The sequence below is a fragment of the Pseudomonas sp. yb_9 genome, assembly GCF_043103635.1.
In the GTDB taxonomy this organism is placed as follows: domain Bacteria; phylum Pseudomonadota; class Gammaproteobacteria; order Pseudomonadales; family Pseudomonadaceae; genus Aquipseudomonas; species Aquipseudomonas monteilii.
Map to the genome: position 1 here is coordinate 1 of NZ_JBICKA010000052.1, position 55,515 is coordinate 55,515.

The 55,515-nt window shown below is 61.0% G+C and carries 53 protein-coding genes and 6 pseudogenes; 34 read left to right on the plus strand and 25 right to left on the minus strand.

The annotated features are described in order from the left end of the window. Positions 1-198 precede the first annotated feature (198 nt). Positions 199-1,500 (plus strand): amino acid permease, encoded by a 1,302-nt coding sequence (locus tag ACF8MI_RS14880; RefSeq protein WP_200928493.1) that lies wholly within the window; start codon positions 199-201, stop codon positions 1,498-1,500. A 28-nt stretch (positions 1,501-1,528) separates the two neighbouring features. On the opposite strand, the gene ACF8MI_RS14885 is transcribed toward ACF8MI_RS14880, so the two are convergent. Further along, positions 1,529-2,461, minus strand: a complete 933-nt coding sequence (locus ACF8MI_RS14885; RefSeq protein ID WP_392517590.1) for a LysR family transcriptional regulator — start codon at positions 2,459-2,461, stop codon at positions 1,529-1,531. A 455-nt stretch (positions 2,462-2,916) separates the two neighbouring features. Further along, positions 2,917-3,096, minus strand: a pseudogene (locus ACF8MI_RS14890) (substrate-binding domain-containing protein); the annotation flags it as partial. Between the two features lie 299 nt (positions 3,097-3,395). Between ACF8MI_RS14890 and ACF8MI_RS14895 the strand changes: the two are divergent. Both ACF8MI_RS14895 and ACF8MI_RS14900 read left to right on the plus strand, forming a co-directional pair. Then, positions 3,396-4,640, plus strand: a complete 1,245-nt coding sequence (locus ACF8MI_RS14895) for an MFS transporter (RefSeq protein ID WP_177337119.1) — start codon at positions 3,396-3,398, stop codon at positions 4,638-4,640. Between the two features lie 7 nt (positions 4,641-4,647). Next, positions 4,648-5,901, plus strand: coding sequence for an arsenic transporter (locus ACF8MI_RS14900; RefSeq protein WP_060500104.1), 1,254 nt, complete (start codon positions 4,648-4,650; stop codon positions 5,899-5,901). A 297-nt stretch (positions 5,902-6,198) separates the two neighbouring features. Here the strand turns inward: ACF8MI_RS14900 and ACF8MI_RS14905 are convergent, their stop codons facing one another. After that, the gene (locus tag ACF8MI_RS14905) at positions 6,199-6,585 is read right to left on the minus strand and encodes a MerR family transcriptional regulator (RefSeq protein WP_060500103.1); all 387 of its coding nucleotides are present in this window, start codon (positions 6,583-6,585) and stop codon (positions 6,199-6,201) included. Positions 6,586-6,709: 124 nt separating this feature from the next. Between ACF8MI_RS14905 and ACF8MI_RS14910 the strand changes: the two are divergent. From ACF8MI_RS14910 to ACF8MI_RS14920, 3 genes and pseudogenes are all read left to right on the plus strand, one after another. Further along, positions 6,710-7,258: pseudogene (locus ACF8MI_RS14910) on the plus strand (NAD-dependent dehydratase); the annotation flags it as partial. A 160-nt stretch (positions 7,259-7,418) separates the two neighbouring features. Further along, the gene (locus tag ACF8MI_RS14915; protein ID WP_200928494.1) at positions 7,419-8,930 is read left to right on the plus strand and encodes a GGDEF domain-containing protein; all 1,512 of its coding nucleotides are present in this window, start codon (positions 7,419-7,421) and stop codon (positions 8,928-8,930) included. A 23-nt stretch (positions 8,931-8,953) separates the two neighbouring features. After that, complete coding sequence (locus ACF8MI_RS14920) at positions 8,954-9,853, plus strand: DMT family transporter (protein WP_156866715.1); 900 nt, start codon at positions 8,954-8,956, stop codon at positions 9,851-9,853. 59 nt (positions 9,854-9,912) lie between these two features. Here ACF8MI_RS14920 and ACF8MI_RS14925 read toward each other — a convergent pair whose 3' ends face one another. From ACF8MI_RS14925 to ACF8MI_RS14940, 4 genes are all read right to left on the minus strand, one after another. Further along, on the minus strand, positions 9,913-11,166 hold the full coding sequence (locus ACF8MI_RS14925; RefSeq protein WP_200928495.1) for an OprD family porin: 1,254 nt from the start codon (positions 11,164-11,166) through the stop codon (positions 9,913-9,915). Between the two features lie 58 nt (positions 11,167-11,224). Next, positions 11,225-12,529 (minus strand): CitMHS family transporter, encoded by a 1,305-nt coding sequence (locus ACF8MI_RS14930; protein WP_200928496.1) that lies wholly within the window; start codon positions 12,527-12,529, stop codon positions 11,225-11,227. A gap of 123 nt (positions 12,530-12,652) precedes the next feature. After that, complete coding sequence (gene dctA / locus ACF8MI_RS14935) at positions 12,653-13,966, minus strand: C4-dicarboxylate transporter DctA (RefSeq protein WP_060500099.1); 1,314 nt, start codon at positions 13,964-13,966, stop codon at positions 12,653-12,655. A gap of 73 nt (positions 13,967-14,039) precedes the next feature. Continuing rightward, positions 14,040-15,119 (minus strand): 4-oxalomesaconate tautomerase, encoded by a 1,080-nt coding sequence (locus ACF8MI_RS14940; RefSeq protein WP_015270082.1) that lies wholly within the window; start codon positions 15,117-15,119, stop codon positions 14,040-14,042. A gap of 147 nt (positions 15,120-15,266) precedes the next feature. On the opposite strand from ACF8MI_RS14940, the gene ACF8MI_RS14945 reads away from it, so the two are divergent. Next, positions 15,267-16,160: a LysR family transcriptional regulator gene (locus ACF8MI_RS14945; protein ID WP_013972231.1), complete on the plus strand. Its 894-nt coding sequence runs from the start codon at positions 15,267-15,269 to the stop codon at positions 16,158-16,160. Between the two features lie 60 nt (positions 16,161-16,220). Here the strand turns inward: ACF8MI_RS14945 and tcuB are convergent, their stop codons facing one another. From tcuB to ACF8MI_RS14965, 4 genes and pseudogenes are all read right to left on the minus strand, one after another. Further along, positions 16,221-17,402 carry a tricarballylate utilization 4Fe-4S protein TcuB gene (gene tcuB / locus ACF8MI_RS14950; protein ID WP_223624749.1) on the minus strand — a complete coding sequence of 394 codons (1,182 nt, stop codon included), beginning with the start codon at positions 17,400-17,402 and terminating at the stop codon, positions 16,221-16,223. Beyond that, on the minus strand, positions 17,383-18,837 hold the full coding sequence (gene tcuA, locus ACF8MI_RS14955) for an FAD-dependent tricarballylate dehydrogenase TcuA (protein ID WP_156866718.1): 1,455 nt from the start codon (positions 18,835-18,837) through the stop codon (positions 17,383-17,385). Before tcuA ends, tcuB begins: the two co-directional genes overlap by 20 nt. Positions 18,838-18,985: 148 nt before the next feature. Further along, positions 18,986-19,906: a LysR family transcriptional regulator gene (locus tag ACF8MI_RS14960; RefSeq protein WP_104834889.1), complete on the minus strand. Its 921-nt coding sequence runs from the start codon at positions 19,904-19,906 to the stop codon at positions 18,986-18,988. A gap of 107 nt (positions 19,907-20,013) precedes the next feature. Beyond that, positions 20,014-20,217, minus strand: a pseudogene (locus tag ACF8MI_RS14965) (hypothetical protein); the annotation flags it as partial. Positions 20,218-20,413: 196 nt separating this feature from the next. Here ACF8MI_RS14965 and ACF8MI_RS14970 point away from each other — a divergent pair. The 3 genes and pseudogenes from ACF8MI_RS14970 to ACF8MI_RS14980 form a co-directional block, all read left to right on the plus strand. Then, positions 20,414-21,271, plus strand: coding sequence for a glucose 1-dehydrogenase (locus ACF8MI_RS14970; protein ID WP_156866720.1), 858 nt, complete (start codon positions 20,414-20,416; stop codon positions 21,269-21,271). Positions 21,272-21,413: 142 nt separating this feature from the next. Continuing rightward, positions 21,414-21,662, plus strand: a pseudogene (locus tag ACF8MI_RS14975) (hypothetical protein); the annotation flags it as partial. Positions 21,663-21,671: 9 nt separating this feature from the next. Continuing rightward, a pseudogene (locus ACF8MI_RS14980) lies at positions 21,672-21,965 on the plus strand (DUF421 domain-containing protein); the annotation flags it as partial. On the opposite strand, the pseudogene ACF8MI_RS14985 reads toward ACF8MI_RS14980, so the two are convergent. Beyond that, positions 21,954-22,064 (minus strand): annotated as a pseudogene (locus ACF8MI_RS14985) (alcohol dehydrogenase); the annotation flags it as partial. The pseudogenes ACF8MI_RS14980 and ACF8MI_RS14985 overlap by 12 nt on opposite strands. Positions 22,065-22,323: 259 nt before the next feature. Here ACF8MI_RS14985 and ACF8MI_RS14990 point away from each other — a divergent pair. The 8 genes from ACF8MI_RS14990 (at position 22,324) to ACF8MI_RS15025 (ending at position 33,271) form a co-directional block, all read left to right on the plus strand. Continuing rightward, positions 22,324-23,364, plus strand: coding sequence for a sensor histidine kinase KdpD (locus ACF8MI_RS14990; protein ID WP_233458178.1), 1,041 nt, complete (start codon positions 22,324-22,326; stop codon positions 23,362-23,364). Positions 23,365-23,523: 159 nt separating this feature from the next. Then, positions 23,524-24,465 carry a chromate resistance protein ChrB domain-containing protein gene (locus tag ACF8MI_RS14995; protein WP_156342175.1) on the plus strand — a complete coding sequence of 314 codons (942 nt, stop codon included), beginning with the start codon at positions 23,524-23,526 and terminating at the stop codon, positions 24,463-24,465. Continuing rightward, on the plus strand, positions 24,458-25,828 hold the full coding sequence (gene chrA / locus ACF8MI_RS15000; RefSeq protein ID WP_200928497.1) for a chromate efflux transporter: 1,371 nt from the start codon (positions 24,458-24,460) through the stop codon (positions 25,826-25,828). The genes ACF8MI_RS14995 and chrA overlap by 8 nt, the downstream gene beginning before the upstream one ends. Before the next feature lie 1,281 nt (positions 25,829-27,109). Beyond that, positions 27,110-27,490 (plus strand): hypothetical protein, encoded by a 381-nt coding sequence (locus ACF8MI_RS15005; protein ID WP_060500091.1) that lies wholly within the window; start codon positions 27,110-27,112, stop codon positions 27,488-27,490. A gap of 174 nt (positions 27,491-27,664) precedes the next feature. Continuing rightward, on the plus strand, positions 27,665-29,452 hold the full coding sequence (locus tag ACF8MI_RS15010; protein WP_200928498.1) for a thiamine pyrophosphate-requiring protein: 1,788 nt from the start codon (positions 27,665-27,667) through the stop codon (positions 29,450-29,452). Between the two features lie 98 nt (positions 29,453-29,550). Beyond that, on the plus strand, positions 29,551-30,078 hold the full coding sequence (locus ACF8MI_RS15015; protein WP_060500089.1) for a (2Fe-2S)-binding protein: 528 nt from the start codon (positions 29,551-29,553) through the stop codon (positions 30,076-30,078). Beyond that, positions 30,075-31,076, plus strand: coding sequence for a xanthine dehydrogenase family protein subunit M (locus tag ACF8MI_RS15020; protein ID WP_060500088.1), 1,002 nt, complete (start codon positions 30,075-30,077; stop codon positions 31,074-31,076). Before ACF8MI_RS15015 ends, ACF8MI_RS15020 begins: the two co-directional genes overlap by 4 nt. Then, positions 31,073-33,271, plus strand: coding sequence for a xanthine dehydrogenase family protein molybdopterin-binding subunit (locus ACF8MI_RS15025; protein WP_060500087.1), 2,199 nt, complete (start codon positions 31,073-31,075; stop codon positions 33,269-33,271). The genes ACF8MI_RS15020 and ACF8MI_RS15025 overlap by 4 nt, the downstream gene beginning before the upstream one ends. Positions 33,272-33,286: 15 nt before the next feature. On the opposite strand, the gene ACF8MI_RS15030 is transcribed toward ACF8MI_RS15025, so the two are convergent. Beyond that, positions 33,287-33,667, minus strand: coding sequence for an NUDIX hydrolase (locus ACF8MI_RS15030; RefSeq protein ID WP_233458179.1), 381 nt, complete (start codon positions 33,665-33,667; stop codon positions 33,287-33,289). Positions 33,668-33,979: 312 nt separating this feature from the next. Between ACF8MI_RS15030 and ACF8MI_RS15035 the strand changes: the two genes are divergently transcribed. From ACF8MI_RS15035 to ACF8MI_RS15050, 4 genes are all read left to right on the plus strand, one after another. Continuing rightward, the gene (locus tag ACF8MI_RS15035; RefSeq protein ID WP_060500085.1) at positions 33,980-35,182 is read left to right on the plus strand and encodes a zinc-dependent alcohol dehydrogenase; all 1,203 of its coding nucleotides are present in this window, start codon (positions 33,980-33,982) and stop codon (positions 35,180-35,182) included. A 13-nt stretch (positions 35,183-35,195) separates the two neighbouring features. Continuing rightward, a complete protein-coding gene (locus ACF8MI_RS15040; protein ID WP_016486342.1) occupies positions 35,196-35,429 on the plus strand; it encodes a PLDc N-terminal domain-containing protein in 234 nt (77 codons plus the stop codon). A 333-nt stretch (positions 35,430-35,762) separates the two neighbouring features. Then, the gene (locus ACF8MI_RS15045; RefSeq protein WP_060500084.1) at positions 35,763-36,227 is read left to right on the plus strand and encodes a hemerythrin domain-containing protein; all 465 of its coding nucleotides are present in this window, start codon (positions 35,763-35,765) and stop codon (positions 36,225-36,227) included. A gap of 78 nt (positions 36,228-36,305) precedes the next feature. After that, the gene (locus ACF8MI_RS15050; RefSeq protein WP_060500083.1) at positions 36,306-36,554 is read left to right on the plus strand and encodes a hypothetical protein; all 249 of its coding nucleotides are present in this window, start codon (positions 36,306-36,308) and stop codon (positions 36,552-36,554) included. A 46-nt stretch (positions 36,555-36,600) separates the two neighbouring features. Here ACF8MI_RS15050 and xth read toward each other — a convergent pair whose 3' ends face one another. Both xth and ACF8MI_RS15060 read right to left on the minus strand, forming a co-directional pair. Beyond that, positions 36,601-37,398: an exodeoxyribonuclease III gene (gene xth, locus ACF8MI_RS15055; protein ID WP_060500082.1), complete on the minus strand. Its 798-nt coding sequence runs from the start codon at positions 37,396-37,398 to the stop codon at positions 36,601-36,603. Continuing rightward, on the minus strand, positions 37,395-37,637 hold the full coding sequence (locus ACF8MI_RS15060) for a hypothetical protein (RefSeq protein ID WP_016486338.1): 243 nt from the start codon (positions 37,635-37,637) through the stop codon (positions 37,395-37,397). Before ACF8MI_RS15060 ends, xth begins: the two co-directional genes overlap by 4 nt. Positions 37,638-37,803: 166 nt before the next feature. Between ACF8MI_RS15060 and ACF8MI_RS15065 the strand changes: the two genes are divergently transcribed. Next, on the plus strand, positions 37,804-38,343 hold the full coding sequence (locus tag ACF8MI_RS15065; protein WP_060500081.1) for a type 1 glutamine amidotransferase domain-containing protein: 540 nt from the start codon (positions 37,804-37,806) through the stop codon (positions 38,341-38,343). Between the two features lie 153 nt (positions 38,344-38,496). Here ACF8MI_RS15065 and ACF8MI_RS15070 read toward each other — a convergent pair whose 3' ends face one another. Both ACF8MI_RS15070 and ACF8MI_RS15075 read right to left on the minus strand, forming a co-directional pair. Beyond that, positions 38,497-38,661, minus strand: coding sequence for a DUF6021 family protein (locus ACF8MI_RS15070; protein WP_225850712.1), 165 nt, complete (start codon positions 38,659-38,661; stop codon positions 38,497-38,499). A gap of 91 nt (positions 38,662-38,752) precedes the next feature. Next, complete coding sequence (locus tag ACF8MI_RS15075) at positions 38,753-39,133, minus strand: low affinity iron permease family protein (protein ID WP_060500079.1); 381 nt, start codon at positions 39,131-39,133, stop codon at positions 38,753-38,755. A 165-nt stretch (positions 39,134-39,298) separates the two neighbouring features. Between ACF8MI_RS15075 and ACF8MI_RS15080 the strand changes: the two genes are divergently transcribed. From ACF8MI_RS15080 to ACF8MI_RS15100, 5 genes are read left to right on the plus strand one after another with little or no spacing between them, the layout of a single operon-like run. Beyond that, positions 39,299-40,219, plus strand: a complete 921-nt coding sequence (locus ACF8MI_RS15080) for a DUF72 domain-containing protein (protein ID WP_104834905.1) — start codon at positions 39,299-39,301, stop codon at positions 40,217-40,219. Beyond that, a complete protein-coding gene (locus ACF8MI_RS15085) occupies positions 40,216-40,989 on the plus strand; it encodes an endonuclease/exonuclease/phosphatase family protein (RefSeq protein WP_392517591.1) in 774 nt (257 codons plus the stop codon). Before ACF8MI_RS15080 ends, ACF8MI_RS15085 begins: the two co-directional genes overlap by 4 nt. After that, a complete protein-coding gene (gene clsB, locus ACF8MI_RS15090; protein WP_200928500.1) occupies positions 40,986-42,188 on the plus strand; it encodes a cardiolipin synthase ClsB in 1,203 nt (400 codons plus the stop codon). Before ACF8MI_RS15085 ends, clsB begins: the two co-directional genes overlap by 4 nt. Further along, complete coding sequence (locus ACF8MI_RS15095; RefSeq protein WP_060500107.1) at positions 42,188-43,147, plus strand: lysylphosphatidylglycerol synthase domain-containing protein; 960 nt, start codon at positions 42,188-42,190, stop codon at positions 43,145-43,147. The genes clsB and ACF8MI_RS15095 overlap by 1 nt, the downstream gene beginning before the upstream one ends. A gap of 27 nt (positions 43,148-43,174) precedes the next feature. Further along, positions 43,175-43,603, plus strand: coding sequence for a hypothetical protein (locus ACF8MI_RS15100; protein WP_156866729.1), 429 nt, complete (start codon positions 43,175-43,177; stop codon positions 43,601-43,603). Between the two features lie 97 nt (positions 43,604-43,700). Here the strand turns inward: ACF8MI_RS15100 and ACF8MI_RS15105 are convergent, their stop codons facing one another. Together ACF8MI_RS15105 and ACF8MI_RS15110 are read right to left on the minus strand one after the other, a co-directional pair. Then, entirely contained in the window at positions 43,701-43,931 is a 231-nt protein-coding gene (locus ACF8MI_RS15105) for a metallothionein (protein WP_104834909.1), read from the minus strand. After that, positions 43,928-44,389, minus strand: a complete 462-nt coding sequence (locus ACF8MI_RS15110; protein ID WP_104834911.1) for a phosphotransferase system, HPr-related protein — start codon at positions 44,387-44,389, stop codon at positions 43,928-43,930. The genes ACF8MI_RS15105 and ACF8MI_RS15110 overlap by 4 nt, the downstream gene beginning before the upstream one ends. 154 nt (positions 44,390-44,543) lie before the next feature. Here ACF8MI_RS15110 and ligD point away from each other — a divergent pair, with 154 nt between their 5' ends. Genes ligD through ACF8MI_RS15135 form a run of 5 tightly spaced genes read left to right on the plus strand, consistent with a single transcriptional unit; the run spans position 44,544 to position 50,053 of the window. Further along, on the plus strand, positions 44,544-47,009 hold the full coding sequence (gene ligD / locus ACF8MI_RS15115) for a DNA ligase D (RefSeq protein WP_200928501.1): 2,466 nt from the start codon (positions 44,544-44,546) through the stop codon (positions 47,007-47,009). After that, positions 47,009-48,031, plus strand: coding sequence for an acyl-CoA dehydrogenase (locus ACF8MI_RS15120; protein ID WP_104834914.1), 1,023 nt, complete (start codon positions 47,009-47,011; stop codon positions 48,029-48,031). The genes ligD and ACF8MI_RS15120 overlap by 1 nt, the downstream gene beginning before the upstream one ends. Then, positions 48,028-48,798 (plus strand): PIG-L deacetylase family protein, encoded by a 771-nt coding sequence (locus ACF8MI_RS15125; protein WP_392517592.1) that lies wholly within the window; start codon positions 48,028-48,030, stop codon positions 48,796-48,798. Before ACF8MI_RS15120 ends, ACF8MI_RS15125 begins: the two co-directional genes overlap by 4 nt. Continuing rightward, complete coding sequence (locus ACF8MI_RS15130; RefSeq protein WP_060500070.1) at positions 48,795-49,394, plus strand: bifunctional 2-polyprenyl-6-hydroxyphenol methylase/3-demethylubiquinol 3-O-methyltransferase UbiG; 600 nt, start codon at positions 48,795-48,797, stop codon at positions 49,392-49,394. Before ACF8MI_RS15125 ends, ACF8MI_RS15130 begins: the two co-directional genes overlap by 4 nt. Next, complete coding sequence (locus tag ACF8MI_RS15135) at positions 49,391-50,053, plus strand: glycosyltransferase family 2 protein (protein ID WP_156866732.1); 663 nt, start codon at positions 49,391-49,393, stop codon at positions 50,051-50,053. Before ACF8MI_RS15130 ends, ACF8MI_RS15135 begins: the two co-directional genes overlap by 4 nt. Before the next feature lies 1 nt (position 50,054). Here the strand turns inward: ACF8MI_RS15135 and ACF8MI_RS15140 are convergent, their stop codons facing one another. From ACF8MI_RS15140 to ACF8MI_RS15165, 6 genes are all read right to left on the minus strand, one after another. Next, positions 50,055-50,891: a Ku protein gene (locus ACF8MI_RS15140; RefSeq protein ID WP_060500068.1), complete on the minus strand. Its 837-nt coding sequence runs from the start codon at positions 50,889-50,891 to the stop codon at positions 50,055-50,057. Positions 50,892-50,900: 9 nt separating this feature from the next. Continuing rightward, a complete protein-coding gene (locus ACF8MI_RS15145) occupies positions 50,901-51,038 on the minus strand; it encodes a PSPA7_2676 family Cys-rich small protein (RefSeq protein ID WP_200928503.1) in 138 nt (45 codons plus the stop codon). A gap of 99 nt (positions 51,039-51,137) precedes the next feature. Next, a complete protein-coding gene (locus tag ACF8MI_RS15150; protein WP_104834919.1) occupies positions 51,138-52,244 on the minus strand; it encodes a carboxylate-amine ligase in 1,107 nt (368 codons plus the stop codon). 7 nt (positions 52,245-52,251) lie between these two features. Next, on the minus strand, positions 52,252-53,205 hold the full coding sequence (locus ACF8MI_RS15155) for a class I SAM-dependent methyltransferase (protein WP_200928504.1): 954 nt from the start codon (positions 53,203-53,205) through the stop codon (positions 52,252-52,254). Beyond that, on the minus strand, positions 53,205-54,530 hold the full coding sequence (locus ACF8MI_RS15160; RefSeq protein WP_200929472.1) for an iron-containing redox enzyme family protein: 1,326 nt from the start codon (positions 54,528-54,530) through the stop codon (positions 53,205-53,207). The genes ACF8MI_RS15155 and ACF8MI_RS15160 overlap by 1 nt, the downstream gene beginning before the upstream one ends. 14 nt (positions 54,531-54,544) lie before the next feature. Beyond that, positions 54,545-54,730, minus strand: coding sequence for a hypothetical protein (locus tag ACF8MI_RS15165; RefSeq protein WP_156866733.1), 186 nt, complete (start codon positions 54,728-54,730; stop codon positions 54,545-54,547). 215 nt (positions 54,731-54,945) lie between these two features. Here ACF8MI_RS15165 and ACF8MI_RS15170 point away from each other — a divergent pair, with 215 nt between their 5' ends. Continuing rightward, on the plus strand, positions 54,946-55,446 hold the full coding sequence (locus ACF8MI_RS15170) for a DUF4142 domain-containing protein (RefSeq protein WP_060500063.1): 501 nt from the start codon (positions 54,946-54,948) through the stop codon (positions 55,444-55,446). The last annotated feature ends 69 nt before the right edge of the window (positions 55,447-55,515 follow it).

A 55,515-nucleotide genomic window follows, 5' to 3' on the forward strand; every position in this document is an offset into this window, starting at 1 on the left:
CGCTGCATTCTACCCACAGCAAGTCATGGCGGGTCGGCAGCACAATAAAATCAACACCTCATTGATCCGGCTATCTATCGGCCTGGAACCAGTAGATGTGCTCTTGGAGGATTTGAAAAAGGCACTCAATCAAGTTCAGTAAGCTTTGCCAAAAATCGTTGATCATGTAACCACAAAAAGAACAAGAGACGACATAAAATGACCGAAATTACGATGCAGGCGGTAAAACCTGAAATCTGTAAGAAACGCTTCACGAAAGATGATTTTCTTTGGGTTCTCGGCATCTATGGCTGCGCTGTCGGAGGTGGTTCGTTGTTCTGGCCTATCAGCCTTGGGCTGTCCGGCTTTTGGGCAATGCTCATTCTGACGCTGATCGCATTCCCGATTACCTACTACAGCTATCGAGTGCTTTGTCAGTATATTTCAAGTGGTACCGTAACAGCCGAATCCACCAGCAATATCGTCGACACGACGAGGGAATTGCTTGGGGATCGCGCCGTTAGAGTGCTGAGCATTGCGTACTTCATGATGATTTTCCCATCACTTGTCGTCTACGCAATCACTATGTCGAACACCTTCATCGACTTCTTCAATACTCAGCTCGGCATCCCTGGATTGAACCGCCCGCTGGTCGTAATCGGAGTCACGTTAACGGCGCTTCTGATCGCTCAAGGCAAAACAACTTTCGTTGTTAAAGCCATCGGGCTCATCGTATTCCCGTTCATTTTCTCCCTCATCTTCTTTGGCCTGATGGGCATCCCACATTGGAACACATCGTTCATGGCCACGGCGCATGACTATGGTGGAGTGAGCGGCATCATGGGCTCGGTGTGGTCGTCGTTGCCGATGGTGATCTACGCATTCAGCTTCACACCAATCGTCTCGAGCTTCGTTGCGCACTACAAGAAGCAGTATGGCTCTGAAGCTCAGCAGCGAATCGGACGTACCTTGCTGATCGCAATCGTTGTGGTCGTGGTGACTGTGGTGTTCTTTGCATGGAGCTGCATTTTCGCCCTCTCGCCACAGGAGCTTCAGGCAGCTCGCGGCGAGAACCTGACAGCCTTGTCCTACATGGCAAGAAAATTCGATAACCCGTGGCTGGCGATCAGTTCCCAGATCATCATCTTCTTCGCAGCCTTGAAGGCGTACCTGGCTCAGTACCTGGCTACCCGAGAAAGCCTGAAGGGCATTGCGAAAAACTACTTCGGCAGCAGCACCGAGTTTGTCGACGGTGGGATGATGAAGGCCATTATCCTGACGCTGGTCTTCGCGATTACCGTGATCCCCGCCATTCCAAACCTCGACATCATCATGCTGATCAAATACTTCATGGTGCCGGTCAGCGTATTTGTGGTGTACTTCCTGCCACAGTATGCGTTTTACAAGTCGCCGAGACTCCACCACCTGCGAGGCGGACTGGTTAACTACTTTGTACTGACCATCGGCCTGCTGTGTCTGTTCAACGGCGTACAGAATATCATCAAATACCTCCTGCACTAAAACCTGCAAAAGGAAACGGACTTCCTTTTCAATCCAACACACTGAATCCAAGTAGATTATCCAAGCGTTTGATATCGCCTTCCAATTGGATCCTCAGTAGACGTATCAGCTCCTTTGCTTCCAAAGACAGCCTAGAGTCTTTGCGAAAAATCAACTTAGACGTAAAACGCACTTCTTTATCAAGCAACCTTGCTTCTAGTTTGTCAGGCAAGTAGCTAGACGCCACAATAGGATGCGCCAAGCCGACGCCAACGCCTTGAGCCACCAGTTCACAAACCGTCAGGGCATAGGGGGTTTGTACGGCAATATCAAGTTGCTTTGCCGCAGCGCCCATATGTGCTTCCAGCTCTAGGCGCGTGTGATCCTCAGCGTTCATGGCCACGAATGGATACTTTAGCAAATCAGATGTCGTTAGCTCCTTAACGTGTCCACCTATAAGGCCAGGTGGCGAAACAATCAATCCTCTAGCACTGCAGAAATTGTACTGCTCGCAGTCTTTCGTTTCGATTTCGTTTGCAATTATGCCGAAGTCAATCTCACCAGAGTGTACCCGTTGGTAAGCGCTGGCTGAGCTGCATACCTCAAAGAACACCGGCACATCAAACTTCTGACGAAAGCGTGCAATGGCCATTGGAGCCAAGAAATTTCCATAGGCGGGATGCACAGCAAGACGCAGACTCGACTTTACACTGCTTTTCAGCGACCGAAGCTTGTGATCAAGCATCGCTAAGCCGTTGAAGAAAGTCTCAGCCTGCTCCATCAAGGCATGTGCTTCGCGAGTAGGAACCAAACGCCCGCGATTACGCTCAAACAACACAACATCGTACTTACTTTCAAGTTTCTTTATCTGCTGGCTTACAGCTGGCTGGGTAATCTCCAGCATTTTCGAGGCCATGCTTGTACTTCCGGCGAGCATGACGGCACGAAAAACCTCAAGCTCCCGATACATGTTGATTTTCATCGCTCATCCCCTTAAGAGGCGATTACAGTAAACGCTGAATGCATGACAGGGTTGGCAACCCCCCAATAGAAAAACATATTAAACTCAAGCAACTATCATTTTTCAGCGGCATGGCTAATTTTAGGTGAAAAGTAGTTGCTGGGATAGTGAAATATTTTCGCGCTGATCAAATTCGTTTCCCTGAACACATAAAAAATTAGTTCGATTGCTAGTCAAAAGTTGTGAAGTACCTCAAGTGAACGATGGATATTGATTAGGCGTCAGGCATACGGAAGGCTACAAACCCCCACCGTCCGCTAAGGGCGAATTCTGGCAGTGCTGAATGGCTGCAATGGGTCGGTAGGTGCCCTTCGCAAGCGATCGCTTTGGACCCAAAGCAGACTCTCGCAGAGCGAGGGCTGCGCCAAGACCGGCGTGTCGTGCCGCAGCCCCTGTGTCGATGTCGGCGCTCGCAGTCAGCTTGCTGCATGGGGGAGCGGCGTCAAGCCACTGTCTTTGATCGCTGCGTCGGTTTCAGGCGATGCCAGATAGTCTAGGAGCGCCTGGGCTGCGGCATGATGCTGGCTCTTACTGACAACAGCGCCCGAATACATGGTCACTTTCTGCGCTTCAGCTGGGATCAGACCGACGGTGTCGGAGCGGGGCTCATACTTGTGATTAATCAAGATTAAGAACGTTTTACTTTTCTACCCGCAAATGGCATCTACAGTATGATCATTGGGCTCGTCAAAGGCGGGTCGACACCTTGTATCTCTCCACCCCTCCTCGTCTGGATTCCTTTCATTTAGCACTAGCGTCACAGAGGGCGTCGGAGCTGCGCAAATCGAGCGTCCCAGCGAGCTGGTTCGGCGTCAGCCCCCGTAGAGGCCGCAGATGAGCGGCATCATCATTGGCTGCCCATCGCGCTCCCCATTGTTTGTTAGAGACTGCATCCTTGGAACACTCAAGCCGCCCTGCTTCAAACGACCGCGCCCTTGACTGGCTGAACTTCTTCCTGGCTGACGTGCGTGACGGCCTCGGCCCCTACCTCGCCATCTACCTACTTGCCGTGCATCAGTGGCAGCCGGCGAGCATTGGCTTGGTAATGAGCCTGGCAGGCATTGCGGCACTGGTGGCGCAAACGCCGGCTGGAGCCTTGATTGACCGCGCGACGGCTAAGCGTGCGGTGGTGGTGACCGCCGCCGTGCTGGTGACCGGCAGCTGCCTGCTGCTGCCGTGGATTTCGTCGTTCGGCGGAGTGGCCTTAACCCAGACGGTCGGTGCAATAGCCGGTTCACTGTTCGCTCCGGCGATTGCCGCTATCTCGCTGGGCATCGCAGGCCCCAAGGCCTTCACTCGAAGGGTGGGTCGCAACGAGACTTTCAACCATGCGGGCAACGCCTTCTCAGCCTTACTGGCCGGTGGCTCGGCGTACCTGTTCGGCCCGGTGGTCGTGTTCTATCTCATGGCGGTCATGACCGTAGCCAGCATTGTGGCAGTGGGTCGTGTGCCGGCAGCAGCCATCGACCACCAGTTGGCTCGCGGCCTTGCCCATGGTCCGGGCTGTGATGAGAGCGTTGCCAAGCTAAAGGTCCTTTTGCACAACCGCACTCTCTTGGTATTCGCTGTGTGCTGCGGTTTGTTCCACTTGGCCAACGCGGCGATGCTTCCGCTGGTCAGCCAGAAGCTGGCGCAAGTCGACCTGCGCTTGGCCACACCGCTCACATCCGCCTGCATCGTCGCTGCGCAGTTGGTGATGGTGCCAATGGCGCTGCTGGTGGGAGCAAAGGCCGAGATCTGGGGGCGCAGGCCGTTCCTGCTGGCCGGCTTCTTCATTTTAGCGCTTCGTGGAGCCCTGTATGTGGCGTCCGACAACCCATTCTGGCTGATTGGGGTGCAATTGCTCGACGGAATCGGCGCTGGCATCTTCGGTGCGTTGTTCCCGATCGTAGTCAAGGATTTGACCGAAGGCACTGGCCGCTTCAATGTCAGCCTCGGCGCGCTAGCGGCGGTGTGCGGGCTGGGTGCTGCGCTCAGCCCTGGCATTGCTGGGCTAGTTGTTGAAGCAGCCGGCTACGATGCTGCATTCTTGACCTTGGCTGGCATTGCCTCGGTCGCATTCGTACTAGTGCTGATGGCGCTGCCCGAGACTCACCTTCGCGTCACGCCATCGCTCCTGCCGACCCCTGCCGAGAACTAAACGCCTCATGCCTCTCAGCGAAAACGCTTCGATTATCTGGGCGGTCGCCGCTCTGGCCACCTGTGGAGTCATCCTGCGCCCTTGGCGGATCCCGGAATTCGTCTGGGCCATGGGCGGCGCGCTGCTGCTGGTTGGCCTGGGCCTGATCACACCGCGCAACGCTCTATTAGCAGTGGCCGAAGGCGGCGATGTGTACCTGTTCCTGGTAGGCATGATGGTGCTGGCCGAGCTTGCTCGCCAGGAAGGGCTTTTCGACTGGCTGGCCCGCTATGCGGTCCGCCACGCACGGGGTTCGGGGCAACGGCTGTTCGACCTCGTTTTTCTGGTAGGCACCCTGGTCACCGTATTCCTGTCCAACGATGCCACCGCGGTTGTGCTGACCCCGGCGGTGTATGCGGCGTGCAAGGCTGCCAAGGCCGAACCTTTACCCTACCTGTTCATCTGCGCCTTCACCGCCAACGCCGCCAGTTTCGTGCTGCCGATTTCCAACCCAGCCAACCTGGTGGTCTTCGGCAGCCAGATGCCCCCGCTACAGGACTGGCTGAGACAGTTCAGCCTGCCGTCGCTTGCGGCGATCGTTTTGACCTATCTGGTGCTGCGACTCGCCCAACGCCGGCAGATCCGCCGACCGCTGACCATGAATGTGGATACCCAACCGTTGTCTCCCGGCGCCCGTCTGTGCGCGCTGGGCATCGGACTCACCGCTACTTTGCTGCTCGGCGCATCAGCGTTGGACTGGGCACTAGGCCCGCCGACGTTCTGTGCCGGCGTGGCGACCACCGCGCTGATCCACTTACGCCAGCGGCGCAGCCCGATGCGGGTACTGCGCCATGTGGCGTGGGGCGTGCTGCCGCTGGTGGCGGGCTTGTTCATACTGGTTGAAGCTGTCACCCAGACCGGCCTGATCGTGCGACTTGCCCAGGCGCTGGCCATCCTGGCCGCAGAGTCACCGATCGGGGCCAGTTGGATGGGCGGCGTGGGCGTGGCCATTGCCAGCAACCTGATGAACAATTTACCGGCTGGGCTGATAGCCGGGTCCATGAATTCTTTAGTGACGCTGCCCCAGCAGGCGACCGCTGCGCTGCTAATTGGTGTCGACCTAGGGCCGAACCTGTCGATTACCGGTTCACTGGCCACTCTTTTGTGGCTGGTGGCGATCCGTCGCGAAGGCGAGCATGTCAGCGCCTGGAGCTTTTTGCGCCTAGGGCTGCTTGTGATGCCCCCAGCACTGGCAGCAGCACTACTGGCACTTTGTGTGTGAAGCTGTGCGTACCCGCTTACAGCGAGGGGTCACTTAATACGCCCCTGCCCTGGCTCCAGCTGGCTCCGAATCCGAACGACCTCGCCATGAGTAACGTTGTCCTTACCGGGTAAGATCCCTGTAAGAAATCTCGCACGCCAGCCCCGCTATTCGGCCTCTTTCATATGCTTTCGCCAGTTCTCGATTCGTATCGACGGACCGCTACGGCAGTTCGGAGAGCACATGGCGGCGCGGCGGGCTGCTTCGGCGCTGTCGATAGCGGCAGTATCCACAGACCAGCTACCGCGTTGCGGTATGCTAAATCGCAGGAAGGTGAGCAATGGTCAGCCCGTTGGCAACGGCACTGGCTTCAAGCTTTGCGCGCTCCGCGCCCAGAAGGGCATAGGCGGCTTGCAGCGTGGTGATCTTCGCTTGAATGTCGGCCATCTTGCTGGCCACCAACATCGCGCCTTGCGCACAATCGATCGTATTGCCCCGCTTGGCCGCAAGGATGTCGCCGATCTCGGCGAGCGAAAAACCGCCGCTCTGGGCACTTTGAATAAAGGCCAGATCAACAACGGTCTGATCGCTGTAGCTGCGGTAGTTGTTGGCTTGGCGATGGGCCACGATAAGCCCTAGTTGCTCGTAATAGCGCAATGTATGGCGGCCGACTCCACTCCGGCGCTCCAACTCTCCAACATTCACAGTAAAAACTCCTTGACTGTAGAGTACGCTCTACACCTTAGCCTGCGCCGATCATTCAAACAAGGATTCAGGTAGGAGCGTGGAGTGCTTCGTCACAGGCGGCAGTGGGTTTGTGGGTCAAAATCTCGTTCATCCTGCTACGGTGTGTGGTCACAGCGAGAGTGGGCACATCCCTAAAGGACAACCTCTGTTAGATCTCATTCGAAATCTGGCACTGGGCCGGTTCAAGGCTGTCCCGGGTTCCGCCAGGCACTGGTGGCCATTGGTCAGCGTCGATTACCTGGTAAAGATGATGACCTGCGTGGCGTTCGACCCGTCAATGGCCAACCGGCAGGTGTTGGCGCTGTATGAGCACACGCCAAGCCTGCAGGGTATGCTCGAGCAATTGGCACAAACGCTGAATATAAGGGCTCCCCGCCGCCATGTACCTATAGGATTGCTGAAGTGGCTATTGGCGATTCCCGGACTGGCCACCCGATTATCGATCAGCGCCGAGTCACTGAACTTCGTCCAGACGCAGCGCTTCGACATGAGTGACAGCCAGCAACTGAAACACAAGTATCAACTGGCACATCCCGACATGGCGCGAGCGCTGGAAAAGACCGTGCGGTACGTCCAGGATCACTTGCCCAGTCGTCATGTTCACACGTCTGCAAATCCTGCCGGAAGATAACAAACAGATTCTGCTAGAACGCGTAATTCTGGCGAACACTCCGGCAACTACGGTGTTATATTGTTGAAGATGAACCGGTTGGTTACTTCCTGACCGCCTGGTTAGTTAAAGTGTGTCGACGCTCAATTTGCTCTTTAGGGAAAAAGGTGTGTGAATTGACGTGAAGCGTGACATCCACCTCGTTGTGCTACTGCTATCGGTCATCGGTTGCTCTCTCGCCTCGTTAACGCTGTGGAAGGTCATGGCCTCTCGAGAGCGCGCCCTGGAAGACGTCAATATCCACGGCCTTAACCTGACACAGGCACTGTCCACCTATTCGGAAGGTATCGTCCGCCAGAGCTCGATGCAGTTGCTTGGCCTGGTCGAGCGCCTGGAAACCGAGGGCGCCGGACCTGCGCAGATCGAACGTCTGGATCAACTGGTCAAGCGCCAGCAACCATTAATGCCGCCGATGAGCGGCATTATGATCTACTCCAAGGACGGGCGCTGGCTGATGTCGTCCAACCAGCCGACCCCCGTCGGTGTCAACAGCAGCGACCGAGCCTTTTTCATCCACCACCGTGATGACCCGTCCCGCGACCCCTTCATCGGCTTGCCAATCCGAAGCCGCGTCACCCAGGAATGGGTGATCACCATCAGCCGGCGATTCAACGATGACCGCGGAGCATTCGCCGGTGTTGTTGCCATGACGCTTGGCGTGGAGAACTTCCTGCAGCTTTTCGGCAAGCTGGACGTTGGCCATGACGGTGCCATCGGGCTGGCCTTTACCGATGGCTCCATGCTGGTGCGCTATCCGTTTCGGGAACAGGACATGGGGCGCAACTTTTCGAAGTCGCCAATCTTCGCCGATTACCTCATCGAACAGTCAGCCGGCACCGCCTCCTTCACCTCCAGCCTGGACGGCGTAGAGCGCCTCTATGCGTTTCGCAAGAGTGACAAGCTACCCCTGGTGACAACGGTCGCGCTGGGCAAGCAGGAAGCACTTGCAGCCTGGCGCCTCGAGGCGCTGCTGTCGTCGATGGTGGTCGCTGCGCTGCTCGCACTGACCGGAACCATTGGCTGGCTGCTGATTCGAGCCATGAGCCGGCGAAGCGCGGTCGAAAACGAACTGCGACTGACCCAACAGCAGTTGCTTGAGAGCAACCAACAGCTCGAACGCCAAGCGATGCATGATGCGCTGACGGGGCTTGCCAACAGGCGCTGCTTTGACGAAGCGCTGACCCAGGAGATCCGCATGGCCCATCGAGATGGGACCACGCTGGCTCTGCTGATGATCGACATCGATCATTTCAAGCGCTACAACGACACCTATGGGCATCCGGCTGGCGATGCCTGCCTGCAGCAGATGGCTCACCTGCTCTCCTCCTGCATCCGCCGCCCTCGCGACCTGCTGGCACGCTACGGGGGTGAGGAAATGGCTGTGATCCTGCCCGATACCGACAACGATGGAGCAACCGTCGTTGCCAGGCTGATGCTCGAGCGCCTGGCCTTGCAACATATCCCTCACGAAGGCAGCCCTTTCGGACAAGTAACCGCCAGTATCGGCATCGCCTGCACCGATGGAGCAGCCCTCGACATCGCGCCGTCACTGATTGAACGCGCCGACCAGGCGCTCTATATCGCCAAGCAAGCGGGCCGCAATCGCCTGCATATCGACGGGGCGAATGTATGAACCCAGTGACAAGGAAAGTATTGATGCAATCTCATTTCGGCAAAGGCGTCCTCTTCGCACTCTGCGCCGCAGCACTGAATGCAACGATCGGCGTACTCAGCAAGGTGTTAATGAACAGTGGATTCAGCTCCAGTAGCATCGCCCTGATAAAAACCGTACTTGGCTGCCTGCTGCTGTCAGCCTTGCTCGTGTTCCTCAAGCGGCCCCTGCATACGGCCAAGTGGCTCCCTGCGGCTGTTTGCGCCTTTCTCGGCATTTTTGTGCTGTTCCACTTTGAAACCTCAGCCTATAGCCATTACGCCGCGGCAGGTGTCGTGGTGATCCTGATGGCGAGCGCCTCCATTTCTTCGATACTGCTGGCACGGATAGTCCTCAAGGACCCAATCACCGCCAACGCCACAGTAGGCGCCGGATTGACGATAGCCGGTATTGCCGTAATCTTTGGAGCCGATCTGGAACAAGGCTTCACGCTGCAGGGCGCAGTGCTCGCTTCGATCGGAGGCTGCGGTTATGGCGCTTTTTCGGTTGCCATGAAGCGCATGGGCGTTTCCGGTGGGCTGCATTTCACTCGCCAACTGTTGTTTTTCGGCAGTCTTTACTTGCTGATGCCGGCTGCGACCGATGGGTTCATCATCGGAGAGCTTTCGTTGACGGCGGTCATGGCATTGCTGGCTCTGGCTGCGTTGCCGACCATCCTCGGCTTCTTCTGTACCACCAAGGCCATCGAGTATCTGAAGCCATCGCAAGTCCAGGCACTGGAACTGACTGAACCGCTGTTTGCCGCGCTGCTGGCGTTCGTGATCCTCAATGAGGTACCTCGAGACACCTTGTACCTTGGGGCCGGATTGATTCTCAGCGGACTGTGTTTCTCCAACGAGCTGATCCGGTTAGGCAAGAAAGCGCCACAGCCGTCCGGAGCGTGATTCGCTTTTCCTGCACCTGGCGAGCAAGCGCTCCAAGAGCGCATGCTCGCGCTGCCGCATTACCAAACCGCTATATCGTAGGTCAGATAGATCCGGTTGCTGTCGCGACCTCGGGAAAAGTCAGAACGGTAGACATAGTTGCGAAGTTTCACGCCCAACCCTTTCACCGGTCCGGATTGCACCACGTAGGCAAGCTCCACGTCACGCTCCCACTCGCTTAGCCCGGCATCAGCAGAGCGACCGTTGTCGCCGCTCAGGTAGCGCGCCATGAACGTGAGCCCGGGGACACCGGCCGCGGCAAAGTTGTAGGCATAGCTCGCCATCCAGGTTTTCTCTTCCTCCTCGATGAATTTGCCGATACCCACGTTGCTGAACGAGTAGACCGTCGCACCGCTGATGTACGGCAGCCCGGCCTCGCCGTCGAGCACCTGGTAACCGGCACCGACCGTGTGCCCAGTGTGTGTGTAGGACAGCTGCCCGCTGAACATGTCATTGTCGATCTCGCCACCGTGAGCGGCTCCGCTGTCGCGGCTCTTGAAATAGCGCAAGTCGGTGGTGAACACCCCGCCGGCCAACGGCAGGTCATGGATCAGGCCGACATAGTGCTGGCGGTAGAAGTGTTCGAGCTGGCCGTGGAAGTAACTCAAGCGCAGCTGCTTGCTGACGGCATAGTCGGCACCGGCAAAGTTGAAGTCGCCAGACTCCCCGCCGCTGTAGCCATCCAGGAACAGTCCAGTACTGTCGGAGGAATCTCGCTGTTTGAAGCGGTCCAGGTGGCCGGCAGTCAAGGTCAGACCATCGACATCGGTACTGGTCAGCTGCGTACCTTGGTAGGTCTGCGGCAACAACCGCGCATCGTTGTAGACCAGCACCGGCGTCTTGGGCAGCAAGGTGCCATGCTTGACCACGGTCTGCCCCAGTCGCGCCTTGGCCGTCACCCCGGCACTGGCGAACTCGTCAGCAGCACGGCCATCGTCATGGACCGGCAGCAAGCCGGTACCGCTGCGGCCGCGGCCCGAATCAAGCCGTACGCCTACAAGCCCCAGGGCATCGAGCCCCAGGCCCAGCGGGCCTTGAGTGAACCCCGATTGGTAGTCCAGCAAAAAACCCTGTGCCCACTCCACCCGCTCGCTCTTGGCAGTTGCAGCAGCGCGGGCGCTCATGCCTTGTTCGTCGCGGAAGTTCTCGTTGAAGTAAACGTTGCGCAGCTGCAGCTTGAGCTTGCCGTCGTCGATGAATCCGGCAGCGCCGGCCACAGGCAGCCAGCCGCAGAGCAGGCCACAGGTGGCCCGGCGGAAAACAGTTCGGGACATGTTCGATACTCTGTTGTTGTTCTTGGATGAGGTGGGCGCCAGCGGCGCCCAAAGCAGATCAGACGAAGAAGGACAAGGCACCTGTGACCAAGGCCAGCGCGGTGATGACCAGTGATGTCAGCACCGCCCATTTCACGGTGGCCTTCTGGAAGTCACCGATGTCGCGATCGACCATGCCCACCAGCAGCAAGGTCGAGGCCACCAGCGGGCTCATCAGGTGCACTGGCTGCCCCAGCACCGAGGCGCGGGCGATTTCAACCGGGTCGATGCCGTAGGCGGCCGCAGCGTTGGCAAGGATCGGCACCACGCCAAAGTAGTAAGCATCGTTGGACAGTACGAAGGTCAGCGGCATGCTGGTCAGCGCCACCACCAGCGGGAACCAGTGGCTCCACGCGTCGGGAATCCAGTCGACCAGGGTCTGAGCCAGCGCATCGACCATCTTGGTACCCGAGAAGATCCCCGCGAAGATGCCTGCGGCGAACACCAGCAGCACCACGGTCATGGCGTTGCCCGAATGGGCAAGGATGCGCTCCTTCTGCAGTTCCAGCTGCGGGTAGTTGATCATTAGGGCCGCGACGAAACCGATCATGAACAACAGTGCCGCGTGCATGACACCCATCACCAGAGCCGTCATCACGGCAATCACCAGCACCAGGTTCACATACGCCAGGCGTGGGCGCTTATGTGCGCTCTCGCCGAGGATTTCCTTGATGTAGCAGTTGCCGCCACCCGACTCCAGGGCGATGTTGCCGATGCGTCGGCGCTCGGCGCGGCCCAGCAGGAACGCGGTGAACACCACCCAGGCCGCACCGCCGATCACGGTGGGCAGCATCGGGATGAAATACTCGGTCGCATCCAGCCCGAGCGCGGCAATGGCCCGGGTGGCCGGCCCACCCCAAGGGCTCATGCCACTCATGATGCTCAGCGACAACATGGATACCGTGGCCAGGATCATCGGGTTCATGCCGATGCGCTTGTACAGCGGCAGCATGGCCGCACAGGTAATCATGTAAGTGGTGGTGCCATCACCGTCGAGCGCCACCAGCAGCGAGAGCAGCGCGGTACCGATGGCGATCTTGACCGGGTCGCCATTGACGCGCTTGAGGATCTTGCGGATCAGCGGGTCGAACAGGCCGGCATCGATCATCAGGCCGAAGAACAGGATGGCAAACAACAACAGGGCCGCCGAGGGCGCCACCATTTTCAAGCCATCGAGCATCATCTTGCCCAGCTCGGGGGCGAAGCCGCCGATCACAGCAAAGACAATGGGTACCACGGTGAGCGCAACGATTGGCGACAGGCGTTTGCTCATGATCAGGTAGGTGAAGGTCACCACCATGATCAGGCCCAGGAGTGCGAGCATGGTCTTTTCTCTTGTTTTTATTCTATTGCGGCCATCGGCAAAGCAGACGGCCCCCTACCCCACTCGGCATCGCAAGGATGCTGAGTGGGATTCTAAGTCAACTATGGAAGGTGAAGAGGCTGTTCAACCGTGATGTCGAGGCTCGGCAGACCAGTCGGCCTGCGCAATATCCGCCTCGTCCGGTGCAGCCGGAATGCCGTTCAGGCGGCGCAGCAAGGTATCCCGCTCACAGGCATTCTCCGACAGCGAGATGACCACCGTGGCCACGGCATTGCTGGCCAGGCTGGTCAGGGCACGCGCCTCGGACATGAAGCGATCGATGCCGATCAGCAAGGCAAGCCCTGCCAGCGGGATGTCGTGAATGACGGTCAAGGTCGAAGCCAGCGCAACGAAACCACTACCGGTCACACCCGCCGCGCCTTTTGACGACAACAGCATGATCGCCAGCATCGTCACCGTCTGGCCAAGGCTCAGATCGATGTTGCAAGCTTGAGCGATGAAGACCGCCGCCAACGACAGGTAGATGGCAGTACCGTCGAGGTTGAAGGAGTAACCGGTTGGCAGTACCAGCCCGACCACACCTTTCTTGCAGCCCAGTTTCTCCAGCTTTTCCAGCATGCGCGGCAGTACAGGCTCGGTGGACGAGGTGCCGAGCACCACCAGAAACTCCTCGCGGAAATAGCGCAGCAGCTTCCACAAGCTGAAGCCATGGGCACGGCAGATGCCGCCAAGCACCACCAGCACGAAAAACGCACAGGCGATGTAGAGCGTACCTACCAGCTTGGCCAGTGCCCCCAGGGACGTCACGCCATACTGCCCGACGGTGAAGGCCAGGGCACCGAAGGCGCCAACCGGTGCGAAACGCATCAGGTAGCCAAAGATGCGAAACACCATGGTCGAGGCAGACTCCAGCACATCGAGTACCGGCTTGCCCTTCTCGCCCATCGAAGACAAGGCGAAGCCGCTGAGCACCGCGATGAACAGCACCGGCAACACTTCACCCTTGTTGAACGCCCCGATGAACGTGTCGGGAATGATGTGCATGAAGAAGTCGACCACGCTGAGCTTCGCCGCAGATGCGGCGTACTGGCCGAGCCCCGCAGTGCTGAGCGTGGCAGGGTCGATGTTCATGCCGACACCAGGGCGGAACAGGTATACCGCTGCCAGGCCGATCATCAGGCTGATGACAGTCAATACCAGGAACAGCAGCAAGGTCTTGCTCATCAAACGCCCGAGGGAGCGCTTGTCGGTCATCCCGGCGATACCGGTGACGATGGTGCAGAAGACCACCGGCGCGATCATCATCTTGATCAGCTTGATGAACGCATCACCCAGAGGCTTGAGCGCAACAGCCTGTTGCGCCCAGAAGTGACCGACCACCACGCCCAGCAGGACGGCGCAGAGGATCTGGAAGTACAGCGATTTGGCGAGTCTCATGAGGCATCACCCATTGTTGAAATTGTGCGGATGCGCTTGTTGCGAATGTACAGGTCTGGACTACCGCCTGGGCCTACCCCGCCAACCTGCGGAATGTAGGCGCGTAAACGAAGCCTGAGAACAACCGCCGGGCAGTTCGCACCACAGAGGCCTGAATCGTCTTGCCATCGGCGCCACTGCGCGACAGAGCGACATCGATACCGCCGCTTGGATGTTCCAGACGCACTTCAGTCAACTGCACGGCGCCCTCGCCCAGCAGATCGCCGATCACCGTACCTGGGCTGACGCAGGCAGTCGCCAGCCCTATCGCTCCGGTGATGGCCAAGGCGCGGTGGCAGTTGTGCGGCATAAAGTAGCGAACCTGCAACGTGCCGTCATAACGGGGCTTGGACACCAGCACAGGTTTGGGGATGACCATGCCGCTGACATCACCCAGGCCCATGGCCTTGCCGGCCTTCAGGCGCAACGCCTCGAGGCGCTCGAGCAGTTCGCCGTTGGCGTCGAGTTCGGCCGGGGATTCCGAGCCGGTGACGCCCAGCTGGCTGGCCTCCACGACCATCATCGGCATGGCCATGTCGATGCAGGTGACCGCAACGCCGTCGATCACATCCTTGGCCTTGCCAGTCGGGAACAGTTTGCCGGTCTTGCTGCCGACCGCATCGAGGAAGGTCAGGTGTACCGGGGCGGCAGTGCCCGGTACGCCATCGATCGCCGTGCGGCCTTCATAGCGCACGATGCCGCCGGGGGTTTCCACCAGCGAATTGACGAAAGTGCCGGTGTTTAGGTTGCGAATACGCACCAGCGTCTTGCCGTCCTGGCCTTTGACAAGACCTTGCTCGATGGCGAACGGGCCAACGGCGCACAGCATGTTGCCGCAGTTGGGCGCGGTATCGACCCGGCGCTGGGCGACCATGACCTGCACGAACAGGTAGTCGACGTCGGCGTCGGCATGCAGCGAGGGGCTGACAATCGCTACCTTGCTGGTCTGCGGGCTACCGCCACCGATGCCGTCGATTTCCAGTTCATGCCCGGAACCCATCAGGTTGATCAGCAATTCGTCGCGTTCGACCACATTGGCAGGAAGGTCCCATGCATGGAAAAAGGGGCCCTTGGAGGTGCCACCGCGCATGAGTACGCAAGGAATTCGTTGCATGATTTCGCACTCTTGTTGATCAATGGACATCATTGATGCTGTGGGCAAAAGATTGACAGGGATGGATAAATCAATCCAATGCAAATATTGTAGTTATTGTTCCGATTTGAGCATCAATACCGAACCCAATGCCAAGAGCGATCCGAGATGGAATATGAGCTGCAAGACATACGATCTTTCGTGAAAATCGCCGAACTCGGCAGCTTCCACGAGGCCGCAGAAGCGCTGCACCTGTCCCAGCCCGCCTTGAGCCGACGGATTAAGAAGCTCGAGGAAGGCTTGGGCACTTCGTTGCTGGAACGCACTACCCGTCGCGTCAGCCTGACCAGTGTCGGCCGTGACTTCCTGCCGAAGGCCAGGCGCCTGCTGGATGACTTTGAGGACTCGATTCTGAGCATTCGCGAACTCGCCGAACGACAGACCGGCCAGGTCACCCTCGCCTGCATCCCGACCGCGGCGTTCTATTTCCTGCCGTCGGTGATCCGCGACTACAACGAGCAATACCCCAAGATCCGCATTCGTCTGCTGGACCTCAGCGCCAACGACGGGCTTGAGGCCGTGCTGCGGGGTGAAGCAGATTTCGGCATCAACATGATGAGCGGCCAGCACCCGGACATCGAGTTCGTCTCCCTGGTACAGGAACATTTCGTCCTGGCCTGCCGCAGGGACCACAAGCTGGCGAACCGCGAGGCCGTCACCTGGACAGAACTGGCCGACTACCGCCTGATCGGCGTAGGCCGGCTTAGCGGTAACCGGATGCTGCTGGACCACGCCCTGTCCGGTCTCAACCTGCGGCCCAAGTGGTTCTATGAGGTTCAGCACCTGTCTACCTCGCTGGGCATGGTCGAGGCCGGGCTGGGCGTGTCGGCCATGCCCAGCCTGGCCATGCCCAGCGCCGACCACCCGACGCTGGTCAGCGTGCCGCTGATCGAACCCCAGGTCACCCGCACCCTGGGATTGGTCTATCGCCGAGGGGCATCGCTGTCGCCAGCTGCAGAGAAGTTCGTGTCGATCTTGCTGGATAAGTGGCCCAACCGGTGAGCGAAACGCCTTGCGTTTCGCGCGGAGCGGCACAGGGGAAAAACCGGCTGCGCCCATGGTTCACTCCCCTCCCAGGCCCAGTTCGTTGGGCCGGCGTTTCTCGATCGCGAACTTCAGCAGTGCCGCGCTGCGGAACAGGCCATGAGCGAACTTGCCGTAGGGCAGCGTGACGAATAGCGCCATCACAGTGCCCAAATGGATCGCCAGCAGGATCGCCATCGCTGCGGTATCACGCAGCCCCAGCAACGCAAGGCCAGTGGTGCTGACCAGCAGCAGAAGCAGGATGAACGCCCGGTCCATGGGCCGCTGGGCAACATCGCCCTGCTCCGGCGCCCTGCGCAGGTTCAGCGCCAACAGCCCGGCCGGCCCGACGATCAAGCCAATACCGCCGAGTGTTCCGAGCAACACCGGTGCACTCAGCAGCGGGTACGGCGCCTGCTGGCCCAGCAGGTAGTGATAACCGGTGGCGACCACCGTGGCGGCCAAGCACAACATGAAGCCGTAGAAGGTGATGTGATGGAAGCGCCGGCGCCAGAGCGTGTAGCGATCATCGGCATTGTTGCAACCTTGGCCATGTCCGCCGTCTAGGTATTTCAGGGTCAACGCTGCGCTTGATGCCTCGAGCACTGCCCCTTTGGCCGGTTGCCCCAGCGCCTCGGCAGGCGAGACCGAGCGCCAGAAACGTCGTACTGCCACCGCCAGGGCCACACCTGCAGCTGCAAAGACACTGCCGAACATCAGCGCCAGAGCGTTGTGCGGAAAGACCGCATAGAAGTTCCCCGCCAACCGCCCGGGCAGCAGCGTGCCGTTGACGTACAAGGTCAGCAGCAAGAACAGCGACAAGGCGACGGCCAAAGCAGTGGCGATATAGGTGCCGTTGTACCGATACAGCCGCCCGAAGGGGGCCGGCCAGGCGTACTCGGCGTATGTCTGCCCGCGCACCTTGGCCATCGCCTGGGGCACGTTCACCGCGAATTCGTGGGGCTGCGCGTACTGGCAGGCATGCAGGCAGGCGCCGCAGTTGTGGCATAGGTTGGCCAGATAATGGATATCAGCCTTGCCGAACTCCAGCCTGCGGGTCATCGCCGGGAAAACGGCGCAAAAGCCCTCGCAGTAACGGCAGGCATTGCAGATCCGCATTTGCCGGTCCACTTCCTGCTCCTCGACGTTCAACACCGGGATCAGTTCGAGGGCCGGCCCGGCGGTGTCAGGCTGGCGTGGCTCAGGCAGTTGCGCAGTCATGGCTGTTCTCTTTTTCTGGATGTTCGTAACCCGCCGCTGCAGCAGCGCTGGTCCCGGCGATACGGCCGAAGGCGGTGCCGATGGACATGCCGACGCCTGCGGTGTAGCCCTTGCCCAGCACATTGCCCGCCATCATTTCACCGGCAACGAACAGGTTCGGGCTGGGACGCCCGTCGAAATGGACGGCGGCGGTTTCATCGGTGCGCAGCCCCAGGTAGGTGAAAGTCACGCCAGGGCGCAGCGGGTAGCCGTAGTAAGGCGGCGTATCAATCGGGCGCGCCCAGTGGCTCTTCGCCGGCTCCAGGCCTGCGGTGTGGCAGTCGTCCAGCCGGGTGTGGTCGAAAGTGCCCTCCTGGCAGGCTCGGTTGTAGGCATGCACGGTTTCGAGGAAGGCCTGCACAGGCAAACCGAGCAGACTGGCCAACGCCTCCAGGCTATCGGCAGTGGCGCCTGGAAAAACCGGTGGCATGAACCGCCCGAGGGCTTTCTGGTCGATGATAGAGAACCCCACCTGCCCAGGCTGATGCGCCACCAAGCGCCCCCAAATGGCATAGCGCTTGGGCCAGAAGTCCTCGCCTTCATCGTAGAAGCGCTGGCCATCGCGGTTGACCACCACGCCCAGCGACACACAATCGATGCGCGTGCAAATGCCGCCGTCGTACAACGGCGCACGAGCATCGATCGCCACCATGTGCGCCTGGGTCGGGTCGCCAATCGTGTCGGCGCCCTGTTCGATCATGCGGCGCAACAGCACCCCGTCATTGAAGCGCGTGCCACGGATCAGGAAATTGTCCGAAGGCCACTCGCCTCGCTCGTTCTGCCCCCACGCCTCGCGCAACCACTCACGGTTGGACTCGAAGCCGCCGGCGGCAAGCACACAGGTACGCGCCTCGATGCGCTCGGCAGGCAGGTGTCGCCCCTGAACCTCACGCGCCGGCACATGGGCCGCGACGAAGCGTCCGCCCTGCAGTTCGATGTCGGCTACTGGCGTGTCGTAGCGTATCTGTACGCCAAGGTTTTCGGCGCTGCGAAAGTAGGCATTGACCAGTGCCTTGCCGCCGCCCATGAAGAAGGCGTTGGTCCTTGCTGTGTGCAGCGCACCCGACAATGAGGGCTGAAAATGCACGCCATGGCGGCGCATCCACCCGCGACAACTGGAGGACGCGCGAATCACCAGCCGCGCAAGCTTTTCGTCGGTCTGGCCACCGGTAACCTTCAGCAGGTCCTGCCAGAATTCTTCTTCCGGGTACGCCTCGACCAGCACATCCTGCGGTCCATCATGCATGCACCTCAGGTTGCGCGTGTGTTGTGAGTTGCCACCACGCCAGGCGCGGGGTGCGGCCTCGAGCAGTAGCACGCTGGCTCCGGCCTCTCGCGCCATTAGCGCGGCACAGAGGGCGGCATTGCCCCCTCCGATGACTAGCACATCGATCATTTCGCCTCCAGATCACGAAGAGCCGAATGTTCGGCTGCTCCTCGTGACCGGGGACTTTAATGAGCGCCCGCAGACCGCGAAACGCGATGGTCGAGGGGGGGCATTCAGTTTTTCTAAAGGGTCGGAACAAGCGCACCCGGCGCCTGGGTCAAAGCAGCCGTGCGCCTGGCCATCGGCCCTGCTCCACCAGCTCCCGGGCAACGTCCTGCAGTACGATCCGCGTAGCCAGCGCCGCCGGTGAGAGCTCGTCATCAGTCAGGCTGACAATCACATTGCGACGCTGCGCCAGGGCTTCGTCGACAGCAAACACGCGCAGGCCCGCCTGATGCGCCCGGGCCACTGTCGCGCCAGGTTGGATGGTGGCGGCATGGCCCGCACACACGCAATCCATCAACAGCGACAGGCCATCGACTTCCATGACGATGCTGGCCTCCAGCCCTGCCCGCTCGAAAATCGAGCGCAACGTCGTGCGCAATCCATGCTGGTTACTGGGCATCACCAACGGCAACGTCGCGATCTGTTGCAACGTGAGCGACTCGCCCCAGCCGTCCTTGACCAGCGGTGCGGGAACCAGCACGAACAGCCGTTCCGTCAGCAGCCCCCGCACCTCCAGGCGCGGCCCCGTCTCTGCCTGGAACAGCACCGCCAGGTCAAGGTGCCTGGCATTGAGCTGGTTCATCAGATAACCAGACAGCATCTCCACCAGGTGCAGACGGATATCGGGATAGCGCTCTCGCATCCTGTCGATCAAAGCAAGGCCAAGAATCGAAGCCGTGGTCGGAGCCAGCCCCACGCTGGCATAGCCGCTCATGCGGCCACTTTGAGCTGCCAGCACAGCATGTTCCGCCTGACGAAGCGCAAGACGCGCATGGTATTCGAAGGCCAGTCCGGCCGCGGTCGGCGCTACGCCGGAGCTCGAACGCGTCAAAAGCCGGGTACTCACCTCGCTCTCCAGCTTCGACAGTTGCTGGCTCAGTGCGGAGGCGCCGACCCCGAGCTCGACCGCCGCCCGGCCAAGACTGCCGTACTCCAGAACACTCAGGAAATAGCGAAGCTGACGTAACTCCATGCGAATCTCTTTCAACGATGGGGGGAGCCTTGACCATGTTAGACTTATTTGCACTCAATCGTCCCTGCTACCGCTCTCAGCCTCCAGACGAAGATCGCGCCACTCTTGAGGTTCCCCATGGAGGAGACGAAGGCAATGACCAGAAACGACTGCGTCGCCAGGTAAGCATCCGTGCGGTTGGCCAGGATGCTGGTTTCGTACTGGATTTCACGCCGGTAAAAATCCAGACGCTCCTTGGGAGGGCCGAACATCCTGGCATTGTGTTCGCTGATCTCGTGCTCAGGGGTTGCTGGCGTAATGATTCGAGGCACTCGCTACTCCGGAAATTGGGCTCCGAGCTACGGGATGAGCCTGGAGCTGAGTTCGGTAGCGCAGGCAATGGGGCTTGGAATTCAATTGGACTGATAGCCCGCACCGCTCGTCGTACCAACCGCAGATTGAAACCAACATGCGGAGGCCAGGCCTTTCGAACCGGTATGAACGTTCTCAACTGCAGGAGCTTCTACCATGCGAGACTTCCCAACCCCGCCCTTCCCTTCGCAGCCTCAAAATGTCCCCGGTTCACAGCGCAAGATGGAGCCCTACCCGGATTGTGGTGAGCAGTCGTATACCGGCCACAATCGACTCGAAGGCAAGATTGCACTCATCACCGGAGCAGACAGCGGCATCGGGCGGGCAGTAGCGATTGCCTACGCCCGTGAAGGCGCCGACGTCGCCATCGCTTATCTGAATGAGCATGAAGACGCGCAAGAAACCGCGCGCTGGGTCGAGGCCGCAGGCCGTCAATGCCTGCTGTTGCCCGGAGACCTGGCGCAAAAACAGCACTGCTACGACATCGTCGAAAAGACCGTCAGCCAGTTCGGGCGCATCGACATCCTGGTCAACAACGCGGCGTTCCAGATGGCCCACGAAACCCTGGAAGAGATCGACGATGATGAATGGGTGAAGACCTTCGATACCAATATCACCGCCATCTTCCGTATTTGCCAGGCGGCACTGCCTTCCATGACCAAGGGCAGTTCGATCATCAATACCAGCTCGGTCAATTCCGACGATCCATCTCCCAGCCTGCTGGCCTATGCCGCGACCAAAGGGGCCATTGCCAACTTCACCGCTGGTTTGGCTCAGTTGCTAGGCAAGAAAGGCATCAGGGTAAACAGCGTCGCGCCAGGCCCTATCTGGACGCCTTTGATTCCGGCAACCATGCCAGACGAGGCAGTCAAGAACTTTGGTTCCAGCTACCCGATGGGGCGCCCCGGTCAACCGGTGGAGGTCGCGCCGATCTACGTGCTGCTGGGCTCGGACGAGGCCAGTTACATCAGTGGCTCACGTTACGCAGTGACCGGTGGCAAACCGATCCTATAGCCAAAAGAGGCTCGCCGTGCTGGCGAGCCTCCCCTTTTACGTGGCAGTTTCAGCGTTTGTGCTTTTGCCGGCGAACCCGTTGCCGTTTTCACGCGCACTCAACGTTTCTTCGGCGAGCGGTCTGAGGTCATGCGCCAAGGCGCCCTGTCAGCCGGTGGAGCTGCAACTCGAGGGACCATTGCTCCGTGACGCCAGTATCGAGACGTTACAACCGGAGCCGCAACGGGCGATGTCGCATGGCCAAGCCATGCTGTTCCAGCTGGGTACCCAGCACGATGGGGTCGCCACCCTGTACCTGACCCTTCGCAGTGAGCACGTGGGGACGCTGGAGTGCAGCGTCAGGGCTGGCCCTGAAAGCGCCGTTCACTTCTCCACATTCCTTTACCCCTAGGAGTGCGTCATGGACTCGATCCTCCGCGCAGCCGGAATGTACGTCGCCCTCATGCTGCTGTTTCGCATAGCCGGGCGGCGCTCGCTGGCCGATTTGACGACCTTCGACTTCGTGTTGCTGCTGATCATAGGGGAAGCCACCCAGCAGGCGCTTCTGGGTGACGATTTTTCATTCACCAATGCCATGCTGGTGATTGCCACGCTGATCGTTCTGGACGTCGGCCTTTCACTCGCGAAGTTGAACTCCAGGTCCTTGGCCAGGTTTCTGGATGGGCACGCTACCCTGGTTGTCGATGTTGGTCGTCGTGATGCGTACCAGCACATCCGTAGGCTTTTCGATTTTTGCATCCGGCACATCCTTGACCGCTACGTCACGTGGGCCGTTGTACACAATTGCTTTCATGTTGAACTCCCTGAAAGTGAGGGGCGACAGAAAAGTTGCCCTACCCTGTTCAGGCGTTCACTCAGGTTAGAGTGTTCAATGCGTCACGTCTTGAGCCGGATCAGTGGCGCTAATCAACGTTGCTACGGGCGTTGCAAACACGCCTAGACTGTCAAGCCCAGAGGCAGGACAGCCTCGCAACCTCACCCCACGCCGGTCGGGCCATCGAGGACTTGCCTCACCCTGCGCGCAAGGTCGTGGGGTTGGCAGGGTTTGGAAATTGCTGCAAAGGCGCTTCCAGGATCTGCTCACCGTTGGCGGTCGGATTTTTCATCAGACGCACTGGGCGCCGTTGATGAAAATGCAGGGTTCGGTCGCGGAAGTTAAGCTCGATCTGCTGCACAGCCAGGGCCATGTCATCACCATGCTGCTCAACGGAGTTCGCCGCGTGTGGCCTGAAGGCGTGTATTACGAGCTGGCATTGTTTGGCACGATCGAGCGAGATCGCTATGAACGCGAGTTGCTCGCCGCGCGTCGCCGTGCCGAAGCGCTGCTGACCCAGAAAACCGCCGCCGAGGCCGCGTTGAAAGAGGCCGAGGGCGAATTGGCAGCCGCTTACAAGGACGCCCAAAGACGCGCGGCTTTTGCCGAACAGATGGTGGCCGTTGCCAGCCATGATCTGAAAAACCCGTTGACCGCGATCAGGATGGCCGCACAGCTGCTGGAGCGCGGTGAGCGCAGCGACAAGGAGCGGCGCTTACTCGGTAGCATCAACAGCTCCTGCGAACGCGCGCAACGCATGATCGCCGACCTGCTCGACTTCGCCTCGATGCGCATCGACCAGGGTATCGCCATTCGTCGGCGCTCAGTGGACCTGTTGAAAACCGTGGACCAGTGCGTGAGTGAACTCAGGGTAGCCTTCGCCCACGCCCCCATCCGTCATCTTTCCCGAAGCGTTGGCTCGGTCGAGCTCGATCCGGACCGTTTGCAACTGATGATTGGCAACCTGGTGGCCAACAGCGTCGCCTACGGCGATCCGCAGCACCCCGTCACCCTGACTACCGAGCTGACAGATGGCGCGGCGCTCATTGGCGTGCATAACCATGGCCGTTGCATTCCCGAGTCGTTGATTCCCAAGCTGTTCGAACCCATGACTCGCGCCAGCGACCGTGATGACCCGGTACGGTCGGTGGGGCTCGGCCTGTTCATCGTCCGTCAAATCACCGCGGCGCATGGGGGCACGATCACCGTCATTTCAAATGCGCCGTGCGGAACCACTTTTACGATACGGCTACCTCATAATCCGGCCGACGACGGATAGTCGCTAACAGCAGCAACGTCTACGTCACCCTCGTAGCATCCACCTTGTTTGTTGCGCAACACACATCATCTGCATGGGCCCCATAAGCTTGTCAGTCATTGCTTTTCCATGGATCTTACCTAATGTAGAAATATAAACATTTTATGTTGAGATCTCTACATGCTTGATTGGTCGCTTTTGATCCTTGGTTTGCCCACGGCGAACGCTACCGAGCGAATGCGCGCCTGGAGAACCCTGAAGGCCTCTGGTGCGGCAGTTTTGCGGGATGGCGTATACCTGCTGCCTGAAAAAAGCGTGGGCCGTGAAGCGTTTCAAGCCGTGCAGCGAGATGTGATGGCCATCAACGGCACGGCATATCTGCTGTCGCTGTCTGAGCGCGAGGAGCGTTTCAGCGGGCTATTCGACAGAAGCGATGAGTACGAAAAGCTGCTGGAGGAAATTGCAGGCTGGCGGGCTGACCTGTCCCTGGATAATGCACTTCAGATAGCCCGGCAGGTGCGCAAGCTCAGGAAGGCTTTCGGCCAGTTGGCGGCGATCGACTTCTTCCCAGGCGTGCTCAAGGCACAAACCGACTCGGCCCTGCAGGCGCTTGAGACCTCGATTAGCAGTGCACTGTCCCCCGATGAGCCGAGGGCACACGATGAGGCCATCACCCAGCTGGAGCGCAGCGAATACCAAGGTCGCCGATGGGCAACGCGAAAGCGCCCATGGGTAGACCGGTTGGCATGTGCCTGGCTGATCCGTCGCTTCATCGATCCCGACGCCCGATTCATTTGGCTGGACAGTCCAGGTGATTGCCCAAGCGATGCGCTCGGCTTCGATTTTGATGGGGCCATGTTCAGCCACGTTGGCCAGCGTGTTTCCTTCGAAACCCTCATTGAAAGCTTTGCCGTTCAGCAGCCAGGATTGGCACGCCTGGCAGGTGTTATCCACTACCTGGATGTTGGGGGGTACCAACCTTCCGAAGCACCCGGTATCGAGCGTGTCCTCGCCGGCCTTAGAGAGCGCATCGGCGATGACGATCAACTGACACTGGTCGCCGGAGGCATCTTTGATGGCCTGCTGACGGCTTTCGCGATTGAGGAAACCCCAAATGGCTGAGACCCCCTCTGCAGTGAGCAAGCAGCCGCCATCGCAAGCGACGCTGCAGCCGATTAGCCTCTATGAAGCCTTCCTGTTCTGGCTCAAGTTGGGCTTCATCAGCTTTGGCGGGCCCGCCGGGCAGATCTCGATCATGCACCAGGAGCTGGTTGAGCGCCGGCGGTGGATCAGCGAAAAGCGGTTTCTGCACGCCCTGAACTACTGCATGTTGTTGCCTGGCCCTGAAGCTCAGCAGCTGGCCACCTACATCGGCTGGCTGATGCACCGCACTTGGGGCGGGGTAATTGCCGGCGCGTTGTTCGTGCTGCCTTCGCTGTTCATCCTGATCGGTTTGTCGTGGGTCTACATCGCCTTTGGCGAGGTACCGGTAGTCGCTGGGATCTTCTATGGGATCAAGCCAGCGGTCACGGCCATTGTCGTCCACGCCGCCCACCGGATAGGTTCACGGGCCCTGAAGAATGGCTGGCTGTGGGCCATGGCCGGCGCCTCGTTCGTAGCCATCTTCGCCTACAATGTGCCGTTCCCACTGATCGTGCTGATGGCCGCCATCATCGGCTATGTGGGTGGTCGCTTCGCTCCACGCACGTTTGTCATCGGCGGCAATCACGCGGCCGCGAAGAACAGCGTTGGCCCGGCTGTGATCGATGAAGACACGCCAACCCCCGAGCATGCCCGTTTCAGCTTTGGGCATCTGGTAAGGTTGCTGCTGGTCGGTGCAGGCCTGTGGATACTGCCAATGGGGTTGTTGACGCTGTCATTTGGCTGGGACGGCACCCTGACGCAGATGGGCTGGTTCTTCACCAAGGCCGCACTGTTGACTTTTGGCGGTGCATACGCGGTATTGCCCTATGTCTACCAGGGCGCTGTAGGGCACTACGGGTGGCTGACACCCACCCAGATGATCGATGGTCTCGCCTTGGGGGAAACCACACCGGGGCCACTGATCATGGTGGTTGCCTTCGTCGGCTTTATAGGTGGCTACGTCTATCCGATGTTCGGGAGCGAACACCCATTCCTTGCTGGCGCTGTCACGGCGAGCCTCGTCACCTGGTTCACCTTTTTGCCGTCTTTCCTGTTCATTCTCATCGGCGGCCCGTTGGTAGAGTCGACCCACAACGCGATCAAATTTACCGCACCGCTGACAGGGATCACGGCCGCAGTAGTGGGCGTGATCCTGAACCTTGCCCTGTTCTTCGGCTTCCACGTGCTTTGGCCGAAAGGCTTTGGCGGAACGTTTGACTGGCCTTGCGCGGCTATTGCGGCTGCAGCTGCGATTGCTTTGTTCCGCTTCAAGCGGGGCGTGATCGAAGTGCTGTTCGCTTGCGCCCTGGCCGGCCTGGCAGTTCACCTGTGGCGGGCATGAAACCAGCGGAGGTGCCAAGTAATGCTGCCAGTGTCGGTCGATCAACCACGTCAGACGCCCCATACAAGTCGAGGGGCATAGTGTTCAAGTGGGTGTGAGTCTTGGTGTCGTGATGTCGGCCGAGTATCCCGGTACGCCAACCGTGTAGCGTGGTCCAGGCCATCATCAATCTTGGCAACGCAATGGGTATGACGGTAACTGCCGAAGGTGTCGAGACCGCCGAGCATCCTGGGCACTGGCGACATACACCTCTATGAATATCTGCGTATCACCTTGCGCGAAAGATGTACTGAGATATCCATTGAGGTGCCATCGTTTAAGGCCTCACGCCCCTGATTCAGGGTCGCTAGCCGGTACTCCAGGGGAGCGCTGGTTTTCCTTGTCATTGGCAGGGCCGGGACTGGAACCCGGACCATCAGGTATGGGCGGGCCGTCAGGTACCTGAGCCCCTTCGTTCAGTTGAGCATCCCGGGGCATACCCAACCGACTGTTCGCACCGCCAGGATTTGGATGCTCACTGGACACTGAGTTGTTTGTATCCACATCATTCATCTGTTCTTCGATGGGTGACTCTTCATCTGGCGGCAGTGGCACCTCAACCGCTTTGGTCCCGGGACCGTGGGAGGGTTCATCTTCGTTTGCATCAATGTCCATGTCCTTTCTCCGTTCAGAGGCAGATGGTATCTGCAACTAAACGTGAGAAGCGCGCGTGGCCCACGGGTGCCCGCGACCAGACAAGTGGCGTTTGTTCATCCGCTTTGCACCAGAACCTTCCGTCGCGCTGAGGGCACCCTTCGGTAGACGGCAGGCCGAACATTGGGTGAACAACCAGAACCGGAGTTTCACCATGAAGGCAGATAAAACATACGCGCTGCTGCTCGCAATGTACCTGGGTTGCGCGGCGCCACTTGCCCTGGCCGCCACCGACCTGAACGATCAACGCGCCCCGGGCACGCAACCGCACGGCAATGGGCACATGAACGGCCAAGGCGGTGCGACAGGTTCAGGAACACCTGCCGATGGCATGGGCACGGGTAATGGCGGTACCCATGACAATGGAACGGACAACACGGGAGGTGACGGTACCGATACTGACTCAGGCGCCGGCGGTAACGGAGGGGACGGTAGCGGTGCAGGTCCGGCGAGTGGTAGCGGTGGCTCAACCGGTAGTGGATCAGGCGCAGGATCGGGCAGCTAGGTGGAATGGCCGTGGATCTCCCATCCATGGCCCGGCGTTTCAGTTTCGCCATTGATCAAGCAACTCACTCAGGAGTCAATGCCATGCCACGCGGTGACAAGGACAAGTATACGGACAAACAGAAACGCAAGGCCGAGCACATCGAGCAATCGTACGAGGACAAGGGCGTGGGCAAGGACGAAGCCGAAGCGCGCGCCTGGGCCACCGTGAACAAACAATCCGGTGGCGGTGAAAAGCCGGGAGGCTCGGGCAGCAAGACGCCGTCGCGCGAGAAGAAGACCGCACGCACGGATTCAGCCAAGCGCGCCGCCGAGTCTCGTCAGGGGCATTCACGCACCTCGCGCGCGTCGCTGGAATCGCAAAGCAAGGAAAGCCTGATGAAGGAGGCGCGCAGCAAAAATCTCAAAGGGCGTTCGACCATGAACAAGGCTCAACTGGTAGAAGCCCTGCATAAACTGGGGTGACGGGAAACTTTTGGCGCAGTGCAAGGCCCACAGCATTTTTGTGGGTTATTGGTTCACCTTCGAGCCTGTCGGCATTTACCAGACTCCAGCTGCCAGACCGCTGCGCATACCGTTGAAACTTTCCCGGCACGTGCCAAGTCCAGACGCCTATCGATAACAGAACGGGAGCAGGCAATGACCGGCACGGTAGGCGACTTTCTGGTAGAGCGTTTGTATCAATGGGGCGTACGGCGCATCTTCGGTTACCCCGGCGACGGCATCAATGGCGTGTTCGGCGCGCTGAGCCGGGCCAACGGCAAGATTGAATTCATTCAGGCCCGCCATGAGGAAATGGCCGCTTTCATGGCCAGCGCCCATGCCAAGTTCACCGGTGAGCTCGGTGTCTGCATGGCGACATCCGGCCCGGGCGCCTCGCACCTGCTCACCGGCCTGTACGATGCACGCATGGACCACCAGCCAGTGCTGGCCATCATCGGTCAACAGGCCCGGGCGGCATTGGGCGGGCATTACCAGCAAGAGCTGGACTTGCTGTCGATGTTCAAGGACGTCGCCGGTGCGTTCGTTCAGCAGGCATCGACACCGGAGCAGGTGCGCCACCTGCTTGACCGTGCAGTGCGTACGGCTGTCGGCGAACGCCGCGTCACCGCCATCATCCTGCCCAACGACCTGCAGGACCTGCCCTACAACGAACCTCCGAGGGCCCACGGTACGGTGCATTCCGGCATCGGCTACAGCAAGCCCAGGGTGTTGCCGTTCGACGAAGACCTGCAGCGCGCCGCCGAGGTGCTCAATGCCGGGCACAAGGTGGCGATACTGGTGGGTGCCGGCGCACTGCAGGCGACAGAGCAGGTCATTGCAACTGCCGAAAAACTCGGCGCCGGGGTGGCCAAAGCGCTGCTGGGCAAGGCTGTGCTGCCGGACGACCTCCCATGGGTCACCGGGTCGATCGGCCTGCTCGGCACCGAGCCCAGTTATCAGCTGATGACCGAATGCGACACCTTGCTGATGATCGGCTCCGGCTTTCCCTATTCCGAGTTTCTGCCCAAGGAAGGCCAGGCACGAGGCGTGCAGATCGACCTGCAACCCGACATGCTCAGCCTGCGCTACCCGATGGAGGTCAACCTGGTGGGCGACGCCAGCGAAACATTGCGCGCACTGCTGCTGTTGCTTGAGCACAAGACCGACCGGCGCTGGCGCGACAAGGTAGAAACCTGGCGCGCGCAGTGGGACAAGACCGTGGCTAAGCGCGCGCTGGTCAAGGCTGACCCGATCAACCCGCAACGCGTGGTCCATGAGCTGTCCCCTCGCCTGCCGGACCACGCCATCATTACCAGCGACTCCGGCTCCTGTGCCAACTGGTTTGCCCGCGACCTGCAGATTCGCCAGGGTATGCAGTGTTCGCTGTCCGGCGGCCTGGCTTGCATGGGCGCCGCCGTGCCCTATGCGATTGCAGCCAAATTCGCCCACCCGCAACGGGCTGTAGTTGCGTTGGTGGGCGATGGGGCGATGCAGATGAACAACCTCGCAGAACTGATCACCGTGGCCAAGTACTGGCAGCAATGGGACAACCCACAATGGATCTGTGCCGTGTTCAACAATGAGGACCTCAACCAGGTGACGTGGGAGCAGCGGGTCATGGAGGGCGACCCCAAGTTCGAAGCTTCGCAGTCGATCCCTGACGTGCCCTACCATCTGTTTGCCATTTCCATTGGCCTGCAAGGTATCTACGTAGATCGCGAAGAGGACGTTGCCGCTGCGTGGGAGCGTGCGCTGGCTGCTGATCGGCCCGTACTGATCGAGTTCAAGACCGACCCGAACGTGCCACCCCTGCCACCCCACATCAAGCTGGAGCAGGCGAAGAAGTTTGCCAGCACCTTGCTCAAGGGCGACCCCGACCAGGCGGGCATCCTCGTGCAGACAGCCAAACAGGTGCTCGGGTCTGTGCTGCCTGGCAAGAAGTGATCGGCACCCCGGCGAGCCGGCTGAACGTTTGATCTGCACGCCCGGTCGCACAACAGAGACGCAGCAGACTGCGCGAACCCTGACCGTGAGGACCTACCATGACCGCGATCGCTTCAAACGGGGCTGCAGAGCACCCCATCCATCTGACCCTCAATGGTCAACCTCGAACACTGCAGGTGCACTCTTGGGTCACCTTGCTCGACCTGCTCCGAGAGCAATTGGACCTGGTCGGCACCAAGAAAGGCTGCGACCATGGCCAGTGCGGCGCCTGCACGGTGCTGCGCGATGGCAAGCGCGTCAATGCCTGCCTGACCTTGGCCATCATGTGCGACGGGGCCGACCTGGTGACCATCGAAGGGCTGGCCAGCGGCGACGTTTTGCACCCCATGCAGCGCGCCTTCATCACCCACGATGCGTTCCAGTGCGGCTACTGCACCCCGGGGCAGATCTGCTCTGCGGTCGGGCTGGTTCACGAGGGACGTGCCGACACCCGCGAGGCCATTCGCGAGCAGATGAGCGGCAATCTTTGCCGCTGTGGCGCCTATGGCAACATCGTCGCTGCGGTGGAAGAAGCTTTGCCTTTGATGACGGACAGGGCCCAGGCACAACGAGGGCAGAACCCATGACGCCCTTCAGCTACCACAAGCCCGCTTCTGTCAGCGAAGCGGTGAACCTGGCTGACGCCTGCTCGCACTTCATCGCCGGGGGCACCAACCTGGTCGACCTGATGAAGGAAAACGTGGTGCGCCCCGAGCGCCTGATCGACATCTCCGGCCTTGGGCTGGACGGTATTCACGCCACCCCTGGCGGCGGCGTACTGATCGGTGCGCGGGTGAGCAATGCCGACCTGGCCTGGCACCCGATGATCGAGCAGCATTATCCGCTGCTGTCAGACGCGATCCTGGCTGGGGCATCGCCGCAGTTGAGGAACATGGCCAGTACCGGTGGCAACTTGTTGCAACGTACCCGCTGCTACTATTTCTACGACACCGGCACCCCCTGCAACAAGCGCGAACCGGGCAGCGGGTGCCCTGCGCGTACAGGCATGAACCGCATCCATGCCATTCTCGGTGCCAGCGGTGCCTGCGTCGCGACCCACCCCTCGGACATGTGCGTGGCATTGGCAGCGCTCGAAGCCGTGGTGCACGTCCAGGGGCCGTCCGGCGAACGGCAGATACCTTTCGCGGATTTCCATCGCCTGCCCGGGAACACCCCCGAGCGCGACAATCAACTGGCATTCAATGAGCTGGTTACAGGCATCGAGCTGCCGCCCCCAGTGTTCGAACACCATTACCGTTATCTGAAAATACGCGACCGCGCTTCCTACGCGTTCGCGCTGGTGTCAGTCGCTGCAGCCTTGAACTTCGATGGCGACGTGATCCAGCAGGCGCGCCTGGCGCTGGGCGGCGTTGCACACAAGCCCTGGCGGGACCCGGCTGTGGAGCGCCTGCTGGCCGGCCAGATTCCTTCTGAAGCGCTCTTCAACCGCGCCGCGCAAACGTTGCTGCAAGGTGCACAACCCCTGAGCCACAACGGTTTCAAGGTAACGCTCGCCCAGCGAGCAATCGTGCGGGCACTGGATGACGCGGCGCACGGCGCCGCTAATGGGGGGGCACAGCCATGATCACAAGCACACCCGTAGTCGGCACGCCCCTGGACCGCGTGGACGGGGTGGCGAAGGTCACCGGGCAGGCCCGCTATGCGGGCGAATACCCCCAGACGGGCCTGCTGCACGGCAGCGTCGTGTCCAGTACCATCGCCCGCGGTCGGGTTCTGGGCATCGACAGCACGCAGGCCATGCGCGTGCCCGGGGTAATCGCCGTGCTCGACCATGGCCATCGCCCGCCTATCTCCAGTTATGACGACGACTACAGCGATGCCGACTCTGCCGAGGGGGCGCCTTTTCGGCCCTTGTTCAATGATCGAGTGCTGTACAGTGGGCAACCGTTGGCGCTGGTGATCGCCGAAACCCTCGAACTGGCCCGCTATGCAGGCTCGCTGATTAAAATCAAGTATGCCGAGGAGGCTCACCAGACAGACCTGGGCGCATGCCGACAATCGCATGCCGCCCCCGCTGAAACACCGGCGCCGCGTGGCGACTTCGCCGGGCAGTTTGCCGGAGCGCCGGTGCAGGTGGATGCCACCTACCTGACGGCCAACGAGCACCACAACCCGATGGAGCCCCATGCGTCGACCGTGCACTACAAGGCCGACGGCACCCTGGAAATCCACGACAAGACCCAAGGCACGCAGAACTGCCAGGACTACCTGCACAAGGTGTTCGGCCTGCCCAAGGCAAACATCCGTGTGCGCGCGGCATTCGTCGGCGGCGCCTTCGGCTCGGGCTTGCGCCCGCAGTACCAGTTGCCGCTGGCAGTGATGGCGGCGTTGCACCTGAAGCGCTCTGTGCGCGTGACCCTGACCCGCCAGCAGATGTTCACCTTTGGCTACCGGCCCCGCACCGAGCAACGCTTGCGCCTGGGTGCAGACGCAAACGGGCGCTTGCTGGCGATCGCTCACGATGCGCTTGGCCAGACCTCCCGCTTCGAGGACTTCACCGAGCACCTGGTGGAATGGAGCGGCATGCTTTACCGGTGCGACAACGTTGCGCTCAGCTATCGCCTGGCCTCGCTCGATGTGTACACCCCGCTGGACATGCGGGCACCTGGGGCTGCGTCCGGGATGATTGCGCTGGAATGCGCCATGGATGAGCTCGCCTGTGCTGCGCAGATCGACCCGTTAGACCTGCGCCGCCGCAATTTTGCCGCCAACAATGCCAACGAGGGCAAGCCCTACTCCAGCAAGGAACTGCTGGCGTGCTACCAGCAAGGTGCCGAACGTTTTGGCTGGCATAACCGCACTCCCCAACCGCGCAGCATGTGCAATGGCAACCAACTGGTCGGCTGGGGGATGGCCGGCGGCGTCTGGGAAGCCATGCAGATGAAGGCCAGCGCCAAGGCGCGCATCGATGCCCGGGGCCACCTTACCGTCAGCAGTGCCACCACCGATATCGGGACCGGCACCTATACCGTCATGACTCAGATCGCCGCCGACGCAGCTGGCGTCAAGGTGCAGGATGTCACCTTCATGCTGGGTGACTCCTCGCTGCCCACCGCCCCGCTTCAGGGCGGATCGTTCACGGTGTCGTCGGTGGGCTCGGCCGTGCGCCAAGCCTGCCATGTCCTGCTCACCCAGGTGCTGGAACACGCGCGCAACATATACCCCCAGGTGGCCAACACACCCCGGCAGCAGATCGTTTTCACCGAGGGCTACCTGCACGCGGGCAACCATCGCTGGGCTTTGGCGGACATCGTGGCGAGCGCCCCCAACGGTAAGTTCGAAGTGCAGATCGACGCAGAGCCCGGCGCCAGGCGCCAACCGTTCTCCACCGCCACGCATTCGGCGGTATTCGTGGAAGTTCACGTCGACGAGGACCTTGGCACGATCAAGGTAGCCCGGGTGGTCAGCGCTGTGGCGGCAGGCCGTGTGATCAACCCCAAAACCGCACGCAGCCAGATCCTGGGGGGCGTGGTTTGGGGGGTGGGCATGGCACTGCACGAAGCCGCATTGACCGACCATCGGTTGGGCCGCATCGTCAATCACAACCTGGCGGAGTACCACATCCCGGTCAATGCAGACTGCGGGGATATCGAAGTGATCTTCGTTGAAGAGCACGATGACATTGTCAACGAACTGGGGTCCAAGGGCGTGGGCGAAATCGGCGTCGTCGGGGTGGCCGCTGCGGTGGCGAACGCGGTCTACCATGCCACAGGCAAGCGTATAAGGGAGTTTCCGATCACGCTCGATAAAGTGCTGTGATGTGGCGTGAGGTGATCAGGCGCAGCGTTTCAGGAGGGTCTTTATGGGGCGCCTTACTCGGCGCTTGGACACGTCGCTCGTCTTGATCCAACGGCAAGCCTCGATCTCGTTTCGGGGGCGTGGCTTATCGTCGGCCTTTCGGGCTTCGAACAGATAATGGATGACCTTGTCCTCCCGGTACATCGTGAGGTAACGAAGCTCGTCGAACGCGAGGCCGGTTTCCTCGGCCATCTCCCGCATAGCCGCCTCAAGCGGCGTTTCGTCTCGCTCGACACGGCCACCCGGCAGGTTCCACTTGGCCTTGCGCTTGCGAACGAACAAAACCTCACCCTCCTTGCGGTAGATGATGGTAGCGCGCAGCTTGATGCCTTTGCGTTTCGCTGTTGCAGTGTCCATTGCCTTCATGCGCTGCCCTTGAAGTTGGCGGGTCGGGATCCGGCAGGGTCCTTGCCGAGCGTAAATCGTCCGTGTGTCCGTTACATGACCGACATAACGGTGGCAACGTTCAAGTTAAATCCCGATAAACGCCTGCCTGGCCCCGGTTCGGGACAACCCGGTCCGGACTTCTCTAGTGTTCTGTCGTCTCGCGTAGTTTTGGGGTAAGCAGCAAATCAGTACCGCCTGACGTGTTGGTCTGAACTTTACTGCCCGCCATGGCTTCCCCTGCATACCGATAACGGAAATACGCGGCTGCAGGAGCTGACTTTCATGAGAGCACTGACCTACCACGGAGCAAAGGACGTCAGGGTCGACAACGTTCCTGATCCTGTCATCGAGCGAGAAGACGACATCATCCTCAAGGTGACTGCCACCGCCATTTGCGGCTCCGATTTGCACCTCTATCGAGGCAAAATTCCAGAGACCGAAGCGGGCGATATCTTTGGCCATGAGTTCATGGGCATCGTCGAGGACGCCGGGAATGCAGTCACCAATCTCCAGATCGGCGACCGCGTGGTGATCCCTTTTGTGATCGCATGTGGTGGCTGCTTCTTTTGCCAGCGCGACCTGTTTGCGGCCTGCGAAACCACCAACACGGGGCGGGGCTCGATCATCAACAAGAAGGGCATTCCCCCAGGCGCCGCGCTGTTCGGGTACAGCCATCTCTATGGCGGTATTCCTGGTGGCCAGGCTGACTACGTCAGGGTTCCCAAGGGTAACGTCGGCCCGTTCAAAGTGCCCACCGAGCTGGCCGATGACAAGGTACTGTTTCTCTCGGACATCCTGCCGACAGCTTGGCAGGCAGTCATCAACGCCGAGATTGGCCCAGGTTCAACGTTGGCGGTCTACGGCGCCGGTCCAGTAGGCTTGCTGAGTGCCGCCTGTGCGCGAATGCTCGGTGCGCAGACCATTTTCATGGTCGATGACAGCGATTACCGCCTGGCGTATGCCCAGCAAGCTTACGGTGTTGTGCCCATCAACTTCGAGCAGGACGATGATCCCGCAGACAGCATCATCCGTCAGACGCCAGGCATGCGCGGGGTCGATGCGGTGATCGACGCGGTCGGTTTCGAAGCCAAGGGCAGCACTGCCGAAACGGTGATGACGGCCCTGAAGATTGAAGGCAGCAGTGGCAAAGCATTGCGTCAAAGCATTGCTGCCGTGCGTCGCGGCGGCGTCGTGAGTGTGCCAGGTGTGTACGCGGGCTTCATTCACGGGTTCATGTTCGGCGATGCGTTCGACAAGGGCCTTACCTTCAAGATGGGCCAGACCCATGTCCAGAAATACTTGCCTGAACTGCTGGAACACATCGAAGCAGGACGTCTACAACCGGAATTGATCGTCACTCACCGCCTCGCCCTCGAAGAAGCAGCCATGGGCTACGAGATGTTCGATCAGAAGCAGGACAACTGCCGCAAGGTTATCCTCGTGCCAGGCGCTGCACCCGGCACCTTGGGTCCTGACTACGTATAGAGGAGGCGAAGTCATGAACGGTCTCGCCAGCTACTTCTGGATTGCCGTGGCGGCAATCCTCTTGCTCATCGATCTGTGGGCCATCGTCAGCGTCTTCAGAAGCGACAAGTCAGATGCAGTCAAAGCGGCCTGGGCCCTGTTGATCCTCGCGTTGCCGGTGGTTGGCCTGGGAATCTGGGGCGTTGCTGGCCCGCGCGGCATCAAGCGAGGTACAGGGCCCACTTCCGACGAGCACAGCAAAGGCTGACATTTCCGAACTCCACTTACAGGGGTTTTCAACATGATCGATCAAGCGACAGGCATGAAATCAGGCGAACGCTATCGCGTGCAAAACGTGGAGCGCGCTCATCAGTTTCCTCATCGGGGAACCTCTTTGAGCCTCCGAACGGCAGGAGGGATATCGACGGTGGGTTTCACACTCACACATTCACGGCGCAGGGATAGCTAGAGGCGGTCTGCGTAACGAGGGCGGCGAGCGCGCCTGAGGGGGATGCCAGCCATCTTAAGCATTGAACCGTTTCTTTCTGCGTGTACTCAATCTCAAACAAGTGCTTGATTTAATCCGTGATGAGGTAACGCCATGAACGCTATCGACTTACTGATCCAAGACCACAAGCTCGTGAAGAAGCTGCTCGAAGAGCTGTCGACCACTACCGAGCGCGCAGTGAAGAAACGGGCCGAGTTACTCCGTAGGATCGAGCAGGAGTTGCAGATCCATACCGCGCTCGAGGAAGAAATACTCTACCCAGCCATCAAGCAAGCGGGTGGCAAGGAAGAAGCGAAGATGTACTACGAGGCCAAGGAAGAACACCGCACGGTCGACGCCCTCGTCCTGCCCGACCTCCTGCATACCGAAACTGGCACCGTCGAATTCTCCGGGCGGGTCAAGGTCATGAAAGAGTTGCTGGAGCATCACATTGAGGAAGAGGAAGGCGAACTGTTCCCCACTGCGAAGAAGCTGCTCGGCAAGGACACCCTCGAGGAGCTTGGGCAAGCCATGGAAATGCAGAAAAAGATGCTCAAGGGCGAGCAGCGAGCGGCTTAGTCAAGCGATCACCTGCCAGCGCCCAGGACGCTGGCAGGTGATCAGCTTCAGATACTCCATCATCGGTCGGAAGGTGGCATGGAATATTGGATCGGGTTACTTGAATGGCCTGCGATGTTGATGACCGTGCTGGCAGCGTGGTGCATCGGTTCGCGCCGTCCGGGGCGGAGGAAAGCAGGTTTCAGTTGTTTTATCGCAAGCAACGTGTTGTGGGCCGTCTGGGGCTGGCAAGCAGAAGCCTGGGCATTGATCATCCTGCAATTCTGCCTCTGTGCCATGAACCTGCGAGGCTGGCGAAAAAACACACAACTGGAAGCGACGGCGTGACCACACTTGTGCTATTGGCAGGGATAAGCGGAAGGTGGTGCCCCGTCTAGCATTGCTGGCGACGCCCGCTCAATTGGATCCAGACCGGCGCATGATCACTGGCCTTGGCTTCGTTTCGCACCCAGGCATCCACGCCCGCCCGCTTCAGGTAAGGGCTGAGACTGGGGTTGAGCAGCAGAAAATCAATGCGCAGCCCGGCATTGCGCGCCCAATGATTGCGAAAATAGTCCCAGAACGTGTAGATGCGCTGCTCGGGATACAGATGACGAACAGCATCCACCCAGCCCTGCGCCAGCAACTGCTGGAAACACGCCCGCGATTCAGGTTGCAGCAGCGCGTCCTTGAGCCATGAGCGCGGGTTATAGATGTCCAGATCGGTGGGCACAACATTGAAATCGCCCGCCAACACCGCAGGATGGCTACCGCCCTGCAGTGTTTGGGCATGCTTGATCAGGCACTCGAACCAGCGCAGTTTGTAATCGAACTTGGGGCCGGGCTGCGGGTTGCCATTGGGCAGGTAAAGGCAGCTCACCAATACACCGTGCACCGCAGCTTCCAGATATCGGCTCTGCTGATCGTCCTGCATGCCGGGCAGCCCGCGACGTACCTCCAGCGGCTCGCTATCGCGCGCCAGGATCGCCACGCCATTCCAGGAGGGTTGCCCTTGGTAGAGGCAACCATAACCTGCCGCTTCGATGGCCTGACGAGGAAACTGCTGATCGGCCGCCTTCAACTCCTGCAAGCAGGCAATGTCCGGTTGCTCCCGCTCCAGCCAAGCCAACAGCGCGGGCAGGCGACTGCGGATGCCATTGATATTGAAGGTGGCGATCTTCAGCGCTTTCATGCGTCTGGGTCGCTCACGTGAGCCTGTACGGCATCTTCCAGTGCCCGGATATGTGCCTCGTCGGCCAGTGCCTTCAGCGCCAACCAGTCATCCCAGTCAATCGCGCCGTCGTCTCGCAGCGCCTCGGCGGTGCGAACCAGTTCGTGGTGGTAGGCATCCGGCGATTCGCGCCGGTAGCTGATGTCGTCGTACTGCGCGTACCAGGCTTCAAGTTCAGGAATGCTGCGTTCGATGCTCATGACGGCCGCCTCGTTCTTTCCCTGCTAATGAGAGCCCAGGCCCCGCGCAATGTTCAACTGCAACGGTCAGCCGGTCAGCCTCCCTACCGCTGAAGCAGTGCATTGGAACTTCTCACCCCTTCCGAGACGTCCCACATGCACACTTGGCGAAAACGGAGATAGAACGATGAGTGCAAAACTGAGTGGCAAGCGCGTAGCCTTTTTGGTCACCGATGGCTTCGAACAAGTGGAGTTGACCGCACCCCGTGAAGCCTTGCAGAAAAACGGGGCCGTGATCGACATCCTGAGTGACAAGGAGGGCACTGTCCGCGGCTGGAACCATGACAAGCCGGCCGACGAGTTTGCGGTGGACGCGACGTTCGACAGTGCCCACCTCGACCTTTACGATGCCATCGTGCTACCGGGTGGGGTACAGAATTCCGACACCATCCGCCTGATACCTGGCGCCCAGAAACTGGTGAAAAGCCACAACTCGGCCAGCAAGCCGCTGGCGGTGATCTGCCACGGCGCCTGGCTGCTGGTGTCGAGTGGACTGGCCAAGGGCAAACGGATGACCAGTTACAAGACATTGCAGGATGATATCCTCAATGCAGGTGGTGACTGGGTCGATGAAGAGGTAGTAGTGGACGGCAACCTGATCACCAGCCGCAAGCCGGATGATATCCCCGCCTTCAGCGAGCAATTGATCAAAGCCCTTGCTGGCTAGGTGCCTGGCCCATGAACTGGCAAACAACGGGTTTGCCAGTTCAACAAGCCCACGCCGTTTGCCCCGGCATGGCAAGCATGTCGAACTGTGGAAGACGAGCCGCCGCAACAGATGGATGCAGGTGCGGCAGTCATTCGTCCACGGTAGTCAGGCTTACGCTTTCTTTTCCACGTCCCTGGGTGGTTTCGCGGGGCCCTGCGGGTCCACTTGAGGGTCATCCAGGTCCGGAGAGTCCGGATCGAACCCCAGGTCCTGATCAGTCGTTGCATGATCGGAAGAATGGGGGCCTTTCTGCCGCTGATCGTCGGGTTTGTTCATCATCTGCTCTCCCAAGTGTGAGAAGTGTGGTTTGTTCACCGTCACGGCCTTGCCCCTGTCTGAACAACGCCATGGTTTGATCTTGAACACGTCAATGAGAGTCCTCCCTGTCTGGCTCCGCTTCGTCATGCTCCCCCAGTTGCTGGTATCGCTTTCGAAGCGCATGGAGTTCAGCTGGCCCCATATCTTCAAGGTCGAGCAACGCCTTGTGCGCCCGCTGCGTAGTGCGCAACAGTTCGTCAAGTTTGATGTGCAACTCGTCGCTATCACGGTTCTGGGTATTCTGGATCAGGAAGACCATCAGGAACGTGATGATCGTGGTCGACGTATTGATGACCAACTGCCAGGTGTCGTTGAAATGAAACAAGGGCCCGCTTACGCCCCAGGCAATGATCAGCATCAAGGCAATAACGAAGGTCAACGGCCGCCCGGTATGGTTGGCTAGCCATTGTGCAAACCGATCGAACTTCATGGCTGAGCCTCCTTCATGGTGTACCTCAGTGGAACCCAGGCATCCGGTGGAGGATTGCAACACCGGTAAAGTTCCCTTTTTGCATGGCCATCCGCTCGTCAATCGCACTGAACAATCCTGTCCCGGCACCTGTCGCTACTGTTACATACGGGAGCGCAGGGACTTATGGTGAGCGAGATTCGCATCGGAATTTCCGGTTGGCGCTATGGCCCATGGCGCAAGGACTTCTACCCCGAGGGGCTGCGCCAGGACGACGAACTGGCGTTTGCCTCGCGGGCAGTCAACAGCATCGAAATCAACGGTTCGTTCTACGCACTGCAAACGCCCGAGCGCTATGGCAAGTGGCGTGACCAGACACCGGCGGGGTTCGTGTTCTCGGTCAAGGCGCCGCGCTACATCACCCACGTACGCAGGCTGCGCGAAATCGACGAGGCGCTTGCCAATTTCTTCGCATCAGGCCCCTTGCTGCTGGGTGACAAGCTGGGCCCCTTCCTGTGGCAGTTTCCCCCGAACCTGAAATTCGACGCGCAGCGCTTCAGCGACTTTCTGGCCAAGCTGCCACGCGACCGCAAAGCCGCCCGCAGCCTTGCGCGCCACGCCGCCGAACGCCTGCAAGGCAACGGCGGCACGGCCGTGCGGGGTAATGCGCGCCTGCGCCACGCCGTGGAAATCCGCCACCCCAGCTTCCTCTGCGACACCTTCATCAACCTGCTACGCAAACACAAGGTTGCCCTGGTGGTCGCCGACAGCGCCGGCAAATGGCCCTATGTCGAAGAGGTCACGGCCGATTTCGTGTACCTGCGCCTGCATGGCGATGTCGAACTGTACAGCAGCGGCTACACGGCCAGGGCGCTGCGCCGCTGGCGCCTGCGCATCCAGGCCTGGGCTGCGGGTAGCCAGCCTGAGGATGCTCAGCGTGTGGTGAGCCGCGCCCCGGCAATACGCACCTCCCGTGACGTCTACTGCTACTTCGACAACGACCAGAAAGTCCACGCCCCCTACGATGCCCGCCGCCTGCTGGACAAGCTAGGCCTTGACGGCGAGCTGGTGACCGAACCAGGCGTCGAGCCGCAGGAGCCGCTATGAACCCGACACTGCCCGGCCCCCGCTGCATCATCGACAAGGTCACCGCCGTACATCGCCTGACGGTACTGACCCTCAACGTGCATAAAGGCTTCACCCTGTTCAACCGCCGCTTCATTTTGCCGGAGCTGCGCGATGCGGTACGCTCGACCGGCGCTGACCTGGTGTTTCTTCAGGAGGTGCATGGCAGTCATCAACACCATGCCGAGCGCCATCCCAAGTGGCCACAGACACCCCAGTACGAATTCCTCGCCGACAGCATGTGGCCGCAGTTCGCCTATGGCCGCAATGCGGTGTACCCCCATGGCGACCATGGCAACGCACTGCTGTCCAAGTTCCCCATCCGTGCCCATGACAACCTGGATGTTTCGGTCCATGGCAACGAAGAACGGGGCCTGCTGCATTGCCAGCTGCAAGTGCCGGGCCATGAACAGGTGCACACCGTCTGCGTACACCTGGGCCTGCGTGAGGAGCATCGTCAGCGTCAGGTCAACCTGCTGCTGGCATTGCTGGACAGCCTGCCGCCGGATGAGCCGGTCATCGTCGCCGGCGACTTCAACGATTGGCGCCTGAAAGCAGATGCGAGGCTGTCGGGCCACTTGGTGGAGGCTTTCGGCAAGCCGGCACGCAGCTTTCCCGCGCGCTTGCCGATACTGCGGCTGGACCGCATCTACCTGCGTAACGCTCAAGCTTGCGAAGCACGGGTGTTGTCCAGATACCCCTGGTCCCACCTCTCCGACCATGCCCCGCTGGTGGCGCAGGTGACGCTATGAAGCTGTCTTGGTGCGACGGCAACCGGGTCGAGTTGCTGATAAACGGCGAGCAGTATTACCCCCGCGTATTCGAGGCCATGGCTCAGGCACGCGAGGAAATCCTCCTGGAAACCTTCATCATCTACGACGACAAAGTCGGCCAGCCACTGCGCCAGGCCCTGATCGATGCCGCGCGGCGCGGGGTGCGGGTCGAGGTGGCGGTGGACGGCTACGGCACCGCCGACCTGCCTGGCGAGTTCATCTCGTCGATGACCGAGGCCGGGGTGCGTTTCCATTCGTTCGATCCGCAACCCCGGCTGGTGGGCATGCGCACCAACCTGTTTCGCCGCTTGCACCGCAAGATCCTGGTGATCGACGGGCAACGCGCCTTCATCGGCGGCATCAATTACAGTGCCGACCACCTGGGCGACTTCGGCCCCCAGGCCAAGCAGGACTACGCCGTGGAGGTCGTCGGCCCGGTAGTGGCCCAGGTGCATGCTTCTTCCTGCCGCATGCTCGCACCGGTGCTGGATGCCGCCAGCAGGGTTCAGCCGGGCGGCATCGCTTCAGGCCCGACGAGCGCCGTGCTGGTGGAGCGCGACAACCAGCACCATCGCAACGATATCGAAGCCTGCTACCTGCAGGTTTTCCGTGAAGCAAGGCATCGTATCGTCGTGGCCAACGCCTACTTCTTCCCGGGCTACCGCTTGCTGCGCGAACTGCGCAACGCCGCCCGGCGCGGGGTCGAGGTGACGCTGATCCTCCAGGGGCAACCGGACATGCGCTGGGTACGCGCGCTCTCGCGGCTGCTCTACAACTACCTGTTGCGCGACAACGTGCGCATCCATGAGTACTGCCAGCGGCCGCTTCATGGCAAGGTTGCGTTGGTGGACAACGACTGGTCCACCGTAGGCTCAAGCAACCTCGACCCACTGAGTCTGTCGTTCAACCTTGAGGCCAACCTGCTGATTCGCGACCCCGCCTTCAATGAACAACTGTACCAGCACTTGACCGAACTGAGCCGGGAGCACTGCAAGACCGTTACGCTGGAGCGTATGATCCGCGGCTATTGGTGGCGTGCCCCGCTGATCTTTCTGGGCTTTCACATCACGCGCTATTTCCCGCGGATCGCCGGCTGGTTTCCGGCGCACCGGCAGCGCCTGCAGTCGCTGCAAGCCGGCGGCGAGGCCCCGGCCGACTACCAAGGGGGCAAGACATGATGGCCACTTCACGCTGGAAGACCTGGGGCAAACGCTTGCTGACCGTGCTGTTCCTGGTGTTGATACCGGTACTGCTGTTCACCCTGGCGCGTAACCTGGACTGGAACGAAGTCCGCCAGTCGCTGCTGGCATACCGGCCCTCGACCCTGGCCTTGGGGTTGCTGCTGGCCCTGTGCAGCTACCTGGTATTCGCCAGCTACGACCTGCTCGCCCGCGCCTACACTGGCCACCGCCTGCCGGCTCGCCAGGTATTGCCGGTAGCATTCGTCTGCTATGCGTTCAACCTCAACTTCACCACCTGGGTCGGTGGCGTGGCCCTGCGTTATCGCCTGTACAGCCGGCTGGGTCTGGATACCCCGACCATCACCCGCATCCTCACCTTGGGGCTGCTGACCAACTGGATGGGCTACCTGCTGCTGGCCGGCACGGTATTCGCCCTGGGCTTTGTGAAACTGCCGGAAAGCTGGGCGGTGGGTGCCACCGGCCTGCGCCTGATCGGCGTATTGATGGTGGCGATAGCGTTGGCTTACCTGTGCGCCTGTGCCTTCGCCACGCGGCGCACGTGGGCGCTGCGCGGGCACGAAGTCACCCTGCCGAGCCTGCGTATGGCGCTCTGCCAGGTGGCGCTGGGCGCAAGCAACTGGGCGTTGATGGCAGCGCTGATTCACCTGCTGTTGCCCCCTGAGCTGTTCTATCCCTCGGTGCTGGGTGTGTTGCTGATCAGTTGCGTTGCCGGGGTGGTCGCTCACATCCCTGCCGGGCTCGGCGTCCTGGAAGCCGTATTCCTGGCGCTGCTCCACGGCCAGCTAGGCCAAGGCCCCCTGGTGGCCGCACTGCTCGGCTATCGGACGTTGTACTACCTGATCCCGCTGCTATTGGCTGTGGTGACCTACCTGATCCTCGAAAAGCGTGCCAAGGCCCTGCGCAGACAGGCCGGGGCAGCCCTCGACAAGCGCTGACAGGGCCTGGTGCACGGGAGGTATATCATGCGATTCGCTCTGTACATGGCAATGCTGGGCACCCTGAGCAGCGGGCAGGTGTTGGCCGAAGGTTGCGACGTGGTCACCCGCTCATCCAGCGAGGCGGTCAAACCGGTGCAGCAACACACCTGTTACAGCTACGGCAACATGCCCGCTGAGGCGATTGCCTGGTCGTGCAGCAACGAAAGCAAGGAGATGTTGAACAGCCAGAAGCGTCGAGTGGAGCGTTGCCCCAACGGCAGCGTTGGCAGCTGTATCGCGCCACTGACGCAAGAGACACTGGCCAACCCCGATGCCGCTGGGCGTGATGAGCCTGCCACCCGCCCTGCACTACCCAAGGATGCGCGGATCATCACTTACTACTACGACACCCCTGGCCTGGGCCAGGCACGTAGCGATTGCGACCGCAATAACGGTGTCTGGCAGACCCATTGAGGGCGTAACTCAAACCAGATGCGTGACGGGTGAGTTTCCGCATGATCTGAACGTCGTCCTGTCGCTCTCCCGTCTCACATCTGTCAGCCACTGGGCGTTATGGCGAAATCGGATCGCTCGCCGGGAATGTTTCCTCCAGCGCATTATCGACATTGGACTCTTTCGACTCCGCCAACTCACCACACTTGCAGTCGCTCATACGACAGGGCTCGCCGTTAAGATGGCCCGTCGCGCAGGCTTCGCAGCAATAGGCTTTACCATCCTGAACCACAGCATTGGCCTCCACGGTGCAAGAACAATGGGTGCAGGAACAGCGTTGCTCGTTCATCTCGGCTCTCTCCCTTCGTCATCGGGTACCACGTCATCGGTCCACGGCTCGCCGTCCAGCGGCGCGGAGCGGGCCAGTTCGGCCTCGTCCAGGCCGAAACCACCACCGATCTCGTGGGCCTCCACCTGGCGCAAAGTCTTGTCCGCCGGGCCGCCGCTGCCAGGCTCATCCGGATCGCGGGCACCGGTCTCATCGAGCAGCGTATCGGGGCTCAGGTCATCGAGGGTGACATTGTCCTCGTGCAGGCTGTCACTCAGCGCCTCGCCGCCGGTCATCCCGCTTTCGGCGACACGCCGGGGCGGATAGTCCTCGGCGACCTCCCGCGCCGGACGCTCGTCGCCAATTCGTCCCTGGCGTTCATCGCGGCGTTCGCTGAAATCCAGCTCGTGGACGCTGCCCATGCGGTCCTCGGTGTCATCGATCTCAATGGGCGGTCTTGGTTCATCGGGTGTGGACATGAACGTTCTCCGTTAGTGGGCTTCACTCGGTCGACTCTCGCCGACGGCAAATGATTCAGAGTTTCTGTCAGCCCCGGACCCTCGCTTTTTTTGAACTCCTCGCTGCGCCGCCACCTCCCAATCCTGAGACCCGCAAACCCTTCCGGAGCCCGTCATGGCCAAGCCCCTGCAGGAGTACCAGCGCAAGCGCGACTTCAATGCCACGCCCGAGCCGGCTGGTAAACGCGCCCATCCCCGCTCGGCCCATGCGCTGCAGTACTGCATCCAGAAGCACGATGCCAGCCACCTGCATTACGATTTTCGCCTGGAGCTCGACGGCACCCTCAAGAGCTGGGCCATCCCCAAGGGCCCCTCACTGGATCCCAAGGTCCGGCGCCTGGCAGTGCACGTGGAGGATCATCCGCTGGACTACGCCAACTTCGAAGGAAGCATCCCTGAAGGCCACTACGGCGCCGGCGATGTCATTGTCTGGGACCGGGGTGTGTGGGAGCCCGAAGGCGACCCGCGCGAAGCCTACGCAAAGGGCAAGCTGCGCTTTCGCCTGCTGGGCGAGAAACTGTCAGGGGCCTGGAATCTGTTCCGCACTCACCTGGCAGGCAAGAAAGAGCAGTGGATGCTGGTCAAGTCCCATGACGGGCAGGCGCGCAGTGAAACGGACTACAGCATTGTCGAGGCCCTGCCGGACAGCGTGCTGAGCGAGCGCACCCTGCCCCCGCGCAGCCCGGCTAAGGCGACCACTGCCAGGCACAAGCGAGCCAGCCGCAAAGCCTTGCCGGATACGCTCCAGCCGCAACTGGCCACGTTGGTCGATTCCCCGCCAAGCGGCGATTGGCGCTACGAAGTCAAGTTCGACGGCTACCGCATCCTGGCGCGTATCGACGGTGACGACATACGCCTGTTTACCCGTAATGGCCACGATTGGAGTGCGAAGATGCCCCGGCAGGTCGAGGCGCTCAAGGCCCTGGGCCTCGACTCGGCATGGCTGGACGGCGAGATGGTAGTGGTCGACGACAACGGCGTGGCCGACTTCCAGGCCTTGCAGAACGCCTTCGACACCGAGCATGACGAGCGCATCACCTACTACCTGTTCGACCTGCCCTGGCTGGGTGGTGAGGACCTGCGAGCACTGGCGCTGCAACAGCGCCGTGCAACCCTCGCCCGGTTGCTGGAAGGCCATGCATCGCAGGTACTCAGGTATTCCGCCGATTTTGAGGCGCCCGTCGAGTCACTGCTCGACAGCGCCTGCCGACTGGAACTCGAAGGCTTGATCGGTAAACGTGCCGACAGTCCTTACGTTGGCCGGCGCAGTAGCGAATGGGTCAAGCTCAAGTGCAAGCAGCGCCAGGAATTCGTGATCGTCGGCTACACCGACCCCAAAGGCAGCCGCAACGGCTTCGGCGCCCTGCTGCTGGCCCTGCACGACCACGGCAGCGGCCAACTGCGTTACGCCGGCAAGGTCGGCACGGGTTTCAGCGCGGCCACCCTGGATAGCATTCACGCCCGCCTCAAGCCGTTGCAAACCGACCGATCGCCCCTGCCGAAACCACCTACCGGTGCCGAAGCGCGCGGCGTGCATTGGCTCAAGCCACAGCTGCTGGCAGAGGTCGCCTATGCCCAGATGACCCGCGAAGGCATCGTGCGTCATTCGGTGTTCCACGGCCTGCGTGACGATAAACCTGCCACCGCCATCGACCTGGAGCGAGCAATGCCCACCAAGCGCGCAGCACAGACAGAACCCGAGAACCTGGGCACTCTGCGCCTGACCCACCACGACCGCGTGGTCGACGCAACCACCGGTACCACCAAGCGTGAGGTCGCCCAGTACTACGCTCAGGTCGCCGACTGGCTGCTGCCACAGCTCAAGGACCGGCCTGTAGCCCTTGTGCGGGCACCGGACGGTCTGGACGGCGAACTGTTCTTCCAGAAAAACGCCGGCCAGCTGCATATCCCCAAGGTGCTCAGCTACAACAAGGCCCAGGCCGGCCAAGCGGCGATGGTGCTCAACCGCGCCGACAGCCTGCTGGGCGCGGTGCAGATGAACACGCTTGAACTGCACACCTGGAATGCCACTACCAAGGATTTCGATAAACCCGACCGCTTTGTCCTCGACCTAGACCCTGACCCGGCGCTGCCCTGGAAAGCCATGCTCGAGGCCACCCAGCTGACCCTTACCCTGCTCGACGAACTGGGCCTGAAGGTGTTTCTCAAGACCAGCGGCGGCAAGGGCATGCACCTCGTCGTACCCCTGACCCGACGCGCCGGCTGGGACGAGGTGAAAGACTTCAGCCGTGCGTTGGTCAACCACATGGCCGGGCTGTTCCCTGACCGTCTCAGCGCCGTGTCCGGGCCGAAGAACCGGGTCAGGCGGATCTTTATCGACTATCTGCGTAACGGCAAGGGTGCCACCACCGTCGCCGCCTACTCGCTGCGGGCCCGCGAGGGCCTGCCGGTGTCGGTGCCGATCTGGCGGGAGGAACTGAGCCAGCTCAAGGGTGCCAACCAGTGGAACATCGGCAACCTTCACACGCGGCTTGCACAGGTCGAAGACCCGTGGGCCGAAATGGGCAAGACACGCCAGTCGATCACGTTGCGTATGCGCAAGCAGTTGGGTATTGCATAATGGAACTGACCCATTTCGATTCGTTGTTACACCGTTTTGCTCACCGTTTGCAGGCCATCGAGCGCGACGCTTCGCTAATAGAACTGATGCAGGCCTTGCACGGCGAACGGCTCGACGTACTCCCGTTGCCCGGCCAGGGCTGCACGCTCGAACGCTGGCGCGTCCTGGCTCGGGTCGCCGGTTGCGATCTAAGCCTGGCCAAACTCTATGAAGGCCATACCGACGCCTTGGCGATCCTCGCCGAATGCGGTGCCGCCCAGCATGCCTGCAACGGCATTTGGGGCGTGTGGGCCGCCGAGCCGCCGGATGCCCGGGCCTACATCGTCGAGCGGAACGGTGAACGCGTACGCCTGCAAGGCCGCAAGGCTTGGTGTTCGGGCGCGTTGCAGATCGACCGTGCCCTGCTGACTGCCTGGGAGGACGACCAGCCTCAGTTGGTGGCTATCGAACTGCCTCATCCCAGCCAGCGCATCCAGGCCGAGCATTGGCAGGCCGTAGGCATGGCCGCCACCCGCAGCGTTGTGATCGAATTCGACGACTCGCCAGGGCTGGCCATCGGTTCGCCCGGCCAGTACCTGTCCCGGCCTGGCTTCTGGCAAGGCGGCGCGGGTATCGCCGCTTGCTGGTATGGCGCCGCCGAGGCCCTGGCCGGCTACCTTCACGAACAGTGCCGCAAACCCCGCCGCGACCCGCATGCCGATGCGCATCTGGGCGCAATCGATGCAGCCTTGTACGGTGCCCGTGCCGCCCTTCGCGAATGCGCCACCTGGATCGACCTCCACCCGCAGGACGACGCCAGCTTCGAGGTGCGGCGCACCCGCGCCCAGGTCGAACAGGCGGTCGAGCAGGTCACTCAGCATGCTGGCCGGGCGCTCGGTGCCACGCTGTTCTGTTGCAGCAGCCATTTCGCCCGGCTCAGTGCCGACCTGCCGGTATACATACGCCAGAGCCATGCCGAACGCGACCTGGCCGAGTTGGGCCGGCAACTGACCGGCCTGCCGGCGGGAGCATGGCAACTATGAGCCAGAACTTGATACAGGCTGCGCAAGGCACCCCCTGGAGTGCCTGGCAGCATTCTACTCAGTTGGCCCGCGCCAGCTGGACGCTGCCTGCGCAGTTATGCCCACCCGGAAGGCGCCTGGTGCTGCTGGCTCCGCACCCGGACGACGAAATCCTCATGGCCGGCGGGCTGCTGGCCAGCTTCCAGGGACGAGAACAGGACGTGCTGCTGGTTTCTGCCACCAATGGCGAGGGCAGCCACCCGCATTCCTCGCAATGGCCCGAGCGCCGCCTGCGCCATCAGCGTCCACTGGAAAGCCGCCATGCCCTGCAACTCCTTGGGCTGGACCTCAACCGCCTCGACTGGCGACGACTCAACCTCAAGGATGGCGCGCTGCCCCACGATGAAGCCTTTTTGGTCAACCACCTGAACCAGTTGCTCAAACCTCACGACCTGCTGCTGACCACGTGGCGCGGCGACGGCCATTGCGACCACGAAGCAGCAGGTCGCGCCTGTGCCCAGGCGGCACAAGCCAGGCGCGTACAACTGGCTGAGGCCCCGGTCTGGGCCTGGCACTGGGCAAGCCCCGATGACCCGCGCCTGCCCTGGCCCCGGGCTCACCGCCTGCAGCTGGGCGATGAGCACCTGGCGCTCAAGCGCCAAGCCCTTGCCGCCCATGCCAGCCAGTTGCAGCCCGATGGTGACCGCCCACCGGTTGTGCCAGAACAGCTGCAGGCTTGCCTGTTGCAACCATTCGAGCTGATCTTTCTGTCAACGGAGGCAACATGAGCCTGGACGCACAGTACTTCGCCGACTTGTATGCCGGTAGCGATGACCCCTGGGCCTTTCGGACCCGTTGGTACGAGCGGCGCAAGCGCGAGCTGACCCTGGCCAGCCTGCCGCGCCAATGCTACGAGCGCGTATTCGAGCCGGCCTGCGCCAACGGCGAGCTGAGCGTTCTGCTGGCCGAGCGCTGCGCCAGCCTGTCGTGCCAGGACATCGACGCGACCGCCGTGGCCCTGGCCCGTCAGCGGCTTGCAGGCGTGAGCCACGCCCATGTCGAACAGGGCCACCTGCCCGGCGACTGGCCGGGCGGTCAGTTTGACCTGATCGTGCTCAGTGAGATCGGCTACTACCTGGACCCCACCGACTGGTTGCAGGTGATCGAGCAGTCGGTGGCCAGCCTGGCGTATGACGGTGGTTTGCTGGCCTGCCACTGGCGCCATCCCATCGCCGGTTGCCCGCAGGATGGCCGCGAGGTCCACGCCCTGCTGGCCCGGCATCTGCCGCTGTATCCGCTGCTGCGCCACGAGGAGGCAGACTTCCTGCTCGAGTACTGGTCATGTCAGCCCAGTGTCGTCGACCTCGACGAGATCTGCCCATGATCGCCGTCATCATTCCCGCTCACAATGAAGCCCGTCGGCTTGGGTACTGCCTTACTGCCGTCAAGCAGGCGGTGGCCCAAGCCGAAACGGCGGGCATTGCAGTCGAGGTCCTGGTGGTGCTCGACCGCTGTGTCGACGCCAGCGCGCGCATCGCCCGCCGCCATGGCGTGCATACACTGGAGCTGGAGGCCGGCAACGTCGGCATCGCCCGGCGCCTGGGCGCGACGTGGATGATCGAGCGCGGAGCCCAGTGGCTGGCCTTCACCGACGCCGACAGTCGCGTGCCCAGGCATTGGCTGGTGTCACAGCTGCAATGGCACGCGGACGCGGTGTGCGGCACGGTGCACATCGAACGCTGGCAGCCCTGGCAGAACGCAGCGTTACGCCAGTTGTATCGCAGCCGTTATCAGGCCCGTGAAGGGCATCGGCATATCCATGGCGCCAACCTCGGTGTATGCGCCAAGGCCTACGAGCGCGTGGGCGGCTTCCAGCCATTGCCGGCGCATGAAGATGTGCAACTGGTGCTGGCCCTGGAAGCCAGCGGCGCACAGATCGTCTGGACCGCAGCGCACAGCGTGGCCACCAGCAGCCGGGTGGACAGCCGTGCGCGCGAGGGTTTTGGGGACTATCTCAAGAGGCTGGAGGGACCGCTTGCGTAACTCATGAAGCCTTGGGCGGTCGCTTGGCCGCCGGCTTCTTCGCTTTGGTCTTGCCGCCGAGGCTGCGTTTAAGCAGCTCGGTAAGGTCGATGATGTTGGCGCCCTTCTCAGCCGTCGCGCGCTCGCCTTTGTCCACGGTTTCGATCTTGCCTTTGCTGGCTTTCTCCTCCACCAGGTCGAGGATGGTCTGGCGAAACGCATCATGGTACTCATCGGGCGTCCATTGCCCGCTCATGTCCTCCACCAGGCGCCTGGCCATGTCCAGCTCACGCTTATCGACCTTACTCTCGGTCACGCTCTTGTCCAGTTCCAGGGTATCCAGCCCGCGCACCTCTTCCGGCCAGCGCAGGGTGATCAAGACCAGTGCATCTTCCAGCGGGCGCAGCAGGGCCAGGTGCTGGCGGGTGTGCAGCACCACGGTGGCCAAGGCCACCTTGCCGGTGCTGTGCAAGGTCTCGCGCAGCAAGGCATAGACCTTGCCCCCACGACGGTCGGGGCTCAGGTAGTAAGGGGTATCAAACTGTTGCAGCGGGATGTCGCCGGCATCGACGAACGAGAAGATGTCGATGGTCTGGGTCGCCTCGGGCCTGGCCTTGCGGATTTCTTCCTCGCTGATCACCACGTAGCGGCCCTTTTCGTACTCCACGCCTTTGACGATGTGCTCCTTGTCGATGTCCTTGCCGGTCACCTTGTTCACCCGCTTGTAGCCAACCGGCTCCATGCTGCGCTTGTCCAGCCAGTCGAAGTCCACACGCTCACTGCGCACGGCGGTATTCAGCGAGACGGGGATGTGCACCAAGCCAAAGCTGATCGCGCCTTTCCAGATTGACCGGGCCATAGTCCGCTCCTACACACTGAAAGGTTGACCGGGCTGGCTGTAGCGCAGCGCGCCACAGCGTTCGCAACACTGGCAGTGAAGCCCGGCGACTTCACACACCACCAGGCTGCGCCATTGGCAGCCTCGCAGCAAGCAGACGAGTTTCATCAGCCACCTCCCTGGCCCGAGAAATACGGGCCCTTACTGAGACTGACTACGCGGCGCCGAGAAGGTTTATACGGATTTCCCGGACAGCCATCAGGCCACCTACCGAAAGTCACTCATCACTTGCCCGTACACTGCGCGCATCGCCTGGCGGCTATCCAGGCCCTGCTCACGGGCCAGTGCGTAGGCCTGGCGCTGGCGATCGGCGCTGCTGCCCTCGCGCAGGATGTGCCGGGCCTGATTGAATGAACGCTCGGCATCGGCGGTGTCAGCCGGGCACTGCTGCTGCAACTGCATCAGCCAGCCCTCGGCGCTGACCGGCTGTTGCGCGTGGACACCGATGAAGGTGGCCAGGCGGCCCTGACGCAGGGCGCGCCAGTAGTTCTCCTGGGTGACCCAGCGCATCTCTCGGCTGGCGGGGTCATCGTGGCGGGCCAGCGCCTTCTCGACGAGGTGGCGAAATAGGCCGGCGACAGCCAGGGCATCCTCTAGCCGCGGGCAGCCATCGCAGATACGCAGCTCGACCGTCGGAAACCGCCGCGAGGGCCTGATCGCCCACCAGAAGTCGCCGTCCTCGGCCAGGCTGCCGGTACGTTGCAGCAATGCCCGGTAGCGCTGGTACGCACTCCAGTCCGGCAACGGCTCTGGCAGCCCCATGTGCGGCCATTCCCCGCACACTGCGCGGCGGTAGCTCATGTAGCCGGTATCCTCACCGCCCCAGTACGCAGACGAGGTACTCAGCGCCAATAACAAGGGCAGCCAGTAGAGCACCCGATTGATCACCCGCATACGATCGATGCCCACCGGTACGCCAACGTGCACGTGCAGGCCATTCAACAGGCTGCGCCGGGCCACCAGCTGGTAATCGTCGAACAACTGGCGATAGTGCGGGGAGCCACGTGGGCGTTGGCGCAGCCACTGGGCGCTGGGGTGGCTTGCCGCGCCGTACAGCCCGGCGCCCTCATCGGCCAGCGCCTGGGCCAGGCGCTGTCGCCGCTCGCCAAAGAACTCACGCGCCTGGTGCAACGTGTCGAAAACCGGCGAAGCGATCTCTATCTGGCTGTGGAACATTTCTTCGGCGAACCAAGGGCCGAGCGCATCCCGACAACAGCGGGCCACGGCTGCTGACGGTGCCGCCATGACCTGCCCGGTGGCCAGCTTCACCAGCAGGTATTCTTCCTCGATGCCAAACGTGCACTCCCGCGCCACGATGCTATCAGCCGCGACGGGTGACGGTCAGGGCCACGGCGGCAATGCGCTCGACCTGCTCGTAACCGGGGTCAAGCAATTGCTCACCGAATACATCCGGATCCAGCTCGCGATAGAACCAACTGAACGCAGGCCCTGCCAGGCGCAACCGCATGGCTTCGAGCAGCGCGTCGCGCCCCTCGACGATCGCGACACCGGTGTACAGCAGCAACGTGCCCCCGGGCGACAGGCGCTCCCGGGCTTGCTCGACGATGCGCAGCGACAGCTCGGCACCCAGTGCGCCGCCGCCGTGGCGGTAGGCGCGCTGTCCGGCGTCGAGCATGTACGGCGGGTTGGCGACGATCAGGTCGAACGTACCGGCGATGTCATTGAGCAGGTCACTGCGCTCGACCGAAACATTGGCCACACCGGCCAAGGCGGCATTGATGGCGGTGTAGCGCAATGCCATAGGGTTGATGTCCACGGCGCAAACCTGAGCGTGTTGGGCGGCGCGCGCGATCAGCAACGCCCCGACACCGCTGCCACAGCCGATGTCTACGGCATGCTGCACGCGCTCGGGCGTGCTGCTCAAATGATCGTGTATCAGCTGGGCGAAACGGTAGCTGTCGGGGCCAAAGAACACCGCGTCACGGCTGTCCGTTGGCCAGGCAGCATGTACCAGCAACAGGTCGTCCAGGCTGGACCAGCGCACAGTGCTGCGCCACAGCGCACCTTGGGCCTCCAGCACGCCAGCGAGGCGCAGCTGCGCCAGTTCATCGGGGCTGAGCAGTGACGCGGCGAACGGCCTACTCCAGCCGAACACATCACGCAGGGTACGCGCCTGCTGCGCATCGGCCCGTGCATTGACCCTGGTCTGGGTCGCCGGCGTCACACAGGTGAAACGATAGCCGTCGGCACGCAGGCGACGCCCCAACTGCAACAAGGCCTCATCGGCACGGATCTGGTCCTGGTCGAGCAGCATCAGTAGAGCCCTCCTTGCATCAGGCCGGTGGCCTGAATGAACGCGCGGGTGGCGTGCAGACCCTGCGGGGTAGCATGCCGATTGCCAGCCATCGCTTCGATCAACGCAGCCATGTCTGCAGCCAGCGGCGCAAGGGGTGTTTCATCTGCCAACTGCAAGGCGTGCTCCCACTGCCCTGGCGGCACCCGACGGATCTCTGCGCCTTGCCAGTCTCCGGCGATCCAGTCATGCCAAAGCTGCTTTTCATAAGCATCGAACACACCGAACATGGCCGCTACAGGGCCTTCTATCAGCGACCAGAAGCGGCTTTGGCGGGGATCGGTGTCGCGCTTGATCCAACCCTGAGCCTGTAGCGCCTCCAGAAAATCAGGCATCGCGCCGGGTTCGGCAAGCCACTGGTTGATGGTGCGTCCTTGCAGGCGACAACGGTCAGAATGCATGCACTGGCCATAGATGCGCTTACGCTCCAGCGCGCCGAGCAACTCGGCCCGCAGGTCGAACGAGGCGATCAACGACGGCGTGTCGATCCCCAGGTTATTAAGACGGTAGCCATGCCTGACACGCTCGTAAAAGGCGGGTTGCTCATCCCGCATCAGCTCGGTGAAGCTCTCTATGGCACGGCGCGCATGGCCGCTGGCGGCATTATCGATGGTCACATGCAACTGGAAGTAATGGGCGTCGATACCCAGCTCGGCCAGCTCGTGGGTGGTGATCAGCAGATGCAAGGGGGGCTGTTCGTAACCCAGGTTGTAACCGATCACTTCTGGAAGAAAACGCTCGAAGTGCTGGCCGAGCGCCAATTGCAACGAGCCCTGCAGGTAGCGAGCGGGGTCAAGCGATGGCTCCTGCAGGCAACCAAGACGACTGAGCAAGCGCTGGTAGATCAATACGTGATTGCAGCGTGGGTCACCGTCTCCGAGTTCTTCGAGGAAGGTGCGGATCAACCCATGGAAGCGCGGGTCCTGCCAATGCCATAGGGCTCCGTGTAGCCATGCGCCGTCGACCGCTTTGGTCGGCGCGACTTGCTGCAAAAACCACAAGGCATGGGCACGATTGGCAAAAAAACGACGGGGGCCGCCCTGACGCCGTTGTTCCAGGTAGGCCGCATGCTCGCTGGCGACACGTCCCGCATGGTTATCGGCCCATTGCGGGAGTAGCCCAGGATCATCTGGCAGGTCGTCGCAAAGCGCACGGGCCAGACGCAGTTGCTCCTCCAGCCAGGCCTCGGTGGTGGGCTCCGGGCCCTCAAGTAGCGCTCGATAGCGATGTTCCAGCCCTAAGTCGGCATTGTGAGGCCTTATACCTGCCTTTGTCGTCGCCACCATGCCCTGTACCTCACTCATTGATTGTGCGGTTTGGTCTCAGCTGGAGGGTTAGTTGCAGGGTCACTGGGTTGCTGCATCTGAAGTGACGGTTTGCTTGGGTCGGCATCCTTCGCTGGATGATCACTGTCGCGGTCGAAGCACCCTCCGAGCAGCGAGAAACTGGCAGTCAACAGCAACAGGGCGATCAGGTTGTTTTTCATGATGGTTACTCGTTTTTGTGAAGACCTAAACCAACGAGTCTCACCCGTCCTCCTGAATTCGTTCTGATTACGACATAGCGGATGAGCGGTGCCCGGGAACGCAGATTGCGCTGTCACGGCGGCCCTGTTTTCAAGAAAAACTAAACCTTCACCCGCACCTGCGGTTCAACCGAGTGCGACATTGAGGTCGCGCCAACAGAACGAAGGAGTGAGACATGAACACACCATTCTTGAAAATCGCCGGCGTTACCCTGTTGATGGGCCTGGCTTCGCTGCAGGTACAGGCAGCGTCTTCGGACGATTTCGTCGATGCGGCCACTGAAGCCGGTATCGCCGAAGTGGTCACCGGCAACCTGGCGCAGGAAAAGAGCCAGAGCGCAGACATCAGGCAATTCGCCCAGCAAATGGTCTCAGACCATACCAAAGCCAACCAGGAACTCGGTGATATCGCCCGCAAGCTGGACATCAGCGTGCCCGACGAAGCCGCGCTGACCGACAAGGTGAAGAAGATGATCCTCGAATGGCGCGAGGAGTCGTTCGACCGGTCATACGTCAATAACCAGGTCGACGCGCACGAAAAGGCCGTGGAACTGTTCAAGAAAGAGGCCGCCTCCTCCGACAAGCCGGAGCTGAAGGCCTTCGCCAACGACAAGCTGCCAACGCTGCAGCACCATCTGGAACAGGCCAAGGCGCTGCAAGCCACCCACGGCAAGTAACCCACACGTCACCGCGCAATCCCAGGGGCCGCCCTGCGGCCCTGCCTTGAGCCATCTGGAGGTGGGCTC

Bases quoted from the DNA above. Each gene is read 5' to 3' on its own strand.
- ACF8MI_RS15105 (WP_104834909.1), bottom strand. From the start codon at position 43,931: ATGAACGAGCAACGCTGTTCCTGCACCCATTGTTCTTGCACCGTGGAG.
- ACF8MI_RS15160 (WP_200929472.1), bottom strand. From the start codon at position 54,530: ATGGTGGCGACGACAAAGGCAGGTATAAGGCCTCACAATGCCGACTTA.
- ACF8MI_RS15110 (WP_104834911.1), bottom strand. From the start codon at position 44,389: ATGTCCACACCCGATGAACCAAGACCGCCCATTGAGATCGATGACACC.
- ACF8MI_RS15030 (WP_233458179.1), bottom strand. From the start codon at position 33,667: ATGGACACTGCAACAGCGAAACGCAAAGGCATCAAGCTGCGCGCTACC.
- ACF8MI_RS15140 (WP_060500068.1), bottom strand. From the start codon at position 50,891: ATGGCCCGGTCAATCTGGAAAGGCGCGATCAGCTTTGGCTTGGTGCAC.
- ACF8MI_RS14885 (WP_392517590.1), bottom strand. From the start codon at position 2,461: ATGAAAATCAACATGTATCGGGAGCTTGAGGTTTTTCGTGCCGTCATG.
- ACF8MI_RS15065 (WP_060500081.1), top strand. From the start codon at position 37,804: ATGAGTGCAAAACTGAGTGGCAAGCGCGTAGCCTTTTTGGTCACCGAT.
- clsB (WP_200928500.1), top strand. From the start codon at position 40,986: ATGAAGCTGTCTTGGTGCGACGGCAACCGGGTCGAGTTGCTGATAAAC.
- ACF8MI_RS15165 (WP_156866733.1), bottom strand. From the start codon at position 54,730: ATGAAAAACAACCTGATCGCCCTGTTGCTGTTGACTGCCAGTTTCTCG.
- ACF8MI_RS15145 (WP_200928503.1), bottom strand. From the start codon at position 51,038: ATGAAACTCGTCTGCTTGCTGCGAGGCTGCCAATGGCGCAGCCTGGTG.
- ACF8MI_RS14970 (WP_156866720.1), top strand. From the start codon at position 20,414: ATGCGAGACTTCCCAACCCCGCCCTTCCCTTCGCAGCCTCAAAATGTC.
- ACF8MI_RS14995 (WP_156342175.1), top strand. From the start codon at position 23,524: ATGCTTGATTGGTCGCTTTTGATCCTTGGTTTGCCCACGGCGAACGCT.
- ACF8MI_RS14920 (WP_156866715.1), top strand. From the start codon at position 8,954: ATGCAATCTCATTTCGGCAAAGGCGTCCTCTTCGCACTCTGCGCCGCA.
- ACF8MI_RS15040 (WP_016486342.1), top strand. From the start codon at position 35,196: ATGAACGGTCTCGCCAGCTACTTCTGGATTGCCGTGGCGGCAATCCTC.
- ACF8MI_RS14960 (WP_104834889.1), bottom strand. From the start codon at position 19,906: ATGGAGTTACGTCAGCTTCGCTATTTCCTGAGTGTTCTGGAGTACGGC.
- ACF8MI_RS15100 (WP_156866729.1), top strand. From the start codon at position 43,175: ATGCGATTCGCTCTGTACATGGCAATGCTGGGCACCCTGAGCAGCGGG.
- ACF8MI_RS15015 (WP_060500089.1), top strand. From the start codon at position 29,551: ATGACCGCGATCGCTTCAAACGGGGCTGCAGAGCACCCCATCCATCTG.
- tcuA (WP_156866718.1), bottom strand. From the start codon at position 18,837: ATGATCGATGTGCTAGTCATCGGAGGGGGCAATGCCGCCCTCTGTGCC.
- ACF8MI_RS15135 (WP_156866732.1), top strand. From the start codon at position 49,391: ATGATCGCCGTCATCATTCCCGCTCACAATGAAGCCCGTCGGCTTGGG.
- ACF8MI_RS15045 (WP_060500084.1), top strand. From the start codon at position 35,763: ATGAACGCTATCGACTTACTGATCCAAGACCACAAGCTCGTGAAGAAG.
- ACF8MI_RS14900 (WP_060500104.1), top strand. From the start codon at position 4,648: ATGCCTCTCAGCGAAAACGCTTCGATTATCTGGGCGGTCGCCGCTCTG.
- tcuB (WP_223624749.1), bottom strand. From the start codon at position 17,402: ATGACTGCGCAACTGCCTGAGCCACGCCAGCCTGACACCGCCGGGCCG.
- ACF8MI_RS15050 (WP_060500083.1), top strand. From the start codon at position 36,306: ATGGAATATTGGATCGGGTTACTTGAATGGCCTGCGATGTTGATGACC.
- ACF8MI_RS15130 (WP_060500070.1), top strand. From the start codon at position 48,795: ATGAGCCTGGACGCACAGTACTTCGCCGACTTGTATGCCGGTAGCGAT.
- ACF8MI_RS15010 (WP_200928498.1), top strand. From the start codon at position 27,665: ATGACCGGCACGGTAGGCGACTTTCTGGTAGAGCGTTTGTATCAATGG.
- ACF8MI_RS15060 (WP_016486338.1), bottom strand. From the start codon at position 37,637: ATGAGCATCGAACGCAGCATTCCTGAACTTGAAGCCTGGTACGCGCAG.
- chrA (WP_200928497.1), top strand. From the start codon at position 24,458: ATGGCTGAGACCCCCTCTGCAGTGAGCAAGCAGCCGCCATCGCAAGCG.
- ACF8MI_RS15155 (WP_200928504.1), bottom strand. From the start codon at position 53,205: ATGCTGCTCGACCAGGACCAGATCCGTGCCGATGAGGCCTTGTTGCAG.
- ACF8MI_RS15035 (WP_060500085.1), top strand. From the start codon at position 33,980: ATGAGAGCACTGACCTACCACGGAGCAAAGGACGTCAGGGTCGACAAC.
- ACF8MI_RS15075 (WP_060500079.1), bottom strand. From the start codon at position 39,133: ATGAAGTTCGATCGGTTTGCACAATGGCTAGCCAACCATACCGGGCGG.
- ACF8MI_RS14925 (WP_200928495.1), bottom strand. From the start codon at position 11,166: ATGTCCCGAACTGTTTTCCGCCGGGCCACCTGTGGCCTGCTCTGCGGC.
- ACF8MI_RS14940 (WP_015270082.1), bottom strand. From the start codon at position 15,119: ATGCAACGAATTCCTTGCGTACTCATGCGCGGTGGCACCTCCAAGGGC.
- ACF8MI_RS15120 (WP_104834914.1), top strand. From the start codon at position 47,009: ATGGAACTGACCCATTTCGATTCGTTGTTACACCGTTTTGCTCACCGT.
- ACF8MI_RS15095 (WP_060500107.1), top strand. From the start codon at position 42,188: ATGGCCACTTCACGCTGGAAGACCTGGGGCAAACGCTTGCTGACCGTG.
- ACF8MI_RS14880 (WP_200928493.1), top strand. From the start codon at position 199: ATGACCGAAATTACGATGCAGGCGGTAAAACCTGAAATCTGTAAGAAA.
- ACF8MI_RS15125 (WP_392517592.1), top strand. From the start codon at position 48,028: ATGAGCCAGAACTTGATACAGGCTGCGCAAGGCACCCCCTGGAGTGCC.
- ligD (WP_200928501.1), top strand. From the start codon at position 44,544: ATGGCCAAGCCCCTGCAGGAGTACCAGCGCAAGCGCGACTTCAATGCC.
- ACF8MI_RS15020 (WP_060500088.1), top strand. From the start codon at position 30,075: ATGACGCCCTTCAGCTACCACAAGCCCGCTTCTGTCAGCGAAGCGGTG.
- ACF8MI_RS15005 (WP_060500091.1), top strand. From the start codon at position 27,110: ATGCCACGCGGTGACAAGGACAAGTATACGGACAAACAGAAACGCAAG.
- ACF8MI_RS14930 (WP_200928496.1), bottom strand. From the start codon at position 12,529: ATGCTCGCACTCCTGGGCCTGATCATGGTGGTGACCTTCACCTACCTG.
- ACF8MI_RS14945 (WP_013972231.1), top strand. From the start codon at position 15,267: ATGGAATATGAGCTGCAAGACATACGATCTTTCGTGAAAATCGCCGAA.
- ACF8MI_RS15080 (WP_104834905.1), top strand. From the start codon at position 39,299: ATGGTGAGCGAGATTCGCATCGGAATTTCCGGTTGGCGCTATGGCCCA.
- ACF8MI_RS15170 (WP_060500063.1), top strand. From the start codon at position 54,946: ATGAACACACCATTCTTGAAAATCGCCGGCGTTACCCTGTTGATGGGC.
- ACF8MI_RS15025 (WP_060500087.1), top strand. From the start codon at position 31,073: ATGATCACAAGCACACCCGTAGTCGGCACGCCCCTGGACCGCGTGGAC.
- ACF8MI_RS15085 (WP_392517591.1), top strand. From the start codon at position 40,216: ATGAACCCGACACTGCCCGGCCCCCGCTGCATCATCGACAAGGTCACC.
- xth (WP_060500082.1), bottom strand. From the start codon at position 37,398: ATGAAAGCGCTGAAGATCGCCACCTTCAATATCAATGGCATCCGCAGT.
- ACF8MI_RS15070 (WP_225850712.1), bottom strand. From the start codon at position 38,661: ATGAACAAACCCGACGATCAGCGGCAGAAAGGCCCCCATTCTTCCGAT.
- dctA (WP_060500099.1), bottom strand. From the start codon at position 13,966: ATGAGACTCGCCAAATCGCTGTACTTCCAGATCCTCTGCGCCGTCCTG.